This is a genomic window from Metabacillus sp. RB-C-LZQ-3-1, from assembly GCF_058315175.1.
In genome coordinates, this window is the sequence record NZ_JBZFLI010000004.1 from 1 (window position 1) to 57,671 (window position 57,671).

At 36.5% G+C, this 57,671-nt stretch carries 54 protein-coding genes, 1 pseudogene and 2 other annotated features (1 of these 57 running past the window's edge); of the genes and pseudogenes, 49 read left to right on the forward strand and 6 right to left on the reverse strand.

Annotated features, from left to right (window positions below; all coding sequences use genetic code 11):
* Nucleotides 1–480 (reverse strand): hypothetical protein (locus tag AC4GZ8_RS07465; RefSeq protein ID WP_491081211.1); only part of this gene is annotated, 480 nt, incomplete at its 3' end.
* A gap of 312 nt (nt 481–792) precedes the next feature.
* On the opposite strand from AC4GZ8_RS07465, the gene hemA reads away from it, so the two are divergent.
* From hemA to ysxE, 8 genes are all read left to right on the forward strand, one after another.
* On the forward strand, nt 793–2,145 hold the full coding sequence (hemA, locus tag AC4GZ8_RS07470; protein ID WP_491081212.1) for a glutamyl-tRNA reductase: 1,353 nt from the start codon (nt 793–795) through the stop codon (nt 2,143–2,145).
* 19 nt (nt 2,146–2,164) lie between these two features.
* Nucleotides 2,165–2,995, forward strand: coding sequence for a cytochrome C assembly family protein (locus tag AC4GZ8_RS07475; protein ID WP_491081213.1), 831 nt, complete (start codon nt 2,165–2,167; stop codon nt 2,993–2,995).
* 30 nt (nt 2,996–3,025) lie between these two features.
* A complete protein-coding gene (gene hemC, locus AC4GZ8_RS07480; RefSeq protein ID WP_491081214.1) occupies nt 3,026–3,958 on the forward strand; it encodes a hydroxymethylbilane synthase in 933 nt (310 codons plus the stop codon).
* The gene (locus AC4GZ8_RS07485) at nt 3,958–4,758 is read left to right on the forward strand and encodes a uroporphyrinogen-III synthase (RefSeq protein WP_491081215.1); all 801 of its coding nucleotides are present in this window, start codon (nt 3,958–3,960) and stop codon (nt 4,756–4,758) included. Before hemC ends, AC4GZ8_RS07485 begins: the two co-directional genes overlap by 1 nt.
* Entirely contained in the window at nt 4,755–5,735 is a 981-nt protein-coding gene (gene hemB, locus AC4GZ8_RS07490) for a porphobilinogen synthase (protein ID WP_491081216.1), read from the forward strand. Before AC4GZ8_RS07485 ends, hemB begins: the two co-directional genes overlap by 4 nt.
* A gap of 174 nt (nt 5,736–5,909) precedes the next feature.
* Complete coding sequence (hemL, locus tag AC4GZ8_RS07495; RefSeq protein ID WP_491081217.1) at nt 5,910–7,196, forward strand: glutamate-1-semialdehyde 2,1-aminomutase; 1,287 nt, start codon at nt 5,910–5,912, stop codon at nt 7,194–7,196.
* A 143-nt stretch (nt 7,197–7,339) separates the two neighbouring features.
* Complete coding sequence (gene spoVID, locus AC4GZ8_RS07500; protein ID WP_491081218.1) at nt 7,340–8,494, forward strand: stage VI sporulation protein D; 1,155 nt, start codon at nt 7,340–7,342, stop codon at nt 8,492–8,494.
* A gap of 105 nt (nt 8,495–8,599) precedes the next feature.
* Entirely contained in the window at nt 8,600–9,628 is a 1,029-nt protein-coding gene (gene ysxE, locus AC4GZ8_RS07505; protein WP_491081219.1) for a spore coat protein YsxE, read from the forward strand.
* Between the two features lie 52 nt (nt 9,629–9,680).
* Here ysxE and AC4GZ8_RS07510 read toward each other — a convergent pair whose 3' ends face one another.
* Nucleotides 9,681–9,872 (reverse strand): YszA family small membrane protein, encoded by a 192-nt coding sequence (locus AC4GZ8_RS07510; RefSeq protein ID WP_026558584.1) that lies wholly within the window; start codon nt 9,870–9,872, stop codon nt 9,681–9,683.
* 397 nt (nt 9,873–10,269) lie between these two features.
* Nucleotides 10,270–10,516: a binding site (T-box leader), on the forward strand.
* A 73-nt stretch (nt 10,517–10,589) separates the two neighbouring features.
* Between AC4GZ8_RS07510 and AC4GZ8_RS07515 the strand changes: the two genes are divergently transcribed.
* The 22 genes from AC4GZ8_RS07515 to pheA all read left to right on the forward strand — a co-directional run bounded on the left by AC4GZ8_RS07515 (nt 10,590) and on the right by pheA (nt 33,642).
* Nucleotides 10,590–13,238 (forward strand): valine--tRNA ligase, encoded by a 2,649-nt coding sequence (locus tag AC4GZ8_RS07515; protein ID WP_491081569.1) that lies wholly within the window; start codon nt 10,590–10,592, stop codon nt 13,236–13,238.
* A gap of 212 nt (nt 13,239–13,450) precedes the next feature.
* Nucleotides 13,451–14,776, forward strand: a complete 1,326-nt coding sequence (locus AC4GZ8_RS07520) for a bifunctional folylpolyglutamate synthase/dihydrofolate synthase (protein ID WP_491081220.1) — start codon at nt 13,451–13,453, stop codon at nt 14,774–14,776.
* Between the two features lie 80 nt (nt 14,777–14,856).
* Nucleotides 14,857–16,566, forward strand: a complete 1,710-nt coding sequence (locus AC4GZ8_RS07525) for a sensor domain-containing diguanylate cyclase (protein ID WP_491081221.1) — start codon at nt 14,857–14,859, stop codon at nt 16,564–16,566.
* 314 nt (nt 16,567–16,880) lie between these two features.
* The gene (locus AC4GZ8_RS07530) at nt 16,881–17,645 is read left to right on the forward strand and encodes a prepilin peptidase (RefSeq protein ID WP_491081222.1); all 765 of its coding nucleotides are present in this window, start codon (nt 16,881–16,883) and stop codon (nt 17,643–17,645) included.
* A 178-nt stretch (nt 17,646–17,823) separates the two neighbouring features.
* Nucleotides 17,824–18,846, forward strand: coding sequence for an SPOR domain-containing protein (locus tag AC4GZ8_RS07535; protein ID WP_491081223.1), 1,023 nt, complete (start codon nt 17,824–17,826; stop codon nt 18,844–18,846).
* 175 nt (nt 18,847–19,021) lie between these two features.
* The gene (locus AC4GZ8_RS07540) at nt 19,022–19,591 is read left to right on the forward strand and encodes a Maf family protein (RefSeq protein ID WP_491081224.1); all 570 of its coding nucleotides are present in this window, start codon (nt 19,022–19,024) and stop codon (nt 19,589–19,591) included.
* 101 nt (nt 19,592–19,692) lie between these two features.
* Entirely contained in the window at nt 19,693–20,382 is a 690-nt protein-coding gene (radC, locus tag AC4GZ8_RS07545; protein ID WP_491081225.1) for a RadC family protein, read from the forward strand.
* 235 nt (nt 20,383–20,617) lie between these two features.
* Entirely contained in the window at nt 20,618–21,640 is a 1,023-nt protein-coding gene (locus AC4GZ8_RS07550) for a rod shape-determining protein (protein WP_491081226.1), read from the forward strand.
* A gap of 277 nt (nt 21,641–21,917) precedes the next feature.
* Complete coding sequence (mreC, locus tag AC4GZ8_RS07555) at nt 21,918–22,853, forward strand: rod shape-determining protein MreC (RefSeq protein WP_491081227.1); 936 nt, start codon at nt 21,918–21,920, stop codon at nt 22,851–22,853.
* A gap of 2 nt (nt 22,854–22,855) precedes the next feature.
* Entirely contained in the window at nt 22,856–23,374 is a 519-nt protein-coding gene (mreD, locus tag AC4GZ8_RS07560; RefSeq protein WP_491081228.1) for a rod shape-determining protein MreD, read from the forward strand.
* A gap of 151 nt (nt 23,375–23,525) precedes the next feature.
* Nucleotides 23,526–24,209, forward strand: coding sequence for a septum site-determining protein MinC (gene minC / locus AC4GZ8_RS07565; RefSeq protein WP_491081230.1), 684 nt, complete (start codon nt 23,526–23,528; stop codon nt 24,207–24,209).
* 2 nt (nt 24,210–24,211) lie between these two features.
* Nucleotides 24,212–25,015, forward strand: coding sequence for a septum site-determining protein MinD (gene minD / locus AC4GZ8_RS07570; protein WP_491081231.1), 804 nt, complete (start codon nt 24,212–24,214; stop codon nt 25,013–25,015).
* A gap of 219 nt (nt 25,016–25,234) precedes the next feature.
* On the forward strand, nt 25,235–26,032 hold the full coding sequence (locus AC4GZ8_RS07575) for a peptidoglycan DD-metalloendopeptidase family protein (RefSeq protein ID WP_491081232.1): 798 nt from the start codon (nt 25,235–25,237) through the stop codon (nt 26,030–26,032).
* Nucleotides 26,025–26,891 carry a M50 family metallopeptidase gene (locus tag AC4GZ8_RS07580; RefSeq protein WP_491081233.1) on the forward strand — a complete coding sequence of 289 codons (867 nt, stop codon included), beginning with the start codon at nt 26,025–26,027 and terminating at the stop codon, nt 26,889–26,891. Before AC4GZ8_RS07575 ends, AC4GZ8_RS07580 begins: the two co-directional genes overlap by 8 nt.
* A 74-nt stretch (nt 26,892–26,965) precedes the next feature.
* Complete coding sequence (locus AC4GZ8_RS07585; protein ID WP_491081234.1) at nt 26,966–28,432, forward strand: Rne/Rng family ribonuclease; 1,467 nt, start codon at nt 26,966–26,968, stop codon at nt 28,430–28,432.
* 73 nt (nt 28,433–28,505) lie between these two features.
* Nucleotides 28,506–28,584: a sequence feature (ribosomal protein L21 leader region), on the forward strand.
* A gap of 11 nt (nt 28,585–28,595) precedes the next feature.
* A complete protein-coding gene (gene rplU, locus AC4GZ8_RS07590; RefSeq protein WP_491081235.1) occupies nt 28,596–28,904 on the forward strand; it encodes a 50S ribosomal protein L21 in 309 nt (102 codons plus the stop codon).
* A gap of 11 nt (nt 28,905–28,915) precedes the next feature.
* A complete protein-coding gene (locus tag AC4GZ8_RS07595) occupies nt 28,916–29,248 on the forward strand; it encodes a ribosomal-processing cysteine protease Prp (RefSeq protein WP_491081236.1) in 333 nt (110 codons plus the stop codon).
* A gap of 18 nt (nt 29,249–29,266) precedes the next feature.
* Nucleotides 29,267–29,557, forward strand: a complete 291-nt coding sequence (rpmA, locus tag AC4GZ8_RS07600) for a 50S ribosomal protein L27 (protein ID WP_095302399.1) — start codon at nt 29,267–29,269, stop codon at nt 29,555–29,557.
* Nucleotides 29,558–30,058: 501 nt separating this feature from the next.
* Nucleotides 30,059–30,640 carry a Spo0B C-terminal domain-containing protein gene (locus AC4GZ8_RS07605; RefSeq protein ID WP_491081238.1) on the forward strand — a complete coding sequence of 194 codons (582 nt, stop codon included), beginning with the start codon at nt 30,059–30,061 and terminating at the stop codon, nt 30,638–30,640.
* 214 nt (nt 30,641–30,854) lie between these two features.
* Nucleotides 30,855–32,138, forward strand: coding sequence for a GTPase ObgE (obgE, locus tag AC4GZ8_RS07610; protein WP_491081240.1), 1,284 nt, complete (start codon nt 30,855–30,857; stop codon nt 32,136–32,138).
* Between the two features lie 161 nt (nt 32,139–32,299).
* Nucleotides 32,300–32,743 carry an ACT domain-containing protein gene (locus AC4GZ8_RS07615; protein ID WP_491081241.1) on the forward strand — a complete coding sequence of 148 codons (444 nt, stop codon included), beginning with the start codon at nt 32,300–32,302 and terminating at the stop codon, nt 32,741–32,743.
* A gap of 20 nt (nt 32,744–32,763) precedes the next feature.
* Entirely contained in the window at nt 32,764–33,642 is an 879-nt protein-coding gene (pheA, locus tag AC4GZ8_RS07620) for a prephenate dehydratase (RefSeq protein ID WP_491081570.1), read from the forward strand.
* A 78-nt stretch (nt 33,643–33,720) separates the two neighbouring features.
* Here pheA and AC4GZ8_RS07625 read toward each other — a convergent pair whose 3' ends face one another.
* Nucleotides 33,721–34,266 carry a transcription repressor NadR gene (locus tag AC4GZ8_RS07625; RefSeq protein ID WP_491081242.1) on the reverse strand — a complete coding sequence of 182 codons (546 nt, stop codon included), beginning with the start codon at nt 34,264–34,266 and terminating at the stop codon, nt 33,721–33,723.
* A 14-nt stretch (nt 34,267–34,280) separates the two neighbouring features.
* The gene (locus tag AC4GZ8_RS07630; RefSeq protein WP_491081571.1) at nt 34,281–35,411 is read right to left on the reverse strand and encodes an IscS subfamily cysteine desulfurase; all 1,131 of its coding nucleotides are present in this window, start codon (nt 35,409–35,411) and stop codon (nt 34,281–34,283) included.
* A gap of 113 nt (nt 35,412–35,524) precedes the next feature.
* Between AC4GZ8_RS07630 and nadB the strand changes: the two genes are divergently transcribed.
* The 12 genes and pseudogenes from nadB to yajC all read left to right on the forward strand — a co-directional run bounded on the left by nadB (nt 35,525) and on the right by yajC (nt 47,551).
* Complete coding sequence (nadB, locus tag AC4GZ8_RS07635) at nt 35,525–37,081, forward strand: L-aspartate oxidase (RefSeq protein ID WP_491081243.1); 1,557 nt, start codon at nt 35,525–35,527, stop codon at nt 37,079–37,081.
* Nucleotide 37,082: 1 nt separating this feature from the next.
* Nucleotides 37,083–37,913, forward strand: a complete 831-nt coding sequence (gene nadC, locus AC4GZ8_RS07640) for a carboxylating nicotinate-nucleotide diphosphorylase (RefSeq protein ID WP_491081244.1) — start codon at nt 37,083–37,085, stop codon at nt 37,911–37,913.
* A gap of 12 nt (nt 37,914–37,925) precedes the next feature.
* Entirely contained in the window at nt 37,926–39,035 is a 1,110-nt protein-coding gene (gene nadA, locus AC4GZ8_RS07645; protein WP_491081245.1) for a quinolinate synthase NadA, read from the forward strand.
* A 311-nt stretch (nt 39,036–39,346) separates the two neighbouring features.
* Nucleotides 39,347–39,503, forward strand: a pseudogene (gene safA, locus AC4GZ8_RS07650) (SafA/ExsA family spore coat assembly protein); the annotation flags it as partial.
* 1,625 nt (nt 39,504–41,128) lie between these two features.
* Entirely contained in the window at nt 41,129–41,854 is a 726-nt protein-coding gene (locus tag AC4GZ8_RS07655) for a YhcN/YlaJ family sporulation lipoprotein (RefSeq protein WP_491081246.1), read from the forward strand.
* Between the two features lie 167 nt (nt 41,855–42,021).
* Complete coding sequence (locus AC4GZ8_RS07660) at nt 42,022–42,552, forward strand: BofC C-terminal domain-containing protein (RefSeq protein WP_491081247.1); 531 nt, start codon at nt 42,022–42,024, stop codon at nt 42,550–42,552.
* A 285-nt stretch (nt 42,553–42,837) separates the two neighbouring features.
* Nucleotides 42,838–43,446: a Holliday junction branch migration protein RuvA gene (ruvA, locus tag AC4GZ8_RS07665; protein ID WP_491081248.1), complete on the forward strand. Its 609-nt coding sequence runs from the start codon at nt 42,838–42,840 to the stop codon at nt 43,444–43,446.
* A gap of 11 nt (nt 43,447–43,457) precedes the next feature.
* Nucleotides 43,458–44,462 (forward strand): Holliday junction branch migration DNA helicase RuvB, encoded by a 1,005-nt coding sequence (ruvB, locus tag AC4GZ8_RS07670; protein WP_491081249.1) that lies wholly within the window; start codon nt 43,458–43,460, stop codon nt 44,460–44,462.
* Complete coding sequence (locus AC4GZ8_RS07675) at nt 44,455–44,655, forward strand: DUF2905 domain-containing protein (RefSeq protein ID WP_491081250.1); 201 nt, start codon at nt 44,455–44,457, stop codon at nt 44,653–44,655. Before ruvB ends, AC4GZ8_RS07675 begins: the two co-directional genes overlap by 8 nt.
* A 48-nt stretch (nt 44,656–44,703) precedes the next feature.
* The gene (gene queA, locus AC4GZ8_RS07680; RefSeq protein WP_491081572.1) at nt 44,704–45,732 is read left to right on the forward strand and encodes a tRNA preQ1(34) S-adenosylmethionine ribosyltransferase-isomerase QueA; all 1,029 of its coding nucleotides are present in this window, start codon (nt 44,704–44,706) and stop codon (nt 45,730–45,732) included.
* Nucleotides 45,733–46,120: 388 nt separating this feature from the next.
* Nucleotides 46,121–47,266, forward strand: coding sequence for a tRNA guanosine(34) transglycosylase Tgt (tgt, locus tag AC4GZ8_RS07685; protein WP_491081251.1), 1,146 nt, complete (start codon nt 46,121–46,123; stop codon nt 47,264–47,266).
* A gap of 24 nt (nt 47,267–47,290) precedes the next feature.
* Entirely contained in the window at nt 47,291–47,551 is a 261-nt protein-coding gene (gene yajC / locus AC4GZ8_RS07690) for a preprotein translocase subunit YajC (protein ID WP_491081252.1), read from the forward strand.
* A 40-nt stretch (nt 47,552–47,591) separates the two neighbouring features.
* Here the strand turns inward: yajC and AC4GZ8_RS07695 are convergent, their stop codons facing one another.
* Nucleotides 47,592–47,975, reverse strand: a complete 384-nt coding sequence (locus AC4GZ8_RS07695; protein ID WP_491081253.1) for a TIGR04086 family membrane protein — start codon at nt 47,973–47,975, stop codon at nt 47,592–47,594.
* Between the two features lie 230 nt (nt 47,976–48,205).
* Here AC4GZ8_RS07695 and AC4GZ8_RS07700 point away from each other — a divergent pair, with 230 nt between their 5' ends.
* Together AC4GZ8_RS07700 and AC4GZ8_RS07705 are read left to right on the forward strand one after the other, a co-directional pair.
* Nucleotides 48,206–49,498 (forward strand): ArsB/NhaD family transporter, encoded by a 1,293-nt coding sequence (locus tag AC4GZ8_RS07700; protein WP_491081254.1) that lies wholly within the window; start codon nt 48,206–48,208, stop codon nt 49,496–49,498.
* Between the two features lie 75 nt (nt 49,499–49,573).
* The gene (locus AC4GZ8_RS07705; protein WP_491081256.1) at nt 49,574–50,230 is read left to right on the forward strand and encodes a DUF421 domain-containing protein; all 657 of its coding nucleotides are present in this window, start codon (nt 49,574–49,576) and stop codon (nt 50,228–50,230) included.
* A 54-nt stretch (nt 50,231–50,284) separates the two neighbouring features.
* On the opposite strand, the gene spoVB is transcribed toward AC4GZ8_RS07705, so the two are convergent.
* Nucleotides 50,285–51,856, reverse strand: coding sequence for a stage V sporulation protein B (gene spoVB / locus AC4GZ8_RS07710; protein ID WP_491081257.1), 1,572 nt, complete (start codon nt 51,854–51,856; stop codon nt 50,285–50,287).
* 146 nt (nt 51,857–52,002) lie between these two features.
* On the opposite strand from spoVB, the gene AC4GZ8_RS07715 reads away from it, so the two are divergent.
* The 5 genes from AC4GZ8_RS07715 to recJ form a co-directional block, all read left to right on the forward strand.
* Entirely contained in the window at nt 52,003–52,296 is a 294-nt protein-coding gene (locus AC4GZ8_RS07715) for a post-transcriptional regulator (RefSeq protein WP_491081259.1), read from the forward strand.
* 129 nt (nt 52,297–52,425) lie between these two features.
* Complete coding sequence (gene secDF / locus AC4GZ8_RS07720) at nt 52,426–54,666, forward strand: protein translocase subunit SecDF (protein ID WP_491081573.1); 2,241 nt, start codon at nt 52,426–52,428, stop codon at nt 54,664–54,666.
* 243 nt (nt 54,667–54,909) lie between these two features.
* Complete coding sequence (locus tag AC4GZ8_RS07725) at nt 54,910–55,803, forward strand: cation diffusion facilitator family transporter (RefSeq protein WP_491081260.1); 894 nt, start codon at nt 54,910–54,912, stop codon at nt 55,801–55,803.
* Nucleotides 55,804–55,820: 17 nt separating this feature from the next.
* The gene (locus AC4GZ8_RS07730) at nt 55,821–56,162 is read left to right on the forward strand and encodes a LapA family protein (RefSeq protein WP_491081261.1); all 342 of its coding nucleotides are present in this window, start codon (nt 55,821–55,823) and stop codon (nt 56,160–56,162) included.
* Nucleotides 56,163–56,241: 79 nt separating this feature from the next.
* On the forward strand, nt 56,242–57,671 hold the 5' portion of the coding sequence (recJ, locus tag AC4GZ8_RS07735; RefSeq protein WP_491081262.1) for a single-stranded-DNA-specific exonuclease RecJ. The gene runs 925 nt beyond the window's last position; 1,430 of the gene's 2,355 nt are visible here — the first part of the coding sequence; its start codon is at nt 56,242–56,244; its stop codon lies off the right edge, out of view.

The following is a 57,671-nucleotide window of genomic DNA, read 5'->3' on the forward strand; positions in this document are numbered from 1 at the left end:
TCGCCTAGTGATTACGAGAAAGCCACCGATGAGGACAAATAGAAATGGCCAATATGTTTCAATTCGGTTTACCCCGTTTTCAACAATAGAGAAAGACAGCATTATGGAAGGAAAAAAGTGCAAGAATAAACCGATTGCTAATAGGATTACACCTTGTGAATATCCTGATTTAGTTTTTAAAGCTGTTAAAATAAGGCCGATCGAAATGATCATTAAAAATGAAGCAGAGTGATCTGGCCAAGATGGGAATTTATCAATTAAGAAAAAATGCCCCCCAACTCCTGCAAGGATAACACCAGGTAAAATAGCTGTTGCATCTTGTTCAAAATGACCGCTAATTAAAAATGCCATTCCAAGTAAAATTAATAAAAATTCCCAACTATTTTGTCCTTCAAATAAATGAATATTTAATTTTTGGAGAGAATAAAAAATGCCAATACCTAACAATATGATAGCAGGTAATAATTTGATTTTTTTCATTGTCCACCTCTTGTCAAAAAATGATGATAAATAGTTTAGATGATAGCGAATATTGTCAGCTTATCTAAACCAATAACTTGATTCACAGCTAAATATTTGATATTGTACAGAGTGAATAGTATGAGAATCGTACCATAGTCTGTAAGTGAAAATTGTGAAAAATTACACAGACAAGAATAACAGTCTAATCTAAGAAACATTATTTATCATAACATACAGTTTCAAAGACTGTTCACATTTTTTAAAGGGAATTAAAATGAAGAGTGATATACTTATAAGTAGAGATCCTTGTACATGGGGGTGTATAAGAAAATGCATATACTTGTTGTCGGCTTAAATTATAAAACAGCCCCTGTTGAAATTCGCGAAAAGCTCTCGTTTCAGCCTCATGAGCTTACTGATGCGATGAAACAGTTAAAAGAACAAAAGAGTATCCTTGAGAATGTGATCGTATCGACATGCAATCGAACTGAAATTTACGCTGTCGTAGATCAGCTTCATACAGGTCGTTATTATATAAAAGCCTTTTTAGCAGATTGGTTTGGAATTGACAAAGAAAACATTTCACCTTATCTAACAATTTTTGAGCAGGACGGCGCAGTCGAACATTTATGTAAGGTTGCTTGTGGTTTAGATTCTATGATCCTGGGAGAAACCCAAATTCTTGGTCAGGTTCGTTCAAGCTTTTTACAAGCACAAGAAAACCATACAATAGGAACGGTTTTCAATCAATTATTTAAGCAAGTAATTACTTTAGCGAAGCGTTCCCACTCAGAAACGGAAATTGGTGCGAATGCAGTGTCAGTTAGTTATGCTGCAGTAGAGCTAGCAAAGAAAATTTTTGGTGATCTTCATTCAAAACATGTTCTTATATTAGGTGCTGGAAAAATGGGGGAGCTGGCAGTCCAAAATCTACATGGCAGTGGTGTTGGGAAAGTCACGGTTATGAATAGGACTTTACAAAAGGCAGAGAAGCTAGCAAGTCGCTTCGATGGAATAGCAAAGGACATTCATGAACTTCAGTGTGGTCTTATTGAAGCAGATATCCTTATTAGCTCAACAGGTGCAAAAGATTTTGTTATTACAAAGGATATGATGACACATGTTGAGAAAATGAGAAAAGGGCGACCATTATTTATGGTGGATATTGCTGTACCTCGTGATTTAGATCCAAAGCTTGCTGAGCTGGATAGTGTATTTTTATATGATATTGATGATTTGCAAGGGATTGTTGAAGCCAATTTACATGAAAGAAAGATCGCTGCAGAAAAAATTGAACTCATGATTGAGGAAGAAATTGTTCAATTTAAACAATGGATTAATACGCTTGGAGTTGTACCGGTTATTTCTGCTCTTCGCCAAAAGGCCTTAGCTATTCAAGCTGAAACAATGGAAAGCATTGAACGGAAAATGCCTGATTTAACTGATCGTGAAAGAAAGGTACTTAGCAAGCATACAAAAAGTATTATTAATCAGTTACTTAGAGATCCAATAGTGAAAGTAAAAGAGCTTTCCGGAGAAGCAAATGCTCAGGAATCATTAGATTTATTTATGAAAATCTTTAATATTGAAGATGCTGTTGAAGAGCAAATGAAAATAGATAAATCAGATAAACAAGAGGTTGGTGCAAACCAACAGATTTATCGTGCTTCACTTCAATCGTAAGTGAGAGGACTTTTCTTTTATGGAAATGAGCTTAAGTAGAATTAATGAAGTAACGATTATTCTTTATGCAGTATGTGTACTTTTATATTTTATAGATTTTTTAAATAACAACCGGAAGGCGAAACAAGCTGCCTTCTGGTTGCTTTCTATTGTTTGGCTATTACAAACAATTTTTTTATTTGTGCGCATGTTTGAAACAGGGAGATTCCCTGTATTAAATGTTTTTGAAGGACTGTATTTCTATACATGGGTACTGGTTACATTATCAGTTGTGTTAAACCGTTTTTTAAAAGCGGAATTTATCATATTCTTCACAAATGTGATAGGGTTTATCATGATGGCTTTACATACATTTGCACCAACCCAATATGAATCAGCCGCGGTTTCAAGTCAGCTTGTATCAGAATTACTCTTGATTCATATCACAATGGCGATTTTATCCTATGGCGCCTTTTCCTTGTCTTTTGTTTTTTCCATTCTTTATATCATTCAATATAATTTATTGAAGAAGAAAAAATGGGGAAAGCGCCTTCTTAGAATTGAGGATCTTTCAAAACTTGATCATATGTCATATGTATTAAATGTCATTGGAGTACCAATGCTGTTACTAAGTCTAATACTAGGCATCATTTGGGCCTATATTAAAGTTCAAAATTTCCATTGGTATGATGCAAAGGTGCTAGGTTCTTTTATGGTAATTTTCACATATGGTATCTATTTGTATATGCGAATTGTAAAGGAATTACAAGGTAAATCAGTTGCTTTACTGAATGTAGCGTCTTTCCTAGTGTTATTAATAAACTTTTTCTTATTTGGCAGTTTATCAAGATTTCATTTTTGGGATTCTTGACACCGCTTTTTCAATTAGTAGGAGGAAAATATGCGAAAAATAGTAGTTGGATCTAGACGAAGCAAATTGGCTTTAACTCAGACGAACTGGGTAATTAATCAATTAAAATCTTTTGGCTTACCATTTGAATTTGAAATCAAGGAAATTGTCACAAAAGGTGATAAAATCTTGGATGTTACATTATCAAAGGTTGGTGGAAAAGGGCTGTTCGTGAAAGAAATCGAACAAGCTATGTTAGATGGGGACATTGATATGGCTGTTCATAGTATGAAAGATATGCCAGGAATCCTTCCGAAAGGTTTAACGATTGGCTGTGTTCCAGAACGTGAAGATCATAGAGATGTGCTTATTTCAAAAAATCATAAAAAACTTTCTGAATTACCAAGTGGAGCTATTATTGGAACTAGTAGCTTAAGAAGAAGTGCTCAATTATTAATGGATCGACCTGATCTGGAAATTAAGTGGATTAGAGGAAATATTGATACAAGACTTGAAAAGCTAAAAACAGAAGATTATGATGCGATTATCTTAGCTGCGGCAGGGTTATCAAGAATGGGATGGAGTAAAGAGGTTGTAACTGAATTTTTGGAGCCAGAGGTTTGTTTACCGGCAGTTGGACAAGGTGCTTTAGCTATTGAATGTCGCGAAAATGATCATGAGTTACTAGAATTATTAGCTAAATTTACCGATCTATCAACAAAACTAGCTGTAACAGCAGAGAGAACCTTTTTAACTAAGATGGAAGGCGGCTGTCAAGTTCCTATCGCTGGATTTGCAACGGTGAATGATCTTGAAGAAGTTTCATTTACAGGATTAATTGCCTCTCCAGATGGTAAAGAGGTGTATAAAGAGCAGATGTCGGGCAAGGATCCTAAAGTGATAGGAGAAAAAGTAGCTGAATTACTTACAAATCAGGGTGCCAAAGCCTTGATTGATCGAGTAAAAGAGGAGCTTGATCAATAATGGATCATTTTCTTCCTTTGCAAGGAAAGAAGGTTTTAATTACCCGAGCGAAAACTCAGGTTAATGAATTTATTCAAAAGATCGAGGAAGCTGGCGGGGTTGCTATATCTACCCCGCTGCTTGAAATGAAAATCAATATGTCAAATGAAGAAATGATAAAACAAACCCTTTTTCATTTGAAAGAATTTGATTGTATTGTCTTTACGAGTGCCAATGGGGTTATTTTTTTCAAAGAGTTTCTTGATAAGTGGAATGTACCTTATTCCGATTTACAACATATGATTGCCGCTTCAGTTGGCAGAAAAACGAGTAAACAAATGGAAAAGCTTCATTTAACAGTTTCTGTCATTCCTGAAGAATATGTTGCGGAAAAGTTAGCAGAAGAAATGAAAGAAAAGCTTGACCGTCATTCAAAAATCCTTGTCATACGGGGCAATCTTTCAAGACCAACATTAATTGAAGAATTAACGACACATGGTTTTGAAGTGAAAGATTTAGTTGTTTATGAAACCGTACATAACCATACAGAAGCTAGTAAACTAAAGTCATATATTGAACGGAATGAAATAGATTTTATCACATTTACAAGTTCTTCAACTGTCGATAGTTTTATGAAGGTTCTTTATCAAAAGGAATTGCTCGAAAATCTAAAAAAGGTAACCTTTATTTGTATTGGTCCTATTACAAATAAAACGCTAATGGAGTATGGGTTTGCTGGAGCAATGCCAGATTCTTATACAGTAGAGGATATGGTGGAGATTATGATTGAGTTAGCAGAAACTAAGGAGGGTATTCAATGAATATTCAATTTACAAGACATAGAAGATTACGCAGCAGTGACAATTTAAGAGCAATGCTAAGAGAAACACATCTTCGTGCAGAGGATTTTATTTACCCGATTTTTGTCGTAGAAGGCGAAAATAAGAGAAATGAAGTTCCTTCTATGCCAGGTGTATATCATTTATCGTTAGATCTTTTGAATCAAGAAATTGAAGAGGTCGTTTCGTTAGGCATTAAGTCCATTATTTTATTCGGGGTACCTGATCACAAGGATGAAGTAGGGACACAGGCATATCATGATCAAGGAATCGTACAAAGAGCAACAAGACAAGTGAAGGAAGTATTTCCAGATTTAGTTGTTGTGGCTGATACATGCTTATGTCAATACACTGATCATGGACATTGTGGTATTGTTGAAAATGGAAAAGTGTTAAATGATCCAACATTAGATTTGCTTGCACGAACAGCAATTAGTCAAGCAAAAGCAGGAGCTGATATTATTGCTCCTTCGAACATGATGGATGGCTTTGTAGCAGCAATAAGACATGGATTAGATGAAGCAGGCTTTGAACACATTCCGATTATGTCTTATGCAGTTAAATATGCAAGTGCATTCTATGGTCCATTCCGTGATGCAGCACATAGTTCACCACAGTTTGGTGACCGCAAGACATATCAAATGGATCCGGCTAACCGAGATGAGGCATCAAGAGAGGCGCAATCAGATCTGGAAGAAGGGGCGGATTTCTTAATAGTGAAGCCGGCGCTTGCTTATCTCGATATTATTCGTGATGTTAAAAATCAATTTAATGTACCTGTTGTTGCTTATAATGTAAGTGGAGAATATTCAATGATTAAAGCAGCTGCTCAAAATGGCTGGGTAGACGAAAAAGCAATCGTAACAGAAATGCTAGTTGGGATGAAGCGTGCTGGCGTAGATTTAATGATTACTTATTTTGCAAAAGATGTTGCTCGCTGGCTTAAAGAAGAAAACTAAGCATTCTTTAACGTTTAAAATTTTGTACTTAGTGGCGAGCTCCAGCGCCTAACCCTCGAGGTCATTAGCCAATTTAGATTTGAATGCAAAAAAACGCCTTCTAATCTAAATCGTCTTATTTACCCGAGGCTGACCAAGGCGCTTGGAACATTTTTTAAAAGGGAGAATGGTTCAATGAATAGTTATCTAAAAAGTGAATCAGCATTTAAAGAAGCTCTAAGTTTAATGCCAGGTGGAGTAAATAGTCCTGTTAGAGCGTTTAAATCTGTTGGTATGAATCCGATTTTCATGGAACGCGGGAAAGGCTCAAAAATTTATGATATAGATGGAAATGAGTATATCGATTATGTGTTATCATGGGGACCACTTATTCATGGTCATTCAAATGATACAGTCGTAGAAGCTATCAAAAAGGTTGTTGAATCTGGTACAAGCTTTGGAGCACCTACTTTAATTGAAAATGAACTGGCAAAGCTTGTCATTGACCGTGTCCCTTCAATTGAAGTAGTTCGAATGGTTAGTTCAGGGACAGAGGCTACTATGAGTGCACTGCGTTTAGCAAGAGGCTATACTGGTCGCAATAAAATTGTGAAATTTGAAGGATGCTATCATGGACATGGTGATTCTTTATTAATTAAAGCAGGCTCTGGTGTAGCGACTCTAGGTTTGCCTGATAGCCCGGGTGTTCCAGAGGGAATTGCGAAAAACACAATTACTGTCCCATATAATGATTTAGAAAGTATCCAATTCGCGTTTGAGCAATTTGGAGAAGATATTGCAGGAGTTATTGTAGAACCAGTAGCTGGTAACATGGGGGTTGTCCCTCCTCAACCAGGTTTTCTAGAAGGGCTACGTTCAATTACAGAACAATATGGATCCTTATTGATTTTTGACGAAGTAATGACAGGTTTCCGTGTAGACTATGGCTGTGCACAGGACTATTATGGAGTGACTCCTGATTTAACTTGCTTAGGCAAAGTGATTGGTGGAGGCCTTCCTGTTGGGGCTTATGGTGGAAAAGCTGAAATTATGCAGCAAATTGCGCCAAGTGGTCCAATTTATCAAGCTGGAACACTATCAGGAAATCCATTAGCCATGACAGCGGGCTATGAAACATTAAAGCAACTAACAAGAGAATCGTATAAAGAATTTCAACGTAAAGCAGACCGACTAGAAGAAGGTTTATCCAGAGCAGCGAAGGAATACGAGATTCCGCACACGATCAATCGTGCTGGATCAATGATCGGCTTTTTCTTTACAAATGAAGACGTTACAAATTATGAAAAAGCAAAAACTTCAAATCTTGAGTATTTTGCCAGTTACTATCGCACAATGGCAAATGAGGGAGTATTCCTTCCGCCATCACAATTTGAAGGGTTGTTCCTTTCTACAGCTCACTCGGAACAGGATCTGGATCGAACAATCGAAGCGGCTAGAAAGGCATTTTCTTTATTAAAATAACAAAAAAGATTCATCACTGATGGTGGTGGATCTTTTTTTGTATTTAAAGGTTTAAGCAAAATTAAATCATATTTTTCTTCTTTCAGACATACATCTGTAATGTCATAGTTATTTTACTAGGCTAATTGAAAGGAGGAATTTTTTTGTCACAGGAACAGCAACTACGTTTTTCAGTAGAAGAATCTGTTTGGTTTCAAAAAGGACAGGAAGTATCTGAACTTCTATCTATTTCTTTAGATCCTGATATTTCAATTCATGAACATGATCAGTACATTTCAATTCGTGGAGCACTACAACTGACTGGTGAATACAAAATAGATCAAGATGGTAGTGAAGGTGATTCCTTTGAATATGCAAACGTGCGGTATGTAAATGAGGTTGAAACCAGAGAAGATGGTGTTAGCGTATTGACCCATCGCTTTCCAGTTGATATTACAATTCCGAGGAATCGCATTCAACAATTAGATGATGTATATGTTTCAATCGAGTCATTTGATTATGAACTTCCCGAGCTCAAATGTTTGAAATTAATTGCAGATTTATCGATAAGCGGTATTACAGATGGTGAGGCAGCCCAAAATGAAGAGGTAGAAACTGCAAGAGAAGAAGCAGTTGAACCATTGTACAGAGAAAGTGAGAACTCTTTAGAAATAGATGCTGAGGAAACAAGTGTCAAAGCGGAAAGAACACCAGTATCCCCTTTTTCTTCATTCTATGATGTAAATGAAATAGATGATTCGGATGTGGACAAATTATCACCACCATCTATATCCATTCAAAAAGAAGTAGTTGAAAGTCGTGAAGTAGATAACAAAAATGAAGTACCTTCGAATGTTCATCCATCAAATATTGAAGAAGAGGAAGAAGTAGAAGAACAGGAAGTACTTGATGAGTCAATTAAACAGGAAGAGCAAGAAGAGGATCTTTATGATCCATTTACTGTGGAAGTAAGAAGAGAAGAACAAAATGCAGATCCACAAGAAGTACAATATTCCTTTTTTTCAAAATCAGAAGCTGAAGAGACTGAGGAAGTTGAGGAGATTGAAGAACTTAATGAGAGAGATGAAAAAGATCCGAAAGATGCACATTATTTAACAAGCCTATTTGCAAGAGATGACGAAGAAGACTTCTCTCGTTTAAAAATGTGTATTGTTCAACAGGGAGACACGCTTAATTCTATTAGTGAAAGATACGACATTTCGATTCAGCAAATTGTTCGAGTAAATGATTTTCATGCAGATCAAGATGTTTATGAAGGGCAAATCCTTTATATTCCAGCTTACTCAACGAGCAAATAAGGATACGGACTTTTAGTATATAGTAATGAAAAACAGCATGGGGGCTTCCTGATCCTCAGCTGTTTTTTTAAATTCATCAGCTAATGAATTGAGGTGAGTGTGACTGTGGAATTCCAACTTGGTGAAATTCGACAACTGTTACGTGATTACAATCTTTACCCAGAGTATATCGAAGAGCTGAGTAAAAAAGCAATAAAGGTTTATACAGATACTGGGCCTTTTGTGCTGAAAAAGCTCACAAAGGATTTTAATCCTTATTTTGTTGACTCATTAAGAATGTTAAAAGAGCAAAAATTTTCTCATTTTGTGCCACTCGTTAGCAATAACCAGCATCAGTTTCTATCGTATTATAATGGTGATTACTATTATTTAATGCCATTGTTAACAAACGAACAAGAAGAGGAACGAGATGCCAGACATCAATATTTATTTAAAGAGGTAGCAAATCTTCATAAAAAAACAGAAAAGAAATTGGATATAAAAGAACAGGATGTAAAAAATCATTATGGAAATATGATAAAGCAATGGGATAATTCAAAAGCGATGTATGAGGCTTTTGTTGAGCAGTCTGAGCAAAAAATTTACTTATCTCCTTTTGAACTGCAAGCCATTACTTACTACACCGAAGTATCACGAGCCATTGATTTTTCAAAGAAAAAACTTGAAGAATGGTCTAATCTTATGGAAGATAAAAAGTCTACAAGGGTTGTATTAATTCACGGAAAAATATCGGCAAGACATTTTTTATATGATGATGAAGGGAACGGGTATTTAACTAATTTTGAACGGTCAACTTATGCATCACCAATAGATGATTTTCTACTATTTTTGATTAGAACTTCAAAAACTTATCCTGTTCAAACGGATGATTGTATCAATTGGTTTTATACTTATCAGAAGGGTTACCCTTTTACAGATGAAGAAATGAGCTTGTTTTTAAGTTATTTGGCTTATCCTGATCGTCTATGCCAGCTAATAAAAAACTATAAAAAAGACAAAAAACAGCGCTCGGAGCTGGAAAGAAATAAACAGCTAATAAAGGCATACTGGCAGTTTAAAAATATTGAATATTTTGTGATGAAAGTATCTGAAATGGAAGAAAAAAAGAAAATGGAAGCAGAGGCTCAAACATAGAAGTAGAAAGAGGGGAAGGATACAGATCTGTATGTCTTTCCCTCAAGGATGTTTATATCCAATCATAACGTAACGCAATAGCTAAACCAATTAAGATTCCTAACAGGAGAACATCAAATGTTGTCGGAAAAAAAACAGTACGTATTCCTTGGAAAATGGTTAGCGGAATAATGATTTGAATACCAACCTCACGTATTTGTCTAACCCAAGGTGGTAGAGAATATGGATTATAACGTTTTTTCATATCATAACGCCTCCTCATGAACAATCTCTAAAAAATTTCTCACTTTTTTTGAAAATGGTTCATAAAATATGTTCAACAACCAAGATTTTTACAGAGGTAAGGAAGAATAAAATTAGTACTTCGCTTTAGTTTCTAGCTCCAGAGCCTAGCCCTTGATCGCATAGAACGTGCAAGCGCTTGGAGATTGAAGGCAAAGAACACCTTCTATTAACAAATTTTCTTAGTGCCAGAGGCTGATCTAGGCACTTGCGCTTTTCTTAAAATCGTCCACTAATGTAAATTATGCAAAAAAATGTGATAAGTGCCTGTATGAATGTTATGAAAAATGGTGAAAATATTGACGAAAAAATGAATTGTTTAGTAATATAGAATAGATGAAAATGAACAACTACATATTTAGTAAACGTTGATTGGGAAGAGTACATTGTCATCACTTCACAGAGAGAGAAATCAAATGCTGGAAGATTTCTTAAGTTGAGGCTTTGGAAGGTCGCCCAGGAGTTACTTCCTTGAAAGAATAGTAGAAGAGGTCGGTGAAAACCGTTATCATATCGAGTGTATAGGCTTGATCCATGCTTTTGGTAAGCTTGTTTTAGTCTATAAAAAAAGGTGGTACCGCGAAATTTTCTCCTTTCGTCCTTTTATGGATGAAGGGAGTTTTTTATTTTTACTATCAAAAAATCCAAGGAGAAATATAGTGTGAAGGAGAAAAACGGAATGGAAAATAATGAACAACAGCTATCATTACCAACGAAATATGATCCAAATGCAATCGAAAAAAACCGCTATTCCTTTTGGTTAGAAGGAAAATACTTTGAGGCAACAGGGGATGAAAAGAAGCAGCCTTACACAATCGTTATTCCCCCGCCAAACGTAACAGGGAAGCTGCACTTAGGTCATGCTTGGGATACAACCTTGCAAGATATTTTAACACGTATGAAAAGAATGCAAGGCTATGATGTATTATGGCTTCCTGGAATGGACCATGCTGGGATCGCTACACAAGCGAAGGTAGAGGCTAAGCTTCGTGAAGAAGGAAAATCCCGTTACGATTTAGGACGGGAGAAATTTATTGAAGAAACATGGAAGTGGAAAGAAGAATATGCAGGGCATATTCGTGAACAATGGGCAAAGATTGGTTTAGGTCTGGATTATTCACGCGAACGCTTCACACTTGATGAAGGGTTGTCAAAAGCAGTTCGTGAAGTGTTTGTCACGCTTTACAACAAAGGACTTATTTATCGTGGAGAGTATATCATTAACTGGGATCCACAAACAAAAACTGCACTTTCCGATATCGAGGTAATTTACAAAGATGTGCAAGGTGCTTTTTATCATATGAGCTACCCGCTTGCTGATGGTTCTGGTTCAATCGAAGTAGCAACAACTCGTCCAGAAACGATGCTTGGAGATACGGCTGTAGCTGTTCACCCTGAAGATGAACGCTATAAACATTTAATTGGTAAAAAAGTGATCTTACCAATTGTCGGACGTGAAATTCCGATTGTTGGTGATGATTATGTAGATATGGAATTTGGTTCAGGTGCTGTTAAAATAACACCTGCACATGACCCGAATGACTTTGAACTAGGAAATCGTCATAACCTTGAACGTATTCTTGTCATGAATGAAGATGGAACAATGAATCAAAATGCAGGGATTTATCATGGTTTGGATCGCTTTGAATGTAGAAAGAAAATTGTGAAGGATTTACAAGAACAAGGCGTACTATTTAAAATTGAAGAACACATGCACTCTGTAGGTCACAGTGAAAGAAGCGGTGCTGTTGTTGAACCATATCTATCAACACAATGGTTTGTTAAAATGCAACCACTAGCTGATGAAGCAATCAAGCTTCAAGAAGCAGATGAAAAAGTAAATTTTGTACCAGATCGATTTGAGAAAACATATTTACGTTGGATGGAAAACATCCGTGACTGGTGTATTTCCCGTCAACTTTGGTGGGGACATCGAATTCCAGCATGGTACCACAAAGAAACAGGAGAGGTATATGTAAACCAAGAACCACCAGAAGATATTGAAAATTGGACTCAAGACAATGATGTACTTGATACTTGGTTCAGTTCTGCATTATGGCCATTTTCAACAATGGGTTGGCCTGATACAGAATCAGTAGACTTTAAACGTTATTATCCTACAGATGCTCTTGTAACAGGCTATGATATTATCTTCTTCTGGGTATCTCGTATGATTTTCCAAGGTCTTGAATTCACAGGAAAACGCCCATTCAAGGATGTATTAATTCATGGACTTGTACGTGATGAGCAAGGACGAAAAATGAGTAAATCATTAGGTAACGGTGTTGACCCAATGGAAGTTATTGATCAGTACGGTGCTGATTCATTACGTTTCTTCCTATCAACAGGAAGCTCTCCTGGTCAAGATTTACGTTTCAGCTATGAAAAGGTGGAATCTACTTGGAATTTTGCAAACAAAATTTGGAATGCATCTCGCTTTGCCCTAATGAATATGGATGGTTTAACATTTGATGAAATTGACTTAACAGGTGAGAAATCTGTTGCGGATAAATGGATTTTAACTCGTTTAAATGAAACGATTGAAAATGTAACAAAGCTTGCTGATAAATATGAGTTTGGTGAAGTTGGGCGCTTACTTTATAACTTCATTTGGGATGATTTCTGTGATTGGTACATCGAAATGGCAAAGCTTCCATTATACGGGGAGGACGAAGCAGCGAAGAAAACAACTCGTTCTATCCTAGCTTATGTCCTAGATAACACAATGAGATTATTACATCCATTCATGCCATTTATTACAGAAGAAATCTGGCAGTCTCTACCACATGAAGGTGAATCAATTACAGTGTCAGCATGGCCAACAGTTAATGAACAATTAACAGATGATCAAGCGGCAAATGAGATGAAACTTTTAGTAGAAGTCATACGCGCGGTTCGCAACATTCGTTCTGAGGTGAATACACCAATGAGCAAGCAAATTCCAATGCAAATTAAAGCGAAAGATCAAGGTGTGTTAACTCAGCTAGAACATAACCGTGCTTATATTGAAAAATTCTGTAACACAAGTTCATTAAATATCGTAACAGACATTACGTCTAACGAAAAATCCATGACTGCCGTTGTAACTGGTGCAGAAATTATCCTGCCAATTGAAGGATTAATTAATATCGATGAAGAAATTAATCGACTTGAAAAAGAACGTGAAAAGCTTGATAAAGAAGTTGAGCGTGTTCAGAAGAAACTCGGAAACGAAGGTTTCTTAAAGAAAGCTCCTGAAAAGGTCATTGAGGAAGAGAGAGCAAAGGAAAAAGATTATCTAGAAAAACGGGAAATTGTTTTAGCTAGAATTCAAGAACTAAGAGGTTAAAGTGAGACTTCATGCAATGGGTTATTCATTCATTGCATGGTAGCGAAACTTATCGGATTTTTACGGACAGTTATCCCCCACCTTTGCTTCCTGCTTAACTAGCTCAGAGGTGTGGGTATTACTGTCCGTTACAAATTGGATAAAAGGTTGACTCGGGTGGTACTATGATTAGTTCCCCCGAGTTTTTACATGGATAAAAGGAGGGAATATTCTTGTTTACAAAGTATAATGATGCAATAAATTGGATTCATGATCGATTAAAATTTGGAGTAAAGCCGGGTTTAAAAAGAATGGAGTGGCTTTTAGCTGAGCTAGATCATCCTGAAAAAAAAATCCCGACCATTCATGTAGCAGGAACAAATGGAAAAGGGTCAACGATTGCCTATATGCTCCATATGCTCATGGAAGCAGGTTACAACGTCGGAACCTTTACTTCACCTTACATAGAAACATTCAATGAGCGGATTAGTGTAAATAGTCTGCCTATATCGGACGATGAAATGCTGCGACTTGTAAATGAAGTAAAGCCATATGTTGAAAAAATTGAAGAAACAGATCTGGGGTCTCCAACTGAATTTGAAATTATTACAACCATGATGTTCTTGTACTTTGGTAAAATGAATAATCCTGATTTTCTATTACTTGAAACAGGTCTTGGTGGCCGGTTAGATTCTACCAACATTATTGATCCAATTTTATCTGTTATTACAAACATAGGGTATGACCACATGAATATACTTGGTGATACCATTAGTGAAATTGCTTGTGAGAAAGCAGGCATTATTAAATACAGAAGACCTATTTTTACAGCAGCTGAAAAAGAGGAAGCACTCGAGGTACTGATTCATACAGCAAAAGAGTTAGAAGCTCCTTCCTACTCACTTGGATCGGACATCAAAATAAATAATCTTTCAACTTGGGAGAAAGGAGAAGAGTTTTCCGTTCAAACCCCAAACAACACATATGAAAATGTGAAGATTAAGATGAGAGGAAATCATCAAATCAAAAATGCAGCTCTTGCTATTTCTGCGATTGATTATTTATCGGAACAGGGAGTTGTCAAAATTTCCACTGATCAAATTATAGATGGGATAAAAAAATCAACTTGGAAGGGCCGTTTTGAGCTCATGAATGAAAATCCAGTTGTTATTGTTGATGGTGCTCACAATGATGAAGGAATCGAAAGCTTAATTGAAACAATTAATAGGCATTATTCACAAAAACGAATTCATATATTATTTAGCGCTTTAAGTGATAAGAACTACGGGAACATGATTAACCGACTCAGTTCTGTTGCGAACTCAATGCATTTTACGACCTTTGATTTCCCTAGGGCAGCTAAAGCCGAGGAGCTATACTTTGCATGTCAAATGAAAGAAAAAACCTACTCCGAGTTTTGGCAAAAGTTATTAGATGAGTTAATCATGTTATATAAAAATGAAAAGAACGATGTGATTATTATAACAGGTTCTCTCTATTTCATTTCAACCATACGAAATTACCTAGTTAGCAAGAAGTCTACTGAAAATAGTCAATAAATTTAGTATTGTATGACAAATGTGACAATAATTTGTTAAAATATACATATGTTGTAAAATGATGAGGAGGCGATTATAGAGTGGATAAGAAGGTTCAAGTATTCTTATGGACAAGTTGGGCTTTGTTCACCCCCTTACTTTTATGGATTTCTTATCAGCTGTCGCCTCCATTGATAGAAGGTTTTGAAATCGACCTTATTTTATTCCTTTTGCTTATGTGTCTTGTTGCGGGCTGGCCAATTATTATCAATGATACACCCGTTTTTTATGTGCAATCTGTCTCTTTAGTTGTGTTTCTATATTTTGGTTTATTTATTGAAATCCTTTTTACACAGGTTGCCTTAATCGTTCTGTTAATGAAAGTGCGAATCTCATCCAAGGATCTTTATCGTCTGCCACTAAATTCATTGCTTTTCTTCATTATTTCATTAAGTGGTGCAATCGTTTATTATGCGATAGGTGGTTTACACGGTGAAAATCACTTCAGCGGCGGCTTCCTTTCAGCTTTGATTGTTTATGAATTAACAGTCTTTTTTGTTAATCAATTATTACTTAATACCATCCAAACTATTTTACACAAAAAGTCTTTTAACCTATTATCGAGAAGTTTTTTATGGGAATTTATTACGTCTTTAATTGTTTTTCCTATCGGTGTAGGTATGTACTTCGTTTATGTAGAAGTTGGAGCTGAAGCCATTCTCTATATCGGAATTCCTTTGCTGGCATTGTCGATTATTCTCACACTCTATTATAAAAGCAGACTTATTAATTACTATTTACAGCAAGCAAGTGAAATAGGTCATCAGCTTACTGAAAGATTAGAGAAAAATGAAGTTCTCAATATCTTTATGGACAAGCTAATTAATATGATTCCATTGAAAGCAGCATATATTGTTGATGTTTATGAAAAAGACAAACTTAAAATTATTAGAGAATATGAAGATGGAAAGATCAACAACGAGCCTGGCACAACAAAGACCCCTTATAAAGGAATTTCAGGTCATGTTTATGTTATGAGGGAAAGTTTTCTTTTTCATTCCAGAAAGCAATGGAAACATATAAAAGATTCGCAATTACCAAATTCGGTTGAAAGTGTTATTGCAGTTCCTGTCATGAGAAATTTAGATTTAGTAGGAATCGTTATCCTAGCAAGCAATAAGAAATCTGCATTCGATAGGGCGCAATTAATGATCATCGATTTATTGTCTACCTATTTGGGAATCGCGATAGAAAATGCAAGGCATTATGAAGAGACAAAGCGCCTAAGCGAACATTGTGCTTTAACAGGGTTAAATAATTTTCTTTTTTTAGAAAAAAAGCTTGAATCCGAGTTTGAAGCAATGGAAAAAGATCAAATGGGTTCACTATCCCTAATCTTACTGGATCTTGATCATTTTAAATCTGTAAATGATACATACGGTCATCAAGCGGGAAATGAAGTGCTCATAGAGCTTGCCGATCGACTATCTAAATTTGTAGGCCTCAAAGGATCGGTAGCAAGATATGGTGGTGAAGAGTTTGTAATTCTTCTGCCAAATTTCACGAAAAAAGAAACCATTCTGTTTGCTGAAGAAGTAAGAAAATTAATTGCAAACAAACCTTTTACTATCCATCATACTCTCCAGCAATCACGGCAGCCATCTGTCCTATTTCTAACTGCCAGCTTAGGTGTAGCAACCGCTCCAGAAGATGCAGAGGATCCTATTTCTCTTATTCGTCATGCTGACAGAGCGATGTATTTGGGAGCAAAACAAGCGGGGAGGAATAAAGTTGCTGGATACATTGTATAAACACATATTCAAAATAGGCAATATTTCCTGCGCAATATTCGTCTTATTTTGTAGTCTCAATGTGAAATTTAGATGAATTTATTCATTTGTTTGATGAATTGGACTATTTTTCTTTTTATAGATTAGACGGGATTGTGTATAGTATCCTGTATAAAAAAGGGTGTTGTATCGTTTTTGATGATAGATAGATATGCTGCAATTCCATAGGTAATATTTTTGAAAAAGTAAACATAAGGTTACCATAATAATAGGATTAATCTTCTATTAAAGCTTCCGATCTTAATATATTAATCTTTCCAAAAGGAGCCACAAAAATGCCGGCAACTTTCATCCTCCATATCTACATCTTTATCTTAGGTGCAGTCCTAGGCTCCTTTTACAATGTCGTGGGCCTGCGAATACCACTTAAAAAAAACATAACATACCCGGGTTCAGCATGCCCAATATGCAATCATAAGCTATCAGCGCTTGAATTAATTCCAATTCTATCCTACCTTACTCAAAATGGAAAATGCAGAAATTGTAAAACCGCCATTTCTCCTCTATATCCTTTAATAGAATTAATAACAGCGATTCTTTTTACGATTTCACCGCTTTTGGTGGGATGGTCAAAAGAATTGTTTCTTGCATGGTCACTTATTTCATTATGTATGATTGTCATTGTTTCAGATTTAAAATATATGATTATCCCTGATAAGGTGAATTTATTTTTTTTAATATTATTTTTAGGTGAAAGACTTTTTATCCCGACAGAACCTTGGTGGGACCCTTTTGCAGGATTAGTTTTGGGAACGATTGTTCCACTAATCATTATTTTAGTTAGTCGAGGTGGTATGGGAGGCGGGGATATGAAGCTATTAGCTGTTTTTGGTATCGCCCTAGGATGGAAGCTTGTTTTAATATGCTTCTTTTTAGCTACATTAATTGGGACAGCCGTTGGAATGATAGGGATTATGATCGGCTTAATCAAAAAAGGGAGACCATTTCCATTTGGGCCTTTCCTTGTGATAGGTGCTTTAATTGCTTATTTCTTTGGTCATGACCTGATACGGTTCTATTTTACAAATTTTTTCTATTGAGAGAGTTACTGCTTCAATTCTATTACTTACATGGTAGGAAAGTCGATGAGCAGAGGATTGTCAGAAAATGACGGAAAATATTAAGGACAAGACGACAAATGTCTTGTTCTTTTTTTTTATCCTTCTGTTAGCATAAGATCAATATGAAAGCTCGTGCAATTAGAAGGGTGGTAGGCATATGGACAAGCAGACCTCGGATACAGTGAAAATTAAAATAAATGGAAAGGACCGTCCCTTAGAAGAAAAAAAGGAATCAACAAAACAATATCAAATATCCTCTTGGGAAGAAAAGCTTAAGGCGGAAAAGGAAATGGCTTCAGCCAAAAAGGAGGAAGATGATTTTCCGTGGTTGTTACCTGATGATGATCCTATCTTTGAGGAAGATCCTAAAGTTGTCATCCCCTCAAAGAAGAAGAAAGTACTATCAAATCAGAACGTGACACCATTTCAATTTCCTAATAAAAAGAAGAGCAACCCCAGTATTGGTGCATTTCCTATAAAACAAATGGCAACGATTGTTTTGCTTGCTGTTGGATTAGGAGTAGGTTTTGGCTATATTGCTTTAAACTTTTTATCAAATGAAGACATGCCGGCTGCAACAACGCCAACAGATGTGGTAGGTACTGGTGACCAAGCTGCTAAAGATCCTTCTGAACAGAATCAAGAAAAGCCCCCAGCGAGCACAACAACTTCAACAGCATCGTTGCAGCTTTATGCTGTACAAGGTGGAATCTTTTCGTCAAAAGCAGGGGCAGATACTGTTGCGCAAGATATTAAGGATAAGGGCTTAGCCTCAACCGTTATTGAGACAGAAGGTTCCTTTATGGTATTAGCTGGATTAGGAAAGGAAAAAAATGAAACAAATGCGATGAATGAGCACTATAAGCAACAGCAATTTCAGGATTTTTGGGGCGGAAAGCAGCTTTCACTTACAATTTCGACAACAAAAACACCTGAAGAATGGGTAAGTTCGATTTCAACATTAGCAACATTGTCTGCTGCTGTTGCGAATAATCAAAGTGTTAGTTCTGATCAGATATCAGATATTGAAAATCAATTAACCGCAATACAAACGGGAAATGAAAATGAAAAAAAATTAATTGATAAACTTTTAGCTGCTACAGCAAATATTAAGGAAAACAAAGGCTGGGAAGCACAACAATCAATCTTAGATGTTGTTCAAGCCCTACAGGGAAGGTAATATACCCCCAAGCCCATTCTTACTTAAGAATGGAGGCTTGGGGGTTAATTTTTGGAATTGTGATTGAAAGAAATTCTCTTAAAATTTAATATTGAGAAATTGTCCAAAAAAACTTCCTTTGGTAAGATATAGAAGTATCTTCTAATCTGAAACGAAGAAAGGATGTTTTACACAAATGAATTCAAGCCTCATTTTAGCTTCAGCTTCTCCCCGTAGAAAAGAACTTCTAGAGCTTCTTCAACTTCCTTTTGAAGTGATTGTTAGTGAGGTAGAGGAGGTTGTGGACGAGAATCTTCATCCAGCAGAAATGGTTCAATCATTGGCACAACAAAAAGCTGAAAGTGTAGCGAAAATGCACCAAAATGCATATGTACTAGGTTCTGATACACTTGTCGTGTTTCAAGGACAAATGCTAGGTAAACCGAAAAATGAAAAAGAAGCGATAGAAATGCTGTCAATGCTTTCGGGACAAACACATGAGGTATATACAGGTGTTTCAATCGTTCATAACGGAAATCATCATTCCTTTTGTGAAAAAACAAATGTTACATTTTATTCATTGACACAAAGGGAAATTGAAGAATATGTCAATACAAGAGAACCGATGGATAAAGCGGGTGCCTATGGCATTCAAGGGTTCGGAGCTCTCTTAGTAAAAGAAATTAAAGGTGATTATTATGCGGTAATGGGGTTGCCGATTGCAAGAACAAAAAGAGAGCTTATTCGTGCTGGATTAAAATGGTAGCTACTAATTTTCCATGTTTGAAGTGGCATAAAACAGTAGTATAGGAACATGATAGTACACATAGAAATATTTTTGAGCAGAAAGGGAACGAAGGAGGATAAATGGAGCAATCAACCTTTAAAATCCGGGATTTCCCGCAAGATGAACGACCAAGAGAACGGCTTTTAAATGAAGGAGCTGACAAGCTGTCTAACCAAGAATTATTGGCAATTTTGTTACGAACAGGTACCAAAAAGGAATCCGTGTTAGACTTGTCTCAAAAATTGTTAAAGCATTTTGAAGGATTGAGAATGTTAAAGGATGCATCTGTTGAGGAAATTACAACAATTTCTGGTATCGGAACAGCAAAAGCAGTTCAAATTTTATCCGCTCTTGAACTTGGGCGTCGTATGAACAGATTAACATTTGATGACCGCTTTGTTATTCGCTCCCCGCAGGATGGAGCGAATTATGTCATGGAAGAGATGCGTTTTCTAAGCCAGGAACATTTTGTCTGTTTATATTTAAACACAAAAAATCAAGTGCTCCATAAACAAACAGTATTTATTGGCAGCCTAAACGCATCTATTGTTCACCCGCGAGAGGTATACAAAGAAGCTTTAAAACGTTCTGCGGCTTCTATAATTTGTATACATAATCACCCTTCAGGTGATCCATCTCCAAGCAGAGAGGATATTGAAGTGACAAAACGCTTATCTGAGAGTGGAAAAGTGTTGGGGATAGAACTTTTGGACCATCTTATCATTGGTGAACAAAAATATGTTAGTTTGAAAGAAAAAGGATATATCTAATACTTTTTTTTTTGAGCAATTACGCTATAATAAGATTTATGAGTTTTTTAGGAAAGCACGAAAAGACTCTTTGTTTTAAGGAAGAATGATGAGGAAAGTTGTCATGTAGGTGAAATCGATATCTGTTCATTATGACACGCTAATCTACCTTACAAAGAAGAAAGTTGTATTCTATCAATTTTCCTAAAAATAATAAGCAAAAAGTACATTCGTTTCAGAAAGGAAGATACACCCTATGTTCGGTATTGGTACAAGAGACCTTGGGATAGATTTAGGGACTGCAAACACACTTGTGTTTGTAAAAGGAAAAGGAATTGTTGTTCGTGAGCCATCTGTAGTGGCATTACAAACAGACACAAAACAAATTGTTGCCGTTGGAAATGATGCAAAAAATATGATTGGACGTACTCCTGGTAATGTTGTTGCCCTTAGACCAATGAAAGATGGAGTCATCGCAGATTATGAAACAACTGCTACGATGATGAAGTATTACATTAAGCAGGCAACAAAGACAAAAGGTGTTTTCGCAAGAAAGCCTTATGTGATGGTTTGTGTTCCATCAGGAATTACAGCTGTAGAGGAAAGAGCTGTTATTGATGCAACTAGGCAGGCAGGTGCCCGTGATGCATATACAATTGAGGAGCCATTTGCAGCTGCAATTGGGGCGAATCTACCAGTATGGGAACCTACAGGAAGCATGGTAGTTGATATCGGTGGCGGTACAACTGAAGTGGCGATCATATCACTTGGTGGTATCGTAACAAGTCAATCGATTCGTGTCGCAGGCGATGAGATGGATGAGGCGATTACTACATATATTCGAAAAACATATAATTTAATGATTGGTGATCGTACAGCTGAAGCCATTAAAGTTGAAATAGGATCAGCTGGTTCACCTGATGGTGTAGAAAACATGGATATAAGAGGTCGCGATCTTTTAACTGGTTTACCAAAAACAATTGAAATTACTGCAGCAGAAATTGCTGAAGCTTTAAAAGATACAGTATACACAATCGTGGACACTGTCAAAAATACATTGGAAAAAACGCCACCGGAATTAGCGGCAGATATTATGGATCGTGGAATTGTTTTAACCGGCGGTGGGGCATTGCTTCGCAATCTTGATAAAGTTATTGGCGAGGAAACCAATATGCCGGTATTAATTGCGGAAGATCCGCTGGATTGTGTGGCAATTGGTACAGGAAAAGCATTGGAGCACATTCATTTATTTAAAAATAAAGCAAGAGACAGTCGTTAGGAAAATCGAAATCACAGTGAAACACCGGTAACGTATGCTAAAAGACAATAGTTTTTGAGGTTACCTCAAGATGCAACGACAAAAGCACGGTATGTGCAAGTGCAGGCATATGCGATAGGACGTCGCATCTTTGCCTGGCACTAGGGTTTAAGCAAGCAGGAATAGAAGGTAATAAGGACCTTCTATTCCTGCTTGCCTTTATGCTTGTCGTTGAATATCAAGCATCTTGCCATCATCTATCGGTGTGTTTTTAAATTGGAATAAGAGGGTGTTCATCATGCCACAATTTTTTCTAAACAAACGCCTAATCTTGTTACTGGTAAGTGTTATTGTGTTAGTGTCATTAATTGGTTTTTCGTTAAAGGACGATCGACAGCTGTCATGGCCTGAGCAATTCTTGCAAGATACGGTAAGTGTTTTTCAGTCTATTTTTCATAAACCTGCTACTTATGTGTCAAATGTTTTTGGAAATATAAAAGATCTAAAAAATACATACGAAGAAAATGAGCTGTTAAAAAGTAGACTCGATGAGTATATGCAGCTTGAGGCAGATCTTCAAGAATATAAAGTTGAAAATGAAAAATTGAAAACAGAGCTAGGAAAAGTCGCAGATTTACGACAATATAATCCTATTTATTCAGCTGTTATAGGGCGAAATCCTGATAGATGGTACGACTATATTTCAATTGATAAAGGTGAACAAGACGGTGTTGAGCCAAATATGGCTGTTGTAACAGCGGAAGGGCTAATTGGGAAAGTAAAATCAACTTCACAATTTTCTTCCACCGTACAATTGTTAAGTGCTTCAGATTTGAAAAATAGAATATCAGCAGAAATTCTGCCTGTTGAATCAAAGAAAACTGAAGATGAAAATGATACAAATGAGGATAAAACCGAAAATAACGATAAGGTAACAGGATTAATTGAAGGCTATGACGAGGAAAAAGGCGCTCTTTTACTACGTCGAATAGAGTCTGATATTAAGCTTGTAGAAGGTCAGAAGGTCTTAACCTCTGGCAAAGGCGGAGTTTTTCCAGATGGGATTCTTATCGGAGAAATCATGGAAGTTGAGCCTGATTCTTATGGGTTAGAACAAATGGCCTATATCAAACCTTCCGCTAATTTTTATGATATTGATCGAGTTTGGGTTGCAGATCGGGTTGCTCCCTCAGAAGATCCTGTTGAAGCATTAGCTGAGGAAGAGGAGGAATAATTTTGAGACGATTTATTCTTCCCTTTCTTGTCCTTTTTGCATTTATTAGTGAAAGTTCCTTCGCACATCTTGTGCATTTTCCTTTTTTAGGAGAAGATTATTTATATATACCTAGATTTGTGTTGATTTTTGTTATTTTTATCACGGTTTATTTAAACAGAACACAAGGAATGCTATTTGGTTTAATTTTCGGTCTTTTGCAGGATGTTGTGTACGTAGAAGTGATTGGAATCTATCTTTTTGCTTATGGATTTTTAGCATATCTGATTTCAAAGGCCATGAAGGTTCTTCATGGACAAATTTATATCGTGATCTTTCTTTCAACTCTTGCAGTCGCAGTTTTGGAGTTCTACGTCTATGGGATCAATTATGTAATTGGTACGACAAAAATGTCGCTCTATCAATTTACAACACAAAGACTACTAACAACTCTTGGGTTAAATTTGGTCGTTGCGTTGCTATTTATTTTCCCTCTTAAGTCCTTTTTAACTAAATTAAAAATAGCTGAATCTGAAGATTAATGATTCAAAACACTTTTGACTATGTTATGGCTTATTTTTAACGACATGGCAATAAGCCAAGTTTTTCTAAAAAAATGATCACATTATTATCACGCAAAAAAAAGGAATTCGGGCTGTTCTGTCGAATAGTAAAATCGTTGAGGTGAACGTCATGAAGGTCCAAAAACAACAATATGTTACGATCAAAGGCACGAAAGATGGCTTAACGTTGCATCTCGATGATTCATGTTCTTTTGACCAATTGCTTCAAGAATTAGAGGAGATGCTTTCTTTAAAACAGTACGTTCAACAGGCTGGCCCTGTTATTGGAGTAAATGTTAAGGTTGGAAACCGTTTAATTAATACGAATCAGCGAGAAAAACTAGAATCAGTTATAAAACAAAAGCGGAATCTTTTAGTTGAATCAATTGAAAGCAATGTAATTACGAAGGACGAGGCATTAAGGTTAAAAAAAGAGACTGAAATAGTGTCAGTTACAAAAATTGTTCGTTCTGGACAAATATTAAAAATTAAGGGAGATTTATTGCTCATTGGTGATGTGAATCCTGGTGGAGCGGTCATTGCTTCTGGAAATATTTTTATTTTAGGTGCTTTAAAAGGGATTGCTCATGCGGGTTGTGATGGAAATAGCCAAGCAGTTATTGTTGCTTCTCTTATGAAGCCAGCACAACTACGAATTGGTGACATCATTAATCGAGCTCCAGATCATATCCCTAATGAGGGTTCTGAGATGGAATGTGCTTATCTTAATGAAGGTGAAGAAATGGTAATTGAGAGATTACAGCAACTTACTCATCTACGACCAAATTTAACAAGGTTTGAAGGAGGAATCTAACAATGGGTGAAGCAATTGTCGTTACCTCAGGGAAAGGTGGCGTTGGTAAAACAACGACATCAGCTAATATTGGGACAGCTTTAGCTATATTGGGCAAACGAGTTTGTCTAGTAGATACAGACATCGGTCTTCGAAACCTGGATGTCGTAATGGGACTTGAGAATCGTATTATCTATGATTTGGTTGATGTAGTAGAAGGGCGTTGTAAAATGCATCAAGCTCTAGTTAAAGATAAACGATTTGAAGATCTGTTATATTTATTGCCAGCTGCACAAACAAGTGATAAAACAGCTGTTAAGCCAGAACAAATGAAAAAATTAGTGAATGAATTGAAACAAGATTACGATTATATTGTGATCGATTGTCCGGCTGGAATTGAGCAGGGATATAAAAATGCAGTAGCTGGGGCAGACAAGGCAATTGTAGTGACTACACCTGAAATATCGGCTGTTCGTGATGCAGACCGCATTATTGGCCTGTTAGAACAGGAGGAAATTGAGCCGCCAAAGTTAGTTATTAATCGTATCCGCAATCATCTTGTGAAAAATGGGGACATGCTGGATGTAGATGAAATCGTCACTCATTTATCAATCGATCTTATTGGAATTGTAGCTGATGATGATGATGTGATAAAAGCTTCAAACAATGGGGAACCTATTGCGATGGATCCAAACAATCGTGCAGCAATTGCTTACCGTAATATTGCACGACGTATTTTAGGTGAATCCGTTCCTTTACAATCTTTAGATGAACCAAATAAAGGGATGCTTGTAAAGCTTAAGAGATTCTTCGGTGTGCGTGTTTAAATCATCATTCATAGATAAATAGATCAAAAGACTAGCTTTCGATATCTTCCCACAAGTGAGTGGAAAGATGGAACACTGGTCTTTTTCTTTTTTTATCTTCTTTTCTTCTTTAGGTCCTATATCAGCGGCTAACTTTCCATTGGAGCTCCTTTAAAAATGTTCATAATCTATAAGGACAAGGCATACACTTGTACAAACTTGCTAAAAGGATGGATGGGGATGAGTCATCGAGCGGATGAAGTTAGAAAGAGAATTGCAAAAAGAAAGCGAGACCGAGGTTTACTAGGAAGTAATAGCCAAGACATGTCACAAAGAACATCGCTATTTATGAGTGATGAGGAGCGATATGGTGGCGTATATTCACCACCTACTTATGAAGGTGGACCAGGAAAAAATAATGATGCCCACCCGCTTTTCCGTGTTGAAGTCTTTATATTCAAAATTTTATTTTCAGCGGTTTTAGTATTATTAACAGCTATCGTTTTTAAAAATGGATCTCCAATGTTTGACAAAGTGAAATCAGCTGTACATTACTCACTTGAAGAAGAATTTCAGTTTGCCACTGTTTCAAAATGGTATCGTGATCAGTTTGGTGAACCATTAGCTTTGTTTGACACTGGTACATCTGGCAGTGAAAAATCAGAAAATGAAAAAACAGAGTTAGCAGAGCTTGCAACTCCTGCATCGGGGAAGGTGTTAGAATCGTTTAAAGATAATGGCCAAGGTATTATGGTTGAAACAAATCGAACTTCTGTTGAAGCAATGAATGAGGGAATCATCATCGAAGCAGGTGAAAAAGAAGAAACGGGGCTTACGATTGTTCTTCAACATGCTGATGGGACAAAATCCTGGTATGGAAACTTAGATAAAATCGATGTTCCGCTATATGATTTTGTAGAAAAGGGAACAGAGTTAGGAAAAATTAAGCTTTCTGATAATCAAAAGGGAACTTACTATTTCGCAATCAAAAAGGGTGACTCCTTTATTGACCCAATTCAGGTGATACAATTTGAATAGATACCTCTCACTTTTTCAAAAAATTCATATACATCCTTTGTTATGGGTCATGATTGGAATAAGTGTCATTACAGCTAACTTTAAACCACTGTTTTTTTTAATGATCATTATTTTTGTACATGAAATGGGCCATGCAACACTTGCTCATTTTTTTTCTTGGAGGTTAAAGTCCATTATGCTTCTCCCATTTGGCGGGGTTGCTGAGGTTGATGAACATGGGAATCGATCGTTAAGGGAAGAATGTATAGTTGTTCTAGCAGGACCAATTCAGCATCTATGGCTTCAGGGAGCAGTGTTTCTCCTTCATGCGACAGGGTTTATGAATGTAGGTGACTATCAACTTTTCACTTTTTATAACGTATCGATTCTTTTGTTTAATTTATTACCCGTGTGGCCATTAGACGGTGGTAAGCTATTATTTATTATATTTTCGAAATATTGGTCATATCAAAAAGCTCATTCCTATATGATGCTGGCGTCTATTATCTTTTTAATTTTTTATGTAGCAGCTATTCTCATATTGTCCCCTACACATTTGAATATGTGGATTATTACAACCTTTCTCATATATAGTCTATATCATGAACATAAAAACAGAATGTATAGCTGTCTGCGATTTTTAATGGAAAGATATTATGGAAAGCAAACCCAAATAAATCGGATCAAACCGATTGTTGTAGATGAATCTGAGTTGGTTTATCATGTACTTCTGCAATTTCAACGGGGCTGTAAGCATTTAATTGTTGTTGAGCGGAACGGAACAAAGGTGTCAGAGATGGATGAGAATGAATTATTACATGCATTTTTTGCTAATAAATTAACAGACTCTAAAATAGGAGACCTTGTGTATGTCTATTAAATTAGATAAGATGCTAGAATAAGGAAGCTTAAGCAATATACTTAGAAACCCATAGAAAGAGAGTTAAATCAAACGTGCGTAAAATCATTATAAATGAAAAAGGAAGAGAAACTCGGTGTGCAATTTTTGAAGAAGATCATTTAGTTGAAATTCACCAATCTAATTCCTCTGATAATGAAATTGTTGGAAATATATATATTGGTCGAGTTAAAAAGGTACTCCCCGGTATGCAGGCGGCATTTGTTGATATTGGGCTATCACAAAATGGATACCTTCATCGAAATGATCTATTAAGTTTTCAACAATCAAAACAAACTGAGGCAAAACCATCGATTTCTCATTATGTGAAAGAAGGAGAAAAAATTCTCGTTCAAGTTGTAAAAGTAGGGACGGAACAAAAGGGACCAAAGCTGACCATGAATCTTGAATTTGGTGGTCATTTACTTGTCTATATGCCTTATGGAAATTATATGGCGGTTTCAAAGAAAGTTCAGGATGAGAGGGAAAGAAGCCGCCTTTTAGACATAGCTCAATCATTATGTCAGAATCAAGAAGGGCTGGTCTTCCGTACAGCCTCAATAGAGCGTTCAAAGGAAGAGCTGGAAAAAGAATATAACCACTTAAAGCAGAAATTTTTAAAGGTGATAAACCAAACAAGTGATAAGCCGGGTAGTTTGGTTGAATCTAAAAGCTTTATAGACAGGATTTTGTCTGAGCTCGTGATAAAAGAAGAAGATTTATTGATAAGTGACCAAATCGAGCGTGTTCAGCAGCTGAAGCACCTTTTTCCTCATACATCTATTCAATATCATGATCTAAGAGAAGGAATCTTTTCCACATTTAAAATAGAGCAAGAAATTGAAAAATTACTTAAGCCATTAGTATGGTTAAAAAACGGGGCATACATAATAATTGAGCAAACAGAAGCAATGACAATTATTGACGTCAATACTGGAAAATTTTCCGGGAAATTATCGATGCGTGACACTGTTCTTAAAACGAATGAGCTTGCTGCAATAGAAATTGCAAAACAAATTCGATTAAGAAATCTTAGTGGAATGATATTAATTGATTTTATTGATATGAAGCATAAACAAGATCAAATGAAGGTTCTAGAGACAATGAAATCGGTGATGAAAAAGGATCGGGTTCAGCATAAGGTAATTGGTTTTACAGAATTGAATATTTTACAAATAACAAGAAAGAAAACTCGTAAGCCATTAGAGAGTACTTTGACACAACTTTGTACAACGTGTCGCGGCTTAGGTAGAATAGTCTCAGCGGAGTCAGTTGCATATAAATTGGAGCGGGAACTATGGGAATATCAATTTATGGATGAGGATGCTATGTGGATTGAAGCAACTAGGGAAGTAATTGACCTGGTAAAGGGGAAAAATGAAACACATCTAAATAAGCTTGAAGATGTATTAAAATATAAAATTATATTTACAGAGCTTGACTCGCATGTTCCAACCTATTCGATTAAACAAATGGGTGATGGACGAGCAATTATGGAAAAAATATCATCATATAGTCCATAAGGTCATGTGAAAAAATTAGTTGCATAATCTATAAGGATTTGATAATATGTAACATGTTATGACTTGTAGCGCACCCGTGCTACAACCGCTCAGATCAAGGTATTAAAGTAATGCTTAGCATTCACCTGATTTTGGCGAGTCTTAGTTTATAGGAGGTGCAAGAATGTACGCAATTATCGAAACTGGTGGAAAACAAATCAAGGTTGAAGAAGGTCAAGTAATCTATGTTGAAAAACTAGGTGCTGATCAAGGTGAAACGGTAACGTTTGACAAAGTTTTATTTGTAGGTGGAGACAACGTTCAAGTTGGTAGCCCAACTGTGAGCGGTGCGACTGTTACAGCAAAAGTTGAAAAACAAGGTCGTCAAAAGAAAATCACTGTTTTCAAATATAAAGCTAAGAAAAACTACCGTAAAAAACAAGGTCACCGTCAGCCATACACAAAAGTTGTGATTGAAAAAATCAACGCGTAAGGCGATTTGAAATGATAAATGCAAATATTTATCGTTCAAATAAGGGACTTATCACATCGTTCACACTCTCTGGACATGCTGAATTCGATGAATACGGCAAGGATATTGTTTGTGCTGGAGCTTCTGCTGTTACCTTTGGTGCTGTGAATGCAGTACTATCACTTACGAATATTGAACCACAAATTGATCAAGGCGGGGATGGTGGATTTTTACAAGTAAAACTTCCATCAAATCTCGACCAGTCAACGAGTGATAAAGTTCAATTATTGTTAGAAGGTATGGTTGTCTCTCTCCAAACAATTGAAAGAGAATATGGACAATATATTTCGGTATCAGATGAATAAAGCAGGAGGTGAAACTTCATGTTAAGATTAGATCTTCAGTTCTTCGCATCTAAGAAAGGGGTAGGTTCGACTAAAAACGGTCGTGACTCTATCGCAAAACGTCTTGGTGCTAAGCGTGCAGATGGTCAATTTGTTTCTGGTGGTTCAATTCTTTACCGTCAACGTGGTACAAAGATTTACCCAGGTGAAAACGTTGGCCGTGGCGGTGATGATACGCTATATGCTAAAGTTGATGGTGTTGTTAAGTTCGAGCGTTTCGGACGTGACCGCAAAAAAGTTAGCGTATATCCAGTAGCTCAAGAAGCATAAAGCTTACTTAAAACTCTAGCCTGGTATCAGGTTAGAGTTTTTTTAAGGCTTCTTAACAGTTTCCATGAAACTAACTCCTATAAAGGAATAAATGGATAATGTTAGATAGACAAACAGATTTTACATTTACAACATTCTACTTAACGCTTCTATTTCTAATCTTCTATTAACTCCAGCTTAAATCAAATGATACATAAGACTGATTCAAACAAATTTAAACCATTAATCCATCATATTTTTGGCTCACATCAAATAATTGTTGTTTTTATATAGGAACTTTGACCAAATACTGTTTAGAGTGATTGGAACAGAACTTAACCATTCCAATACTTATTACATAACAATAAATTTTCGAAAACACCTATTTTAAAAAGACAATATTTAAATGAATCAAATTAGAAAATATTCTTATTTTCTAAAACAATGTTTGTTATAATTTTTAATACAGCCTTAAATCGGTAATAAACTCCTTTATGAAAATAACCTAGTAGGAGAAATTGTATGAAAAATAAACAAAATGAGATAGATATTGTTAATATTTTAAGTCATTCGCGGCATGATTGGATGAACAAGCTGCAATTAATTAAAGGAAATCTTTCATTACAAAGATACGATCGTGTACAAGAGATTGTGGAAGAAATTGTTATTGAAGCACAACAAGAGTCAAAACTGTGTAATTTAAATATACCGCTTTTCGCAAGTTACCTAATGACCTTCAATTGGAGTAACCGTCGTTTTTTATTAGAATATGAGGTATTAGGAGATACAAGAAATATTGCACAATATGATGAACCCATCACTCAATGGAGTAAAAAGTTTTTGGATATACTAGATAATGTTGCTGATCAAACTGGAGAAAATCGCGTCTGTATTACAATACATACCGGGCATACATCAGAAGAAACTGTGCGTTTCTTTTTTGATTTCGAAGGAATAATAAATGATATAGAACAAATAGCAAATTGGCGTCAAGAAATAGACCATAGTCCAATTTGTATTGAAGAATTTGATATTCAGGCATATCAAGTAACTGCAGCAATTTCAGTAGATGAAACGAGAATCTACGATGAAGAAGAAAGCTAAGGATTATGAAGGAAACTTCTTTAAGGTGTATGAAAGTATAAAATCTGTACTTAGTTTTGTTGTTCAGCTCCAGCGCCTAGCCCCTCGTGGTCATAAGTCAATTTGAAATTGAAGGCAAAGAACGACTTCTATTTCAAATAGACTTATGCTTGTCGGGGCTGATCAAGGCGTTTACGCATTTTTTAAGATAGGTATATAGAACGGAGGAAGACAGATGTTTGTCGATCAGGTCAAGGTTTATGTAAAAGGTGGCGACGGTGGAAACGGAATGGTTGCGTTCCGTCGTGAAAAATATGTCCCAAAAGGCGGACCTGCTGGAGGTGACGGTGGTAATGGCGCAGATGTAGTGTTTGAAGTAGAGGAAGGATTACGAACATTAATGGACTTCCGCTACAAGCGACACTTTAAAGCACCACGCGGTGAGCACGGGATGTCCAAAAATCAGCACGGTAAAAATTCTCCACCGATGATTGTAAAGGTTCCACCAGGGACAGTTGTGACAGATGAAGAAACAGGGCAAATTATCGCTGATTTAACAGAGCATGGTCAGCAAGCTGTTATTGCTAAAGGTGGACGTGGTGGTCGTGGAAATACGCGTTTTGCAACCCCGGCAAATCCAGCTCCAGAGCTTTCAGAAAATGGTGAGCCTGGTGTAGAACGAAATGTTATTTTAGAATTAAAAGTCCTTGCAGATGTAGGATTAGTTGGGTTTCCAAGCGTAGGGAAATCCACCTTGTTATCAGTTGTATCCTCTGCAAAGCCGAAAATTGCAGAATATCATTTTACAACCCTTGTCCCTAATCTGGGAATGGTCGAAACTGAAGATGGTCGAAGCTTTGTAATGGCCGATTTACCAGGCTTAATTGAAGGAGCACATCAGGGTGTTGGATTAGGTCATCAATTTTTAAGACATATTGAGCGTACCCGTGTCATCGTCCACGTTATCGATATGTCCGGTTTAGAGGGAAGAGATCCCTATGAAGATTATTTAACCATAAATGCAGAGCTTAAAGAATATAATTTGCGTTTAACAGAGAGACCGCAAATCATTGTTGCAAATAAAATGGACATGCCGGATGCTGAGGAAAACCTTGATGAATTTAAGAAAAAGATTGAAGATGATGTTCAGATTTTTCCAATATCTGCTATTACAAGAGAAGGTGTTCGGGAACTATTATATGCTGTAGCAGATGCAATTGAACAAACTCCAGAGTTTCCGCTTTATGAAGAAGAAGCTACTGAAAACCGTGTTGTGTACGAATTTAAGAAAGAAGAACCGAATTTTGCTATTACACGTGATAGTGAAGGAGCCTATGTACTGACAGGTGAGAAAATTGAAAAGTTATTTAAAATGACAGATTTCTCACGTGAAGAATCAGTTAGAAGGTTTGCTAGACAGCTTCGTGGCTTAGGGGTGGATGAAGCATTAAGAGCACGTGGTGCAGAGGATGGAGATATTGTAAAATTATTGGATTATGAATTTGAGTTTGTTGAATAACATAGGTATGAAAAAGAGAGGGCTGAACGGCTCTCTTTTTATGTATATAACAAAAAATACGTTTTTTTGAACGAATCTTACGTTTTTCTTAGGAAAAGTGAAGAAATTTAGCCAATATTGTGATAAATTATCTACATTGAGAAAAATATGGGAGGGAAATCATGAAGGATGATACCTTTTATTTAGTGAGAGAAGATATACTTCCTGAAGCGATGAAAAAAACGCTTGAAGTAAAGAAATTAATTGAAAGAGGCAAGGTTGACTCAGTGGCAGAAGCGGTTCAGCGAGTAGATATGAGTCGCAGTGCTTTTTATAAATATCGTGATGCTGTCTTCCCTTTCCATACAATGGTAAAGGAAAAATTAATCACCCTTTTCTTTCATTTAGAAGATCGGAGCGGTACACTCTCACAATTATTGTCAGTCGTTGCAAATGCGGGCTGTAATGTCTTGACGATCCATCAGACAATACCTATACAAGGTCGAGCTAATGTAACATTATCTTTAAATACGAACGGAATGAATGAAGATATTAATCACTTGATGGCGAAATTAAGACGTTTAGAGTTTGTTGAAAAGGTAGAGATTTTAGGTCAGGGAGCATAAGGAGTTGAAGGTAGTTGACAATTAAAGTAGGATTTTTAGGCCCACGAGCAACATTTACACACTTAGCTGTACAATCATACTTCGGTGAGGAAATCGAGCAAATAGCTTATTCAACCATTCCTCAATGCATCGATGCAGTTGCAGATGGAGAAATTGATTATGCTGTAGTGCCGACTGAAAATGCACTCGAAGGTTCTGTTAATTTAACAATTGATTATTTAATCCATGAACAACCATTATATATTGTAGGAGAGATTGTATCACCAATTGAACAACATTTTATGGTTCACCCAGCTAATAAAAAGGAATGGAGAAAGATTACTCATGTTTACTCTCATTCTCATGCAATAGCTCAATGTCATAAATTTTTGCATAAAAACTTTAAGGGGATTACATATGAGTATGCAACTTCCACTGGGGCTGCTGCTCAATACGTTAAAAATCACCCTGAAGATTTAGTAGCTGCCATTGCGAATAAGCTTGCTGCTAAAGAGTATGGATTAGAGGTCGTTCAAGAAAATATTCATGATTATCATTATAATCATACTCGGTTTGCTATTGTACATCCAACAGTGGATGGCAAATATCCAAGTACAAAGTTAAAGGCAGATAAAGAGAAAACAACACTCATGGTGACATTACCATCTGATCAATCTGGTGCCCTTCATCAAGTGTTATCGGCTTTTACTTGGAGAAAGCTAAATCTTTCAAAAATTGAGTCAAGACCAATGAAAACAGGTTTAGGGAATTATTTCTTTATTATAGATATTGATATGAAAGTAGATGAGGTTCTGATACCTGGAGCAATTGCTGAATTAGAGGCGTTAGGTTGCGGAGTAAAGCTATTAGGTACGTACGAGGCTTTTTTTATTCGACAAGAAATTGAAGAAGGTGTTTAAGCAACTTTTAAAAATATGAAAAAGGGCAGCAAAGTACGTTGAGCGTACATTTTGCTGTCCTTTACCATTAGCATATGATTAACTGTCTTCTTTTACTAAATATCCAGCTCGATCTAATTCCTGGCAAGCACGGTCAAGCTTTTCAATCGAATCTGCTTGCAATGTATGCAAATGCAAACCTTCTGTTAACTGCGAGAGATAGGAGGCTTTATTCTGGTTTATCTTCTTCATAAATTCTTCGACTTCCTTACGGTTTCCAACTCTGATTGAGGCAGTTAGATCTCCGTACACAGGATGCTCAACTATTACATCCTTTATAAAAACTCCATGATCGACTATGATTGTTAATTCATCTTTTGTTTGTGAGGGAGAATGTTTAACAGCAATAATTCTCTCCTCCATTTGTTGGTTTTGTTGATTTTTTTCTAAATACACATACCCTTGGCTTGTTGCGATGATAGGGTGATTTTTTGCTTTTAGCAGCGAAATATCTTGAACAATGACCTGTCTACTAACATTTGCGAATGCCGCAAGCTCTCCACCTGTAATCGGTTGGTCCGCTTTTATTAATTTGTCTAATAACAGACTTCTTCTTTCTTCTCCTAGTAACTTTTCAGAATTCATCTTATTCTTTCCTTTCATCTTCGAAAGTTCCCAACAACTTTAATCATTACTTTACTCAATTCCTCAACTTGTGTAGAGGTTGTCTCTTTTCCTAAAGAAATTCTACCATATTGTTTTGCTTGTTGTTCATTATAACCTAATGCTAATAATGAGCGTGAAGGTGCCTGCATGCCAACTTGGCAGGCACTCCCTGTCGAAATAGCAAAACCAAAACGATTGCATTCTAACATCATATACTGACCCTCAATTCCTTTAAAAAACAAGGGCAGGATATTAGGAAGAGTATGAGGGAAATCGGCATTTATCAAGATAATTTTATTACGACAAGGTTCAAGTAATTGAATAAGCTCACTTTTTAATTGCACAAAGTGATCGTACAGTTGCTTCTGCTCTTTCGCAATATCGTTTGCAGCTGTTGCAAAGGCGGCTATAGCCGGGACATCAAGTGTACCAGGTCGGAAGCCTGATTCATGAGTAGTTCCCGGGATAATTGGCTGCCAATGAACAGAAGGGTTAATATATGCTGCACCCACACCTTTAGGGCCATAAATTTTATGGCTTGAGATACTTATAGCATCAATGTTTTTTACATCAATAGGAATCTTGCCGAAAGTTTGAACACAATCACTGTGAAAAACCACGTTTTTTTCTCTTAAAAATAAACCAAAGTCTTCAATTGGATTAAGTGTACCAATCTCGGAATTTCCATGCTGAATTGAAACCAGGGCTGTCTCTTTTTTTAACTCACGTTGAATTTGTTCTAGGCTAATGATGCCCTGATGATTTGGACGTAAATACGATATATGATAACCCTTAGATTCAAGGCTATTAAAAAATGTATGAAGAGAAGAGTGTTCATGAGCAGATGTAATAATATGTTTTCTATGCTGTATTCCATTTAATAAAGATTGAACAGCGATGATATTTGCTTCACTGCCGCCGCTAGTAAAATAGATTCCTTTTTCATGGCCATTGACAATTTTTGCTATGATTTTTCTTGAGGCAGAAAGTGTTTTTGCTGAAATTTCTCCTATATCGTGTAAGCTACTGCTATTGCCAAAAGCATTTCTTGCGGCTTTAACATATACATTAAGTGCATTGTCACTCATCGGTGTTGTTGCAGCGTAATCGAAATAAATCAATATTTTCACTCCTAGTATTCTCTTAATCTTATAGATCATCAATAAAAACTCTTGTCATTATTTTAAATTTATGTAAATATAGGTGTCAAGACAGGTGTAAATTACAGGAGGGTGTTATGCCTCAAACAGATGTTATTATTATCGGTAGTGGACTTGCAGCACTATCTGTTGCATACCATCTACGTCATAAACATGTAAAAATAATGACAAAATCTTCGTGGGCAGAAAGTAATTCAATGCTCGCTCAGGGTGGTATAGCAGCAGCGGTCGCTCAAAGTGATTCATGGAAAAAACATTTTGAGGATACCATGGCTGCCGGTTGTTATCACAATAACGCTAGAAATGTAGAATATCTCGTTCAAGAAGGACCTAAAGAATTAAATGAATGGATTCAAAGAGGAGTCCAGTTTGACTGTGACACAAATGGTGAATTGTTACTCGGAAAAGAAGGTGCTCACAGCCATAATCGGATTATTCATGCAGGTGGGGATTCAACGGGTAAAGAGCTTACGAGTTTTCTGTTTCAACAGTCAAAGCCTTTTGTTCAAATTGTTGAAAATGAAATAGCATTAGATTTAATCATTGAACAAAATGTTTGCAAAGGTGTATACACGAGAAATATTCAAGGTGAGATAAATTCGTATTTCGCCAGTAACATTATTATAGCCAGTGGTGGCTGTGGAGCTGTTTATGGTCAAACATCAAACGCAGATGTTATTACAGGAGATGGGATCGCGATGGCATTCCGAGCCGGTGCTGAGTTAGCAGATATGGAGTTTGTTCAATTTCATCCAACAATGCTTCACATAAATGGAAAGTGTATGGGATTAATTTCTGAAGCAGTAAGAGGTGAAGGGGCAATTTTAGTTACCCAAAATGGGGAACCCTTTATGCATAAAATCCATCATCAAGCAGATCTTGCCCCAAGAGATATTGTCTCTCGAGCTATATTTTATGAAATGCAAAAAGGAAACCATGTGTTTCTCGATATTACAAGGATTAAAAATTTCTCATCTAGATTTCCTACCATTTCAACTATGTGCAGGAGGTACGGTATTGATGTAGCAAGTGATAGAATACCTGTTGCACCAGGCATGCATTTTTTAATGGGCGGTATTAAAACAAATGAGAATGGTGAGACAAATATCCAAAACTTATATGCCGTAGGTGAGGCTGCGTGTACAGGTGTTCATGGAGCTAATCGATTAGCAAGTAACTCACTTTTAGAAGGGCTCGTCTTTGGGAGAAGGATAGCAAACTATATCAACTCTAAACTGCCTGTATTCACACAGCAAGGAGAAACAAAGCATCTCACGAAACAAATGGAAGAAAAATCAAAACCGTATTTACCAACAAAAAAGCAAATACAAGAAATTATGACAACTTTTGTTGGGATTCAACGGAAAAGAACAGAATTACTATATGCGATCAATTGGTTTGAAAAGTATCGGGATCAGATTTCTTTTCAAAACATTAATGTGAATGATTTCACAAATCATGAGATAGAAGTTGTCAATATGTTAACAATAGGGTGGGTTATTGCAACATCTGCCCTAAAAAGAACAGAGAGTAGAGGCGGCCACTATCGAATCGATTATCCGCAACGAAATGACTTTAAATGGAAGACAAAACAAGTAATCGTAACAAAATCCGAAATGTTTGTGGGGGTTTAAGATGCATACGATCAAATTAAAGAAAAAGCTAGAAGAATTTTTTTTAGAAGATCTCGGCGAAATTGATATCTCTAGTCAAACGATTTTTGGCAAAGAAGCAAAGGGTGAAGCCGTCATATTAGCAAAAGAAGAGGGGATTTTTGCTGGAACAGATATCATAAAGACGGGCTATTCACTGTTTCAATCTGATCTCCACTTAAAGATAAAAAAACAAGATGGAGATCCTGTGAAAAAAGGGGATATCATTGCTGAAATTAACGGTCCTGTTTCTATTATTTTAAGCGGGGAACGTGTAATATTAAACGTAATTCAGCGAATGAGCGGAATTGCTACTTTAACGAATAAAGCAGTTCAATTTCTTAATTCAAGCCATACAAGAATTTGTGATACACGAAAAACGTCTCCAGGCTTTAGAATGTTTGAAAAATATGCCGTTCGATGTGGTGGAGGCTTTAATCATCGATTTGGACTTTATGATGGCGTCATGATTAAGGATAACCACATTGCTTTTGCCGGATCGATTTCAAAGGCAGTAAAAAAAGTGAGAAATCAAACAGGGCATATGGTGAAGATTGAAGTGGAAATTGAAACAGAAGAACAACTACTTGAGGCAATTGAATCAAAAGCAGATGTGATTATGTTTGATAATCGTTCACCTGAGGAAGTGGCAAGATTCGTCGAGATGACACCGAAATCAATTATAACTGAAGCGTCAGGAGGCATTGGAATGCATAACCTTGCTGACTATAGAGAAACGAATGTTGACTATATTTCATTAGGAATGCTGACCCACTCGTATCAATCATTGGATATTAGCATGAATGTTGAATAGGGGGAATTAACAATGGAATTACTAGATATTCTGGAACATGAAAAAAGAGAAATGATGCCTGAATCTTATAAAAATTTATCAATAGAGGAAATGGAGCAGCGTGTTCGAGATATAAAAAATAAATTTGGGTCTAAACTATATATTCCTGGACATCACTATCAAAAGGATGAGGTTGTCCAATTTTCAGATGTAACAGGGGATTCATTACAGTTAGCTCAAGCAGCTGCATTAAACAAAGAAGCTGAGTATATCGTATTTTGCGGTGTACACTTTATGGCTGAAACTGCGGATATGCTAACATCAGAAAGCCAAAAAGTAATTTTACCGGATATGAGAGCGGGTTGTTCAATGGCGGACATGGCTGATATCGAGCAAACGGATCGTGCCTGGGAAAATTTACAGGGGATTTTTGGGGATACAATTTTACCATTAACATATGTAAATTCTACAGCAGCTATTAAAGCATTTGTTGGTAAAAATGGCGGAGCTACCGTCACATCTTCAAATGCAAAAAAAATGCTTGAGTGGGCCTTTAAGAAAAAGGAAAGAATATTATTTTTACCTGACCAGCATCTAGGAAGAAATACTGCCTTCGATTTAGGTATCCCATTAGATCGTATGGCGATATGGAATCCTATTAGCAATGAGCTTGAGTATAATGGAAATGTAGAAGATATTATTGTGATTCTCTGGAAAGGTCACTGCTCTGTTCATGAAAATTTTACAGTGAAAAATATTGAACATATTCGTCAAACTGAACCAGATATGAAGATTATTGTTCATCCAGAGTGCAGCCGTGAGGTAGTAGGATTGTCTGATTATGCTGGGTCTACAAAATATATTATTGACATGATTGAAGCGGCTAAACCAGGAACAAAATGGGCGATTGGGACAGAAATGAATCTGGTAAACCGTATTATTCAAAACCACCAGGATAAAAGGATTGTATCATTAAATCCATATATGTGCCCATGTTTAACAATGAATCGGATCGATTTACCTCATTTATTATGGACTTTAGAAGGCCTGGAAAATGGCGAAATCATTAATCAAATTACAGTACCTGAACACATAACAAAGGATGCTGTCTTGGCTTTAGATCGAATGCTTGCAAACGTATAAAAGTTTCCAAAGGAACCAGCTACTTTAGGAAGTGGCAGGTTCTTTTTTATGTTCGGGTTAATAATCCTAAATTCATCATCATAGGCATAATAACATAGCTTCCTTTAATAGGTTTATCCACTTTTGTGAGCATTTTTATCATATTAGCCATTTCACTATCATAAATTGTTATGAAGATTGTTTGGCATTATTGTGATTTTTAACTTGTTCGACATAATGAATGCAATTTAGTCAAAAGAAATTCATTATGGTCATTACTCCATCATGTACAAGTGATGGTAGATTTATTTTTTTGCTTAGGAGGGAAAGCATTGAAAATTCATATTGTCCAAAAAGGCGATACTTTATGGAAAATTGCAAAAAAATATGGGGTTGATTTTGTAGAATTAAAGAGTATGAATACACAACTAAGTAATCCTGATTTAATAATGCCTGGTATGAAGATTAAAGTACCTTCTGGGAATGTTGCTGTGAAAAAAGAAGCACCAATTCAACAAACTTCACCTGTTAAAAAAGAAATGCCAAAAGCTGAACATCCATTTGCAAAAGAAAAACCCAAGGCTGTTGTAGATGTTGAAGATACAGCTCCAAAAGAACCTGTAAAAGAAAAACCATCAAAACCGTATATACCGCCTGTACCTAATGCCCAGCATCCGGTATATACTGGGTTGGATGTGAATAATTATTATACGGTGAATATGGCTATGATGCCGAATATGGTAAATCCGCCCTTACCTCAAAAGCCAGCAAATGTATTACCTGAAATGACGAAAGACGAGGCAGAGGAAGAAAAAGCAGAGCCATATTACTTGCCAAAAGACCAACAAGAGGAGGATTTAAAAGATATGGCTAACATGCCTAATGTACCAAATATGCAGAACATCCCTAATATGCAAATGCCGACACAAGTACAACCAGCAATGTATCAGCCACAATATGTTGCACCACAGTATATGGTTCCTGTATCACCAGTTTTACCTGGTTCAGGACTATGTCCACCATATTATCCTATGCATCCTATGCCATATGGATACGCACCTGCAATGATGCCAGCTCATCAGCCTTATCCAACAGCAGTTAGCCCTGCTGAATATGATGATGACGATGATGATGACTATGACTATGAAAACCAAGCAGCAGCACCAAATATGGCTTACCCACAAGCTGTTGCTCCAGCACATTATGGACCTGGCTTCCCAGTTAATCCATATGCTGGTGTACCCGTATCACCTGTTATGCCAGGACCAGGATTTAATGGTTATCCGAATCAAGTTTTAGGGGCATATGATGCAGCACCTGATTATGAAAATCAACCATATCCACAGGCTGTTGCTCCATCGTATGATCAAGGAGATTGTGGTTGTGGTGGTCCTGCACCGGCACCATATGGTGGCTACCAGATGCAACAACCTTTCTATGGCCAGCAGCCAATGATGGCACCGCAGCCTTTTGCACCATACGGACAATACGGATATAATCAAGCCCAACAAATGCCTGGTGCAGGTAGTCAAATGTTCGGAATGCCTAACTATGATCGTGAGGAAGAAGAGGATTAAAAAAACATGAAAGCAGGAGTACTTTTACTCCTGCTCAGACTGTTGACAAAAGCTCGCTCTCTTATAAAGTCTAGCTACAGCGCCTAGCCCCTCGAGGACATAAGCCAAAATGAATTGAAGACAAAGAACATCTTCTATTCATTTGCGTCTTATTTGCCTGAGGCTGGTCAAGGCCCTTCTGCTTTTGCTGTTACTCTTCTTGTTGCTGCGGTGCTCATTACACTCCGGTAAACTCCGCTCCTCACCATGCTTCGTGCTTTGAGGAGCAAGCGTTAGCAATTAGTCTGAAGGGCTGGGAATTTTATTTTATCTACACATTGGGAAGGAGTACTTTAACTCCTTCTTTTTTACTGCCAGGAAATGATAAATTGCATGAACTCAAGTGTTTTCGCTTTTGTTCTTCCTCCATTATTTAAGAGTGTTGCCGATAACTAACAGAGTCATCCTCCCTGTTAAGGTGCAAGATAGTATTGAGCAAGTATTACTTCAAGCAATGCTCAGAATGTTGTATCTTTTTATTCCAGGGAGGTTATTGTTTTGACAAAAGGTAAAAAAGCGGCTGCTATGACGGCAATTGCACTTTTAACAACAGGTTTAACAGCTTGTAATGGTGATCAAGGTGCAATAGATGATAATCGAAACACTAATCAAGCTCAACCGATGGGATACTATACGAACGAAGATACTAATGGAGTAGATAATGAAGGCCCTGTTACAGAAATGATGGATGGGATGAATGATGGTGATAATCGAAATCATTATTTTCGCCAAGTAAATAACCGTGATAACAATCGTAATATGACCAATCCGACAGTTCCACTTGGTAACAGGGATACTGGACTTGTTCGCGATAATCGCTATAGCAATGGAGATACGAATTATCATAGACACTTAAATGAAGTGGGTTATTATAATCGTGGAGACGGTGAAATCGCTCAAAAAATAAAGAATTCAGTGGAAAAAATGGACAATGTTGATGATGCACGTGTAGTTGTGACTGATGATAATGTGTTAGTAGCTATTGATACAAATGATCGGAATGATCAAGATATGAAAGAAAAAATCACACAACAAGCTCGCAAAATGGCTGATGGAAGAAATGTTCAAGTTGTGACAGATGAAGGGGCATTTACTCGTATTCGTAACATCGATAACGATATTCAAAACGGTGTTGACAGAGATGTTATTGATACTGACGTAAACGAATTATTAGACGATCTAGGGGATGCAGTCCAACGTCCATTTAATGTAAACAACCGATAATCGTATTAAGAAACAAGGGAGCCTCTCCCTTGTTTTTTGCTTTTAGGATAGTAACAAGCGAAGTTTTTTTATTGTAAGTGTTTAACGTTCATTTTTGGTTAAAACTTCTATTAATGGCTACAATAATAAATGTTTAAGTGTTAATTTATTTGAGCGAGGTGAGATAGGTGAGAAGGTTTTATCACAGTCGCATCCTTATCGTGTGCAGTTTTATTGTTTTTCTCCTTATTGGTTTTATGAGTGTAAATACAACACATATTTGGGCAAAAGAAAATAGTATTCAATCGCTATTATCTGTAAAAGTTGTATTACAAAGAAAATATTTGGATGGCGAGATAAGTGAAGAAATTATTCAGGAGAATGTTTCCTCAATGGAAGATATATGGGAATTGTATACTGGATGGCAACTTCTTGATCATAATAGGGAGATTGTAGTATTTCGGAAGGAAGTTGACGATATATCACCTTTACTAAAGACTAATGGTTATTTCGGCATTACTGGGGATGGCAGATTTTCTATTTTTAATGGAAGGCCAGGTTCCAATGATATTATTCAATCTTTTTTTCAGATCGATGTCGAAAAATTAGAGAGCCACAAACATGATGAATTAATGGAAGGGATAAGGATTGAATCAAAAGATCATTATTTAGAAGTATTAAAAGCATATGAAACATATTCAAAGATTGAAAAAAAGTGATCATCTATCATATGATAAGCTAATCTGAGAGCTCAATTTTCAGGTTGGCTTTTTTGTTTGATATAAAAAAGGTGAAAAATTATAGGTAATTGCAAGTAAAATGAAGTTGTTTAAAATAGGAAAATTAACTTCCAAGTTTAATGAAAAAATCAGCAATTGGATACAAACTTATAAATAAAAATGGTATGATAGAATGATGAGAACAATTGTACGCAAAAATATAAATTTCTTCAGATAAAAGAAATTATTTGATACAATGAGGAACAGTCACAAGAGGTGAAAAAAATGATTGAATTTATAAAAGGGTATGTGGACCATATTACTCCAGAATATATTGTCCTCGACCATCAAGGAATGGGTTATCAAATTCATGCTCCTAACCCTTTTAGTTATACCAAAAGCCGTAAAGAAGAAACGATTGTTTATACATATCAGCATGTGAGAGAAGATGTAATTGCGTTATATGGATTCACTACAAGAGAAGAAAAAGCATTGTTTATGAAGTTATTAAATGTCACTGGGATCGGCCCAAAGGGAGCATTGGCAATTTTAGCATCTGGAAATCCATCCCAAGTAATTGAGGCGATAGAAAATGAAAATGATACATTTTTAGTTAAGTTCCCAGGTGTTGGGAAAAAAACAGCTCGTCAAATCATTCTAGATCTAAAGGGAAAGCTTGGAGAAGTTGCCGCATTATATTCTCCTGATCTTTTTAATCATGAAGAAGTAGAATATAAAGAGTCGTCAAATCATGCTTTAAGCGAAGCAATAGAGGCTTTAAAGGTGCTAGGATATGCTGAACGCGAAATTAAAAAAATTGTCCCATCCTTACAAGAAGAAACCTTAACAACGGATCAATATGTAAAAAAAGCATTACAAAAGCTATTAAAGTAAGGTGATAACTCATGGATGAACGCCTTGTATCAAGTGAAGCGGATTTACAAGAATCGTATATAGAACAAAGCTTAAGACCCCAAACATTGTCTCAATATATAGGTCAAGACAAGGTAAAGGAAAATTTAAGTGTGTTCATTGAAGCTGCGAAGATGCGGAGTGAAACACTTGATCATGTTCTTTTATATGGACCGCCTGGTTTAGGAAAAACAACTTTAGCGACGATTATTGCCAATGAAATGGGGGTTAATATAAGAACAACCTCCGGCCCTGCGATCGAAAGACCAGGTGATTTAGCGGCTGTATTAACAGCCTTGGAACCTGGTGATGTATTATTTATCGACGAAATTCATCGTTTGCATCGATCTATTGAGGAAGTACTGTATCCAGCGATGGAAGATTTTTGCTTGGATATTGTGATTGGGAAAGGGTCTACTGCAAGATCTGTCCGTTTAGATCTTCCTCCTTTTACGTTAATCGGGGCCACGACTCGAGTGGGTCTTTTAACCGCTCCACTTCGTGATCGGTTTGGTGTTTTAAGTAGACTGGAATATTATAATGAGAAACAGCTTGCTTATATTATTGAAAGAACAGCTGATCTATTTGGTATTGGATTGGAACATGAAGCAGCGATCGAAATGGCTAGAAGATCTAGGGGTACACCGAGGATAGCTAATCGCCTGCTTAAAAGGGTAAGAGATTTTGCACAAGTAATGGGTGAAGAATCGATATCAACCCAATTAGCAGTTGATGCACTTGAAAGACTTCAGGTGGATAAATTAGGTCTTGATCATATCGATCATAAGCTTCTTTTGGGAATTATTGAGAAATTTCGTGGAGGTCCGGTTGGAATTGATACAATCTCGGCAACAATAGGAGAAGAATCACATACAATTGAGGACGTTTATGAGCCTTATTTATTACAAATTGGCTTTTTACAACGAACGCCTAGGGGAAGAATTGTAACTGATCTTGTTTATCAACATTTTCAAATGGAGGCTCCTCATCATGATTGATTTTCCAAAAATTTTAATGATTATTGGCGGAATCCTTCTTGTTGTTGGATTTTTTATGCAGTTTATTGGAAAACTACCAGGAGATATTGTGTTTAAAAAAGGAAACACGACAGTATTCTTTCCAATTGTAACGTGTATTGTTGTCAGTATCATTCTTTCGTTTGTGTTCTCCCTTTTTGGCAGATTTAAATAGCTAGTTACGTAAAAAAGACACAAGTAAGGTAGAAATTAGGTGAATATGTTGAAAGTAGAATTATTTGATTTTCATCTTCCTGAAGAATTGATTGCACAAGTCCCATTAAAAGAACGTGATGCTTCTAGATTAATGGTCCTTCAGAAAGATAATGGCGAATTAAAACATGAATCGTTTAAATCCATTATAGATTATTTAAAAGAAGGCGATTGCTTAGTTTTAAATAATACTAGGGTAATGCCAGCACGCTTATTTGGGATGAAAGAAGATACAGGTGCGAGTATTGAAGTTTTATTACTAAAGCAACAGGAAGAAGATATATGGGAAACACTGATTAAACCTGCTAAAAGAGTAAAAGAAGGAACTGTTATCACATTTGGATCAGGTACCTTGAAGGCGACATGCGTTGGAACTAGTGACCATGGTGGCAGACTGCTGAAGTTTGACTATGAAGGAATTTTTTACGAAGTGCTTGATGCATTAGGAGAGATGCCTTTACCACCTTATATTAAAGAACAATTAGATGATCGCGAACGCTACCAGACTGTTTTCTCTCGAGAAATTGGTTCTGCAGCAGCTCCAACAGCTGGACTTCACTTTACTGAAGAAATTCTTGAACAATTAAAGAAAAAGGGAGTTCATCTTGCCTTTATTACCCTGCATGTCGGTTTAGGAACCTTCCGCCCTGTAAGTGCGGAAACAGTAGAAGAGCATGAAATGCATGCAGAGTTTTATCAAGTAACAGATGGTACTGCAGCTCTGTTAAATGAAGTAAGGTTAAAAGGCGGTAGAATTATCTCTGTAGGGACAACTTCAACACGAACTCTTGAAACGATTGCTTCAAAACATAATGGTCAATTTGTTGCTGAAAGCGGCTGGACCAATATTTTCATTTATCCCGGGTATGAGTTTAAAGGAATTGATGGAATGATTACAAACTTCCATCTTCCTAAATCATCTCTTATTATGTTAGTCAGTGCTTTAGCTTCAAGAGAATATGTAATGAATGCATATGAAACAGCAGTAAAAGAAAAGTATCGTTTTTTTAGCTTTGGAGATGCGATGCTAATTATTTAAAATGAGTTGAAAATATTGAAGGATTTATAAAATTTTAGAACGATAGAAAAGCGCAGGACATCCAGCTCCAGCGCCTAGCCCCTCTAGGGTCTAGCCACAAATGAATTGAAGACAAGAACATCTTTTATTCATTTGCGTCTTATTTGCCCGAGGTTGATCGAGGCGCTTTCGCTTTTGTTCACAGATTAGGAAGTATAAAATTTTGTACTTAGTGTAGGTATCTAGCCCCAGCGCCTATCGCCTATCAAACTTCAGAGCATCTCCCTACGATAAGCCAACACCGGTTCGCTTCGCTTACCGTGTTTCCAAAATCTTTAGTCGATGCTCCTCTTAGTTTGTAAGGCGATGACCAAGGCGCTTGCGCTTTTCTTATTAAGGAGGAAATAGGGTGTCAACTTCACCAATTCGGTACGAACTTATAAAAACATGTAAACAAACAGGAGCAAGACTAGGAAGGGTCCATACACCACATGGCAGTTTTGAGACTCCTGTGTTTATGCCTGTTGGAACATTAGCAACAGTTAAAACAATGTCTCCCGAAGAGCTTAAGGAAATGGGAGCAGGTATTATTCTGAGTAATACCTATCATTTATGGTTACGTCCTGGGAATGAGATTGTCAAGGAAGCCGGCGGCCTACATAAATTCATGAATTGGGATCGTGCAATTTTAACAGATTCTGGCGGATTCCAAGTCTTTAGTTTAAGTGAATTTCGTAAAATTGAGGAAGAAGGGGTTCACTTCAGGAATCATTTAAACGGAGATAAGCTTTTCTTATCGCCAGAAAAAGCGATGCAGATTCAAAATGATTTAGGATCTGATATTATGATGGCTTTTGATGAATGTCCACCATATCCTGCTGAATATGATTATATGAAGAAATCGGTTGAGCGTACGAGCCGTTGGGCAGAGCGATGCTTAAAGGCTCATGGACGTCCAAACGATCAAGGTTTATTTGGTATTATTCAGGGAGGAGAATATGAAGAGCTCAGGAAGCAAAGTGCTAAAGATTTGGTATCAATGGATTTTCCAGGTTATGCGGTTGGCGGTTTATCAGTAGGGGAACCTAAGGATGTGATGAACCGTGTGTTAGAATTCACAACTCCATTAATGCCTGATAACAAGCCGCGATATTTAATGGGAGTAGGTTCACCAGATTCCTTAATAGATGGTGCTATTCGAGGAATTGATATGTTTGATTGCGTACTTCCGACTCGAATTGCCCGTAATGGTACACTCATGACAAGCGAAGGACGCTTAGTCGTGAAAAATGCAAAGTATGCTAGAGACTTTGGACCATTAGATGAAAATTGTGATTGCTATACATGTAGAAATTATTCTCGTGCCTATATTCGTCATTTAATAAAAAGTGATGAAACATTTGGATTGAGATTAACTTCTTATCATAACCTATATTTTCTGGTAAACTTAATGGAGAAAGTTAGACAAGCAATTCGTGAAGACCGTTTAGGTGATTTCCGAGATGAATTTTTTGAAGCATATGGATTTAATAAACCGAATGCTAAAAACTTTTAATAATGCATGAAAGGGGTGATATAAATGGAAATGTTAGGAACAGTCTTACCGTTAGTATTAATGTTTGCGATTTTTTATTTCTTGCTAATTCGTCCGCAACAAAAACAACAAAAAGCGGTTCGCGAAATGCAAAACAGCCTTCAAAAGGGCGACAAGATTGTTACAATCGGTGGATTACACGGTATCCTTGACTCAATTGATGAGAACAAAATCGTTCTAAAAGTTGGGGATGGAACTCGTTTAACATTTGATCGTAAATCTGTACGCGAAGTTATTAAAGACTGACAAGTACATAATAAAAAACCAGGGTTTATTGGCCCTGGTTTTATTTTGCTCTAGAAGAAGCCATATTAACTCCAAATATTCCACCTAACATCGCTACTAATAAAAATCCGCCATGATACATGAGCTCATGCATGGAAAACATCTCACCATACCCTAAAAATTTAAATAAAAGAATAATGAGAGAGAAAAGAAGAGCAGTAATACCTCCAATAAGCCATCCTTTTTCCCTTCCGTTACCCCCAGCGACAAAGCCTCCTATGAACAAAGCAAAAATAGATAAACCGAGTATGATCCATGTAATAGAAGATTCAGTAAGATTCGTGAACTTTAAAAGTAGAGAAAATATTAGACTTGTAACTAAGGCAATAACAAAAATGGTGATGAGACCATATAAGATCGCTTTTCCCCATTTTTTTGTTTCCACAGAGGTTCCCCCTTTCCACCTAAACAAGATATATTCGAGCTTGTTTATGCTCGTCTTATTACAGAATATTCATAGAAGAAAAAAATAGACTACAAATATTTTAGTGGACTTGCATCATATGATGGTATAAAGGGGACTTGCTGTTTTGTTTTAGAAGTACGATGTGATTGAGATGTTTTTTGGAGATAGATCTCTAGATAGAAGCTTCATGATAAAGGAGGGATTAGGCAGTGTTTACAATATTAACAGTTGTCATCTTTTTCATCACCTATATTGTCATCATGACAGAGAAAATTGATCGGGCACTAGCGGCAGGTTTAGGTGGAATCGCTATGCTTATTGTGGGAATATACGATGTTAACAAGGCATTTGTAACATATATTGATTGGAATACGATTGCTTTATTATTTGCAATGATGCTCATTGTGATAATTACAAGCCAAACCGGTGTGTTTGAATACGTCGCAATTGTGATGGCAAAAGCGGTTAAAGGTCGGCCTATTCCATTACTCATTGTTATTTCTACTTTAACAGCTATCGGATCAGCATTTTTAGCCAATGTAACAATGGTTCTATTACTAGTACCAATTATATTAACGATTGTGAGGATGCTCAGTATACCAGCCATTCCATACTTAATTTCCATTATTATTGCATCAAATATTGGGGGGACGGCTACTTTAATTGGAGATCCCCCTAATATCATGATCGGTCAAGCGGTAGACCATTTAACATTTAATGCTTTTCTTATACACCTAAGCCCAATTGTCCTTCTTATTTATTCTGTTATCTTAGGTTATTTAATTTTTATTTATTGGGATAAATTACAAGTGAGTCACATTGATCAAAAAAAATTATCTTCTATTAAGGCAAGGGATTATTTGAAATTATCCCCAGCATTGCCAAAATCAGTTTCAGTTTTAATGGTTACCATATTAGGTTTCACATTGAACCCTCTTCTACACATTGATTTAACAAGTATTGCATTGGCAGGAGCATTATTATTGTTATTACTCACACATGATGAGTATAAACCTGATGAGGTTTTTAAACAGGTTGAATGGGGGACATTATTTTTCTTTATTGGTTTATTTATGCTAATAGGCGGACTGGAGGAAGTTGGAATCATTGATGAATTTGCTAGAGGGTTAGTTTTATATACAGAAGGTGATTTACCTAAGACGGCCATGTTAATTCTATGGATGACAGGGCTGTTATCTGGGTTTGTTGATAATATTCCTTTTGTTGCTGCAATGATACCAGTAATCCTTGAATTTAAAGATTATGGAATGACAAATCTAGATCCATTGTGGTGGTCATTAGCATTAGGAGCATGCTTAGGAGGAAACGGGACGCTGTTGGGAGCGAGTTCAAATTTGGTTGTTGCCGGATTGGCAGCAAAGGAAAAGGAAAATATCAACTTTATTGAATTTTTTAAAGTTGGGTTTCCAATTGTGATTATTTCGCTAGGAGTATCTTCTGTTTATGTCTATTTTCGATACTTGCTTCACTTTACAATGTAAAGTGAATACCTTACATAAATGTTAGCTTCTCGTTTACAATAAGTGATAAGGAATAGGTGGAAAGGAGGTCATGCGGTGGAATTTTATTTCACGATTTTGATTCGAACCTTAATTCTTTATTTTCTCATTGTCTTTATATTTAGAGTAATGGGAAAAAGAGAAATAGGAGAATTGAGTATCTTAGACCTAGTGGTTTTTATCATGATTGCAGAATTGGCGGTAACCGCTATTGAAGATCATAAAGATCCACTCATACATACGATCATTCCAATGCTTGGCTTGATGATCATCCAAATCTCCTTGGCCTATATATCTTTAAAAAATCAAAAGGTTAGACATTTATTAGACGGAAAACCTACTATTATTATTAACCATGGAAAAGTTGATGAACATGCAATGAAGACGCAACGATATAATTTTGATGATTTAATGACACAGCTTCGAGATAAGAATATCAATAATGTGGCAGATGTCGAGTTTGCCATTCTTGAACCAACAGGAAAGCTATCAGTTATTGAAAAGCAAAAAACACAATCAAGACAGCCTGAACTACAATTGCCTCTTATTGTGGATGGGATTATCCAGGAGAATAATTTAGACATTATTAAAAAAAATAATCTTTGGTTAAGACAACAGCTGAGAAAATTAGGTTATAAAGAAACAAAACAAATTTCATTATGTACATTTGGAAAAGGGGTATTTTATATTGATTTAAAGAACGAAGAAAAGTAATTATTCAAAAAAGGAAAGCAAAGCTGAGAAAATTCAGCTTGCTTTCCTTTTTTCCTATTTTACAGGAATAAGCTTTGATAAAAAGGATCCAACAAGTGGTATCCGTTTCACTTCCTCTTTTTCCACAAGTTTAAAGCAAAGAAGTAGTAAGCAGTAAATAATGGTCGTTATTATTAAAGAAAATAGTAGTCTAAAGACAAGCGGGCTGCTTAAGAATAAGTACTCATAAACTAGAAATCCAATAATTCCTGCCATCACCATCGTCACTCCGCTTTTTAAATATTCCCTAACATGTATAGTAAACGGAATAATCTTTATGACAGTTGCTAAGTGCAGTAAGGTCACAAGCATTATGCCGATAACTATGGCTAATGCAGCTCCCATTATTCCAAGGGAAGGGCGAGTGGCAAGAACAAAGATTAATGCTGTTTTAACAACCGAACCTATTAAACTATTGATCATTGCTGCTTTTGCTAAATCTAAAGCTTGTAATACAGCTTGCAAAGGACCCTGAAAATAATGAAAAATAAAGAAAGGAGCCATTACCTGTACAAATATAGCGGATTTATTTGTTCCGTACATGACAGTCATTAACGGATCCGAAAATACATACAAAATCACACATGCCAATCCACCACTTATAAGTGATAAACGTAATGCTTGTTGTAGACGATGCTCAACGATTTTTAATTGGTTATTTGCCATTGCTTCACTAATGGCAGGAACTAATGAGGTTGATAACGAAAATGTAATAAAAGACGGTAGCATTAACAATGGTATCGCATATCCTGTGAGAGCTCCGTATTGTTTTGTGGCAGCAGCAGTTGCGACACCGGCAATATAGAGACTATTTGCAACGACAATTGGTTCAAAAAACCAAGAAATATTTCCAATGAGTCTACTTCCAGTTGTCGGGAGGGCAATATTCATCAGCTGAGTCAATGTATCTTTACCGTTTTTAACCGATTGTAAAAATTTCCTGCGAATTTTTATTTTCTTTTTCATTTTAAACATTGTTGCTAAATAAATTAATGATACTAATTCGCCGATAACAGCAGAAATCATGGCACCTGCAGCTGCATATTCGATACCGTATGGCAGGAAAGCACTTGTACAAACCGCAACTAGTGAGATTCGAACTACCTGTTCTAGTACTTGCGAAATTGCTGCTGGACGCATATTTTGTTTTCCCTGAAAATACCCGCGTATAACTGACGAAATAGCGACAATAGGTACAACTGGTGCAATAGCCAAGAGCGGCCAATATGTACGATCATCAGTAAAAACATGCTGTGATAAATAGGGTGCAAGTAGGATCATGGCTGGAGTAAAGAGTAAGCTTAATGAACCGGTGACGGATAATGAAACAACAAGGATTTTTTTTATTCTTCGATGGTCACCCTGTGCTTCGGCTTCTGCAACAAGCTTCGAAATGGCTACAGGTAATCCAAGTTGAGTAATTGTAATCACTAAAACAAGGGTAGGAACAGCCATGTTGTATAAACCTACTCCTTCTTCACCGATAAACCGAGCTACGACAATTCGATTAATAAAACCTAGGACACGAGTAATAAATCCTGCTAGAATTAAAATGAGCGTTCCTTTTAGAAACGTCTGCTTTGACATTCTTCTCCCTGCCTTCTCAAATAACGTGGAATCATATACAATTACTATATGCGCGTGAATAGGCCAAGCATGACAAGTTCTAAACAGATTGTGAATTGTTGTAGTGAAAAGAAAGGAAAAAGACTCAAATAAAAGGAGTGTTAATAATGAATAAACAGCCGTTTGATGAGTATCGAGATCATGTAAGGCCTGCAATAAAAAGTAAGTTAGAGGAATTTCATTTATTTGGTTATGAGGAAGTAACTGAAGAAAAACTGTGGACGTATTTAAAAACGAAAAAGTGGAAAAAAACACCTGAGCTGTATGTACATGAGGTTGTAAGAGATGTGCTTGCTCTAAAAGTAGGAGACTTTATGAACTTTGCGACGGTTGAATCCTTTAAGGGAGGAAGCTGGTTTGAAAGTGATGAAGGGCAGGATTTGCTAAAAGGACTTATTTAATTTGATTCTTCCTCATCTGCTATCGTATAATTTCATTGGGAAATGTTGTGTAATGATTCATAAAAAAGCATGCCTCCCAAACCGTTCATTTTTTTGTTGTTTTTTAGAAATTAAGGAGGATACATAATGATAAAGCGTGGGCGCATTGTTGCGTTTTTTCTACTTGTCCTTGTTGTCGGAAGCTTAATAGGCTTTAACACCAATAAGGCAACGAGTAACATTATACTAGGTTTAGATTTACAAGGTGGTTTTGAAATCCTATATGAAGTTGAACCGGCGAACGAAGGCGACAAAATAACAAAGGATGTACTGGTTAGTACAGTAAATGCCCTTCAAAAAAGAGCCAACGTACTTGGAGTAAGTGAACCGAATATCCAGATCGAAGGTGATGATCGTATTCGCGTTCAGCTAGCTGGTGTAAGCGACCAAAATAAAGCGAGAGAAATACTTTCCACACAAGCTGAGTTGACATTTAGAGATTATCAGGACAAAGAAATGTTAAATGGCTCTGACTTAGTTGAAGGTGGAGCAAAACAATCCTTCGATGAACAAGGTAAACCGAATGTCGCGATAAAATTAAAAGATGCGAATAAATTTAAAGAGGTAACACAAGAAATTGTTGGAAACACACCTTATAATCAGCTTGTTATTTGGCTTGACTTCGAAGAGGGTGATTCCTATCAAGAAGAAGTTAGTAAGGAAAATCCAAAATTTATTTCAGCGCCTAACGTTGATCAAGTATTTAACCAAACAGATGTTACCATTACGGGTACCTTTACAATTCAAGAAGCACAGGATTTAGCGAACCTATTAAATGCAGGTTCTCTTCCAGTAAAATTAACTGAGCTTTATTCCACTTCAGTAGGAGCGCAGTTTGGTGAACAAGCACTAGATAGTACAGTTCTAGCTGGTATTGTAGGTATCTCAATCATCTTCTTGTTTATGTTATTCTTCTACCGTTTACCTGGATTAATTGCCATAATTACTTTATCAACATATATTTATTTAATTCTTCAAGTATTTGATTGGATGAATGGTGTGTTAACACTTCCGGGAATTGCAGCTTTAATTCTTGGGGTTGGTATGGCTGTGGATGCAAATATCATTACATATGAACGAATTAAAGAGGAATTAAAATTAGGAAGAACCGTTCGTTCAGCCTTTAAGGCAGGGACGAGAAGGTCATTTGCTACAATTTTAGATGCAAATATTACAACGATGTTAGCTGGAGGAGTTTTATTCTTCTTTGGGACAAGCTCTGTTAAAGGTTTTGCAACGATGCTGATTCTAAGTATTGTTATTAGTTTTATCACTGCTGTATTCCTATCAAGAGTTCTATTAGCACTTTTAGTTGAAAGCCGTTGGCTTGATAAGAAAAAAGGATATTTTGGTGTGAAAAAGGATCAAATCATTAGTATTGAAGACACAGATGATGACACCATTGCACCTACTAAGTTTGACAGAGTTGATTTTTTAAAGCATCGAAAAAAATTCTTTATGCTTTCAACAATTCTAGTTGTTACCGGTGTAGTGTTTATCTTGATATTTAAATTAAATCTAGGAATTGATTTTGCAAGTGGCACACGGGTAGAGGTTTTAGCAGATAAGACTTTAACCGCTCAAGAGGTTGAGACTGAAATGAGTAAGCTGGATCTCGAAGTAGATGATGTTGTTCTTGCCGGAAACAATAAAGAAATTGGTGTTGCACGTTTTATTGGGGTACTTGATCAGCAAAAGATTGCTGAAGTGAAAAGTCATTTTAAGGAACTATATGGATCTGAACCAAATGTAAGTACTGTATCACCAACAGTAGGGAAGGAACTTGCAAGGAACGCATTGTACGGAGTGTTGATTGCCTCTATTGGGATTATTATTTACGTGTCAATCCGCTTTGAATTTTATATGGCATTGGCATCAATCGTTGCATTACTACATGATGCATTCTTCATCATTGCCTTCTTTAGCATCACTAGATTAGAAGTTGATATTACATTTATTGCAGCCGTACTTACAATCGTCGGATATTCAATAAATGACACGATCGTAACCTTTGACAGGATTCGAGAACTATACAAAAAGAAAAAGGTTAAAACATTAGAGGATTTACAGTTTATTGTAAATAGAAGCTTGCAGCAAACTTTTACACGTTCAATTAATACTGTGTTAACAGTCGTTATTGCTGTCATTGCTCTTATGATATTTGGTAGTACGTCCATTACTAATTTCTCAATTGCTCTTTTAGTTGGCTTAATTTCAGGAACCTATTCATCATTATTTATTGCTGCTCAATTATGGCTAATTTGGAAATGGAAGCAATTGAATAAGAAGAAACAAGTTTCTTCTCAAATAAGTGATGAACCGCAAGTATAAATAAGAAAAAAGGATCACCTACTCTAGTATCCCGGTATTTTTACAAGTTCCATGTAAATGGTACTAAAATAATACTAGATGTGGGATGATCCTTATTTATTGACTAAAGTTGGTTACACTATATGTTATGAAGTAACAAGTGTATATGAGTCCTTCAAAATTGATGATAGATTCTACCACTACTGGGGAAAACCTTTAGAAGTGAGTGATTTCAACAGTTCGAGGATAAAGAGGTGAATAGGTTTGAATAAAAAAGATCGTTTTAAACAAGCTGAATTTGCAGCAATGGTCGGTGTAGTAGGAAATATCATTCTTGCTATTATAAAGGGAGTAGTAGGAGTTATATCAGAGAGTCGTGCTTTAGTGGCAGATGCGGTTCATTCAGCCTCAGATGTTGCAGGCTCACTAGCTGTATTTATTGGCGTTCGTGCAGCGAAACAGCCTCCAGATGAGGACCATCCTTATGGGCATGGAAAAGCGGAATCAATAGCAGCTATTATTGTAGCGGTTCTGTTATTTTTAGTCGGAATTGAAATTGGGAAATCATCATTTGAATCATTTTTTGAAGATATTGAAGCCCCAAAAACGATTGCCATTTATGCCGTGGTTATATCGATTATTGTGAAAGAATGGATGTTTCAATACAAGTATAGATTGGGTAAAAGAATTAAGAGTGATGCTATAATTGTAAATGCCTATGAGCACCGATCTGATGTTTATTCTTCAATTGCTGCATTAGCTGGGATTGGAGCTGCAATAGCAGGTCAAAAAATGGGGATTGACTGGCTTGTCTATGCAGACCCAGTAGCAGGACTATTTGTTTCTTTACTCGTTATTAAAATGGCCTGGAAGCTCGGATCTGAATCTATTCATACAACGTTAGATCATGTTCTGCATGAAGAAGATATTGTTGGTCTTAAAGAAACCGTTAGTAAAATAAGTGAGATAAAAAAAATTGATGAACTTCATGCAAGAGAACATGGTCATTATGTTATAGTTGACATAAAAGTCTCTGTTGATCCTCATATAACAGTTGAAGAAGGACATAACATAGGTAAGCTTGTAAAAGAAAAACTAATGAGTGAGCATGAGCATGTTCAAAACGTCTTTGTACATATAAATCCATACTCACCATAAAAAACGGAGGGACATGGATGAAACGTCAATGGAGTTTAATCTTAGCCATTATCTTTGCTTTAATTATTGCGATCTTTGCGGTAATAAATGTTGAAGCGGTTGAAGTAAATTATTTAATTGGAAAAGCCGAATGGCCTCTTATCTTAATTATTCTAGGCTCAGTCTTTATGGGAGGGTTTATGATTGCTTCTGCAGGAGTTGTTCGAATCCTTTCACTCAATCGAAAGCTTAAGGCAGCAGAAAGAGTAAACGTAAAGTTAAAAGAGGAACTGGAGACTTTACGAGAAAAAGAAACCGGAAGTCACCCAAAGGTTTTGTCGAGTGAGAATCTAGGACAAACAGATCAGTATATAAAATAATACTTATATCAATGGAAGAATCCTTAAATTGAAACCCCTTGACCACTCTTGTATAATGAGAAGGTTGAGGGGTGAAATTATGTTAAAGGCAAAAACAAGGTGGATGATTCAATCATCTGACGAAACCTTCATTCAAAATTTGAGAGAGAATTTATCTATTACACCTCTTGTTGCGTCACTTTTGGTGAATAGAGGTATTAATTCTGTTGAAGCGGCACGTGAATTCTTAGAAACGGATTCCCAAGCTTTTCACGATCCTTTTCTTTTAAAAGATATGGACATAGCTATCCAACGTATTCAAAAAGCAATCGAAGAGAAGGAACATATTTTAGTTTACGGTGACTATGATGCGGATGGAGTTAGTAGTACAACAGTTTTATTAACTGCTTTACGAAGGTTGGGAGCCATAGTAGATTTTTATATACCTAACAGATTTTCTGAAGGATATGGACCAAACGAAGCGGCGTTTAGACTTGCACATGAACGGGGCTTTTCATTAATTATTACAGTGGACACTGGTATAGCTGCTGTTCATGAAGCTCATGTAGCAAAAGAACTAGGTGTGGATTTAATTATTACCGACCACCACGAACCAGGTCCTGTCTTACCTGATGCACTTGCAATCATACATCCTAAGCAGCCGGGATGCAATTATCCATTTAAGGAATTGGCTGGAGTAGGAGTAGCATTTAAGTTAAGCCATGCTCTTTTGGGAGATGTTCCAACTGACCTATTAGAGGTTGCGGCAATAGGGACAATTGCAGACTTAGTTGCCCTTCATGGTGAAAATAGATTAATAGCAAAGCACGGTATTAACCAGTTGAAAACAACGAATCGTATCGGGTTAAAAGCGTTATTAAAAATTGCCAATGTAAAGATGCAAGAAATAAATGAAGATACAATTGGATTTGCTATTGGCCCAAGAATTAACGCGGTTGGGCGATTACAATCGGCAGATCCGGCAGTCGACTTGCTGCTTTCAAATGATGAAGAAGAAGCGATGATGATTGCTGAAGAAATTGATGCCCTTAATAAAGAGAGACAAAAACTAGTTAATACGATCACAGAGGAAGCAATTGAAGAGATTGAAACTCACTTTCCAATCGAACAATATCCTGTTCTTGTTATTGCGAAAGAAGGATGGAATCCTGGTGTCGTAGGGATTGTTGCATCAAGGTTAGTTGATCGCTTTTACAGGCCGACAATTGTTTTAAGTATTGACAAAGAAAAGGGTATTGCAAAGGGGTCTGCCCGAAGTATAGTTGGCTTTGATTTGTTTGAAAATTTATCAACATGCCGTGACATCTTACCTCATTTTGGAGGCCATCCTATGGCTGCAGGTATGACACTGCAACTAGAAGACGTAGATGAGCTGCGAGAAAGGCTAGTCGAAAAAGCAAAAGGTATTCTGACTGAAGAAGATTTTATTCCTGTTACAAAAGTAGATGTAAGCTGTAAATTAGAAGATATTTCTGTAGAGTCTATTGAAGAGATGCAGTTGCTCTCGCC

Coding starts and splice junctions, on each gene's coding strand:
- hemA (WP_491081212.1), top strand. CDS start 793: ATGCATATACTTGTTGTCGGCTTAAATTATAAAACAGCCCCTGTTGAA.
- AC4GZ8_RS07475 (WP_491081213.1), top strand. CDS start 2,165: ATGGAAATGAGCTTAAGTAGAATTAATGAAGTAACGATTATTCTTTAT.
- hemC (WP_491081214.1), top strand. CDS start 3,026: ATGCGAAAAATAGTAGTTGGATCTAGACGAAGCAAATTGGCTTTAACT.
- AC4GZ8_RS07485 (WP_491081215.1), top strand. CDS start 3,958: ATGGATCATTTTCTTCCTTTGCAAGGAAAGAAGGTTTTAATTACCCGA.
- hemB (WP_491081216.1), top strand. CDS start 4,755: ATGAATATTCAATTTACAAGACATAGAAGATTACGCAGCAGTGACAAT.
- hemL (WP_491081217.1), top strand. CDS start 5,910: ATGAATAGTTATCTAAAAAGTGAATCAGCATTTAAAGAAGCTCTAAGT.
- AC4GZ8_RS07510 (WP_026558584.1), bottom strand. CDS start 9,872: ATGAAAAAACGTTATAATCCATATTCTCTACCACCTTGGGTTAGACAA.
- AC4GZ8_RS07515 (WP_491081569.1), top strand. CDS start 10,590: ATGGAAAATAATGAACAACAGCTATCATTACCAACGAAATATGATCCA.
- AC4GZ8_RS07530 (WP_491081222.1), top strand. CDS start 16,881: ATGCCGGCAACTTTCATCCTCCATATCTACATCTTTATCTTAGGTGCA.
- AC4GZ8_RS07535 (WP_491081223.1), top strand. CDS start 17,824: ATGGACAAGCAGACCTCGGATACAGTGAAAATTAAAATAAATGGAAAG.
- AC4GZ8_RS07540 (WP_491081224.1), top strand. CDS start 19,022: ATGAATTCAAGCCTCATTTTAGCTTCAGCTTCTCCCCGTAGAAAAGAA.
- radC (WP_491081225.1), top strand. CDS start 19,693: ATGGAGCAATCAACCTTTAAAATCCGGGATTTCCCGCAAGATGAACGA.
- AC4GZ8_RS07550 (WP_491081226.1), top strand. CDS start 20,618: ATGTTCGGTATTGGTACAAGAGACCTTGGGATAGATTTAGGGACTGCA.
- mreC (WP_491081227.1), top strand. CDS start 21,918: ATGCCACAATTTTTTCTAAACAAACGCCTAATCTTGTTACTGGTAAGT.
- minC (WP_491081230.1), top strand. CDS start 23,526: ATGAAGGTCCAAAAACAACAATATGTTACGATCAAAGGCACGAAAGAT.
- minD (WP_491081231.1), top strand. CDS start 24,212: ATGGGTGAAGCAATTGTCGTTACCTCAGGGAAAGGTGGCGTTGGTAAA.
- AC4GZ8_RS07575 (WP_491081232.1), top strand. CDS start 25,235: ATGAGTCATCGAGCGGATGAAGTTAGAAAGAGAATTGCAAAAAGAAAG.
- rplU (WP_491081235.1), top strand. CDS start 28,596: ATGTACGCAATTATCGAAACTGGTGGAAAACAAATCAAGGTTGAAGAA.
- AC4GZ8_RS07595 (WP_491081236.1), top strand. CDS start 28,916: ATGATAAATGCAAATATTTATCGTTCAAATAAGGGACTTATCACATCG.
- rpmA (WP_095302399.1), top strand. CDS start 29,267: ATGTTAAGATTAGATCTTCAGTTCTTCGCATCTAAGAAAGGGGTAGGT.
- AC4GZ8_RS07605 (WP_491081238.1), top strand. CDS start 30,059: ATGAAAAATAAACAAAATGAGATAGATATTGTTAATATTTTAAGTCAT.
- obgE (WP_491081240.1), top strand. CDS start 30,855: ATGTTTGTCGATCAGGTCAAGGTTTATGTAAAAGGTGGCGACGGTGGA.
- AC4GZ8_RS07615 (WP_491081241.1), top strand. CDS start 32,300: ATGAAGGATGATACCTTTTATTTAGTGAGAGAAGATATACTTCCTGAA.
- AC4GZ8_RS07625 (WP_491081242.1), bottom strand. CDS start 34,266: ATGAATTCTGAAAAGTTACTAGGAGAAGAAAGAAGAAGTCTGTTATTA.
- nadB (WP_491081243.1), top strand. CDS start 35,525: ATGCCTCAAACAGATGTTATTATTATCGGTAGTGGACTTGCAGCACTA.
- nadC (WP_491081244.1), top strand. CDS start 37,083: ATGCATACGATCAAATTAAAGAAAAAGCTAGAAGAATTTTTTTTAGAA.
- nadA (WP_491081245.1), top strand. CDS start 37,926: ATGGAATTACTAGATATTCTGGAACATGAAAAAAGAGAAATGATGCCT.
- ruvA (WP_491081248.1), top strand. CDS start 42,838: ATGATTGAATTTATAAAAGGGTATGTGGACCATATTACTCCAGAATAT.
- ruvB (WP_491081249.1), top strand. CDS start 43,458: ATGGATGAACGCCTTGTATCAAGTGAAGCGGATTTACAAGAATCGTAT.
- AC4GZ8_RS07675 (WP_491081250.1), top strand. CDS start 44,455: ATGATTGATTTTCCAAAAATTTTAATGATTATTGGCGGAATCCTTCTT.
- yajC (WP_491081252.1), top strand. CDS start 47,291: ATGGAAATGTTAGGAACAGTCTTACCGTTAGTATTAATGTTTGCGATT.
- spoVB (WP_491081257.1), bottom strand. CDS start 51,856: ATGTCAAAGCAGACGTTTCTAAAAGGAACGCTCATTTTAATTCTAGCA.
- AC4GZ8_RS07715 (WP_491081259.1), top strand. CDS start 52,003: ATGAATAAACAGCCGTTTGATGAGTATCGAGATCATGTAAGGCCTGCA.
- AC4GZ8_RS07730 (WP_491081261.1), top strand. CDS start 55,821: ATGAAACGTCAATGGAGTTTAATCTTAGCCATTATCTTTGCTTTAATT.